Raw genomic sequence first — 51,702 nt, forward strand, 5'->3', positions numbered from 1 at the left:
CACAGCCGTTGCCCGCTGCACGATCTTGTCCTCGAGGGCCGCGATCGCCAGCGGGCGCTGCCGTCCGTCCGGCTTTGGGATGTAGACCCGCCGCGACGGCTGCGGCCGGTACGCTCCCCGGTGGACACGGGCATGCAGATCCTCAAGGTTGGCCTTGAGATCTTGCTCATAGTCCCGCCACGTCACCCCGTCCGTGCCCGGCGCGGCATGCTTCTTCAACGCGAAGAACTCCGCCTCGAGCAGGTCGGGATCGATGTGGTGAAGCAGCGCGGTGAACCTCTCCTTCTTCCTTTCCCTTGCAGTTCGTCGTATGCGCTCCAGCGCCTGTGTCACGCTTGTCCGGCTCGGCGTCCGGGACGTGCTTTGCTGGTCCGCATTCCCCTTGGTCGCGGCCCTTCGCTCCACCAGCTCCTTTCGCAGATCGCTCTGCCTCGTTCGCCGGCTTCGCCGCTACTATGGCCGCGTCCGACTTCCCGCGTTCGTTCGTCATCGGCTTCGGCTCCTCGCCTTCCCGATGCGGACCGAAGGCGCATGCCGCCTGCGGTCGAATGCGGGACCTCCCAGGTTCCGGCGCGGTCCCTTACTGCGTGATGGGGTCTTCGACCACGGCAGAGCGTCAGCCCCTCGCATAACGGGACCGCACATGTTGCCTTCGACGTTGCTTACCGCCTCGGCCTCTGCGAGTTTCTGTCTTTCGCGGCTCAATAGCCACCCCACAGCATCGTTGTGTACGCTTCGCTGCCGCCGTCGCCGACGACACCGCAACACTCACTACCGGGCGCCCGCTACGGCTTACCCGGACCGGACTTCCACCGGTTGGACCGCGCCAGCTTGCCTGGCGCACAAGCAATCCAGTCTGTCCCGGCGAAGGCAGTCTGGATTGTTTCGCTGCGCTCGCAATGACGAGTGGATAGAGCTCTCGGTACGTCGAGCAGCTCAACTCGCGGGGGCTCCCCTCACCCGGAATTCGCGCTGCGCGCCGATTCCGACCTCTTCCCGCTGAAGAGCGGGAGAGGTTGAGACATCACGCGCGCTTGCCGCCGTTCTTCTCGGCTGCGCGACGCAGGGCTTCGGCGAGTGCGCCGCCGCCCGAGGGCTCCTGCTTGCGCGGCGCCGACGATGTCATGCGGGCGGTGTTGCGCGAATTGTCGCGCTGCATGCCGGGCGCATCCTTCTTCTCGCCGACCTCGTCGTCGAGCCGCAGCGTCAGCGAGATGCGCTTGCGTGCGACCTCGAAGTCCAGCACCTTCACCTTGACGATGTCGCCGGGCTTCACCACCTCGCGCGGGTCCTTGATGAAGGTCTTCGACATCGCCGAGATGTGGACGAGCCCGTCCTGGTGCACGCCGATGTCGACAAAGGCGCCGAAGGCGGCGACGTTGGTCACCGTACCCTCCAGGATCATGCCCTTCTTGAGATGCTTGATCTCCTCAACGCCTTCCTTGAACACTGCGGCCTTGAATGCGGGGCGCGGGTCGCGGCCGGGCTTTTCCAATTCGCGCAGGATGTCGGTGACGGTCGGCAGACCGAAGGTTTCGTCGACATAGTCTTTCGGCTTCAGCGTGCGCACGATCTCGCTGTTGCCGATCAGTGCCTTGATATCGCTCTTGGTGGCGCTGAGAATCCGCCGCACCACCGGATAGGTTTCCGGATGCACGCCGGAGGCATCGAGCGGATCCTCGCCCCCGAGAATGCGCAAGAAGCCCGCGCACTGCTCGAACGCCTTCGGCCCGAGCCGCGGCACGTCTTTCAGTGCCTTTCGTGACTTGAACGGGCCGTTGGCGTCGCGATGCTGCACGATGCTCTGCGCGAGCCCGGAGCCTACACCTGAGACCCGTGCGAGCAGCGGCGCGGAGGCGGTGTTGACGTCGACGCCAACCGCGTTCACGCAGTCTTCGACCACGGCATCGAGCGAGCGCGCGAGCTTGGCCTCACCGAGATCGTGCTGATACTGGCCGACGCCGATCGCCTTGGGCTCGATCTTGACGAGCTCGGCGAGCGGATCCTGGAGACGCCGGGCAATCGAGACCGCACCACGCAGGGTGACGTCCAGCTCGGGCAATTCCTGCGACGCAAAGGCGGAGGCCGAATAGACCGACGCGCCGGCTTCCGACACCACGATCTTGGTCATCTTCAGGTCGGGCAGGCCCTTGACGAGGTCGGCCGCGAGCTTGTCGGTTTCGCGCGAGGCGGTGCCGTTGCCGATCGCGATCAGCTCGACGCCATGCTTCAGCGCCAGCTTGCCAAGGACCGCAAGCGCCTCGTTCCACTGCCGCTGCGGCTCGTGCGGATAGATCACGGCAGTGTCGACCACCTTGCCGGTTGCATCGATCACCGCGACCTTGACGCCGGTGCGGAAGCCGGGATCGAGGCCCATCGTGACGCGGGTGCCGGCGGGCGCGGCAAGCAAGAGGTCGCGCAGGTTCGAAGCGAACACGCGCACGGCCTCGGTCTCAGCCGCAGTCCACAGCCGCATGCGCAGATCGATGTTGAGATGCACCTGAATCTTCGTGCGCCAGGCCCAGCGCACGGTGTCAATCATCCAGCGGTCGCCGGGCCGCTTGAGATCGGCGATGCCGAACCGTTTCATGATCTTCAGCTCATAGGCGCCCGGCACGCCGGCGGGCGGCGCTTCGGCCTCGGCCTGGATCTGGAGGTCGAGGATCTCTTCTTTTTCTCCGCGGAACATCGCGAGGATGCGATGCGAGGGCAGCTTGGTCAGCGGCTCGGAGAAATCAAAATAGTCGGCGAATTTTTCGCCCTCGGTCTTCTTGCCCTGGCGCACGGTGGATGCCATGCGCGCATTTGTCCACATCTCCTCGCGCAAAGCGCCAATCAGGTCGGCATCCTCATCGAAACGCTCGACCAGGATGGCGCGGGCACCGTCGAGTGCGGCGGCGGCATCCGCGACGCCCTTCTCGGCGTTGACGAAGGCTTCGGCCACGAGTTTCGGATCGTTGCCCGGCTCCGCCATCAGCTGGTTGGCAAGCGGCTCGAGGCCGGCTTCCCTCGCGATCTCCGCCTTGGTGCGGCGCTTCGGCTTGAACGGCAGATAGATGTCTTCCAAGCGCGCCTTGCTGTCGGCGGCGAGAATGGTGGCTTCCAGCGCCGCATCGAGCTTGCCCTGTTCGCGGACCGATTCGAGGATGGTCTTGCGGCGGTCTTCGAGCTCGCGCAGGTAAACCAGACGCTCCTCCAGGTTGCGCAATTGCGTGTCGTCGAGCGCACCGGTCGCTTCCTTGCGGTAGCGGGCGATGAAGGGAACCGTGGCGCCGCCGTCGAGCAGCGTCACCGCCGCCTCGACTTGCTCCGGGCGAACCCCAAGCTCCTGCGCAATTTTCAGGTTGATATTCGCCACGCGAGAACCCCTCTATCCAAGCACGCAACGCGGAAACCGAAACCGGGCCGCGGGACGCCGCTTATGGACCAACCAAGGTTGATTCATCAAGGTGCGGCGCGCAACCGTCGACAGAGGTTTTTTTGCGGGCGCGATGCGATCTCGCCACAATCGTGCGGGTGCGGCGAAGACGGCGCACATACTCCGTTGTCGTCCTGACGAAGGCCAGGACCCATACCGCGGGATCCATCGATTGCTGTCGATATCAGTACCGGACGAGTCTTCGCCAAACCACTCCCTGGGGCAATGGGTCCTAGCCTTCGCCAGGACGACGTCGGGAATAGCCGCTTGTGGCTTGACAGTCGCCCCCATTCAACGGCTGGTTTGTCCGCCGGGCCCCTGAACCCCACACGAGGACTATAATGCGGACGACATCGGTCGGCGTCATCAGGATCGCCACCAAGGGCCCCGGCGACGTGTCCGGCCTCGTGAGCGTGATCGACTCCGGCGCGATCGATCCGGCATCGATCCTGGCGATCCTCGGCAAAACCGAGGGCAATGGCGGCGTCAATGATTTCACCCGGGAATACGCCGTTGCCGCGCTGTGCACGGCGCTGGCGCCTCATCTCGGCCTGACGCCGCACGAAGTCGAACAGCGCATCGCCTTCGTGATGTCCGGCGGCACCGAGGGTGTGCTCAGCCCGCACATCACCGTATTCACGCGCCGGGAAGTCGGCGAACAGCCGGCAGGCATCTCCGGCAAACGCCTGAGCATCGGCATGGCGCACACGAGGAATTTCCTCCCCGAGGAGCTCGGCCGTTCCGCTCAGATCGCGGAGACGGCCAAGGCGGTGAAGACCGCGATGGAGGATGCCGGGATCGCCGATCCCGCCGACGTCCATTTCGTGCAGATCAAGTGCCCGCTGCTGACCAGCGACCGTGTCGAAGCCGCAAGCGCGCGTGGCAACAAGACGGCGACGACCAGCGCCTACGGCTCGATGGCGTATTCGCGCGGCGCCTCCGCGCTCGGGGTTGCGGTCGCGCTTGGCGAGATCGCATCCGATATCGGCGACGGGGACGTGCTGCGGCGCTACGATTTGTTCTCGAAGGTCGCTTCCACCTCGGCCGGCATCGAGCTGATGCACAATGTCGTCATCGTGCTCGGCAATTCGGCGTCATCGGTGAGCGAATTCGAGATCGGGCACGCCGTGATGAGCGACGCCATCGACTCCGCCGCGGTGATCGCAGCGCTGAACAGCGTCGGACTCGGGATCGCGCCGCAGGCAACCGCGGGGCGCGAGTTCGTCAATATCTTCGCCAAGGCGGAGGCCTCGCCGAACGGCAGCGTGCGCGGCTTGCGCCACACCATGCTGGAAGACACCGACATCAGCTCGACACGCCACGCCCGCGCCGCGGTCGGCGGCCTGATCGCCGGCCTCGCAGGCACCAGTGCGGTCTACGTCTCCGGTGGCGCCGAGCATCAGGGGCCGGCCGGCGGCGGGCCAGTCGCGGCGATTGCAAAGCTCTCGAATTGATGCGTGCGCGTGCAATGCGGGCTTGCCAACGACCCCTCCATCCGGTGCAACCCTGCCCTTCGCGCCGGCTCAGTTGATTAAAATGTTCCTGTGCGAAACTAAGATGGCGGCGCACGAAGAGGTTTGGACCGCATGACTTTGCCGATGAGCTGGAACGAATGGGCGCAGCACGATGGCGTGGGGCTGGCGGCGCGCGTCCGCAAGGGCGAGCTCACGGCGAAGGACTTGGCGCGCCAGGCCGCTGCCGGCGTCGCCAAAGTCAATCCGGCGCTGTCCGGCGTGGTCGAGCTGTTCGAGGACGTGATCGCCGACCCGGCCAAGGACGGCGCCAATCTTGCCGGTGTGTTCGCCGGCCTGCCCTTCCTGATGAAGGATTTGGGGCCGACCATGAAAGGCCGGCTTCAGGAGATGGGCTCGCTGCTGATGCGCGGCAATCGCGCTGCCGCCGACACGTTCCTGACCGGAAAGTTTCGTCAGGCCGGGCTGAACTTGATCGGGCGAACCACGACCCCAGAGTTCGGCGTGTGCAGCTCGGCCGACAATCCCGCCATCTATGTCACGCGCAATCCCTGGGACACCGACTATACCACCTGCGGCTCGTCGGCGGGGAGCGCCGCAATGGTCGCGGCCGGCGTGGTGCCGATCGCGCATGCAACCGACGGCGGCGGCTCGATCCGCATTCCCGCCGGCGTCAACGGCAATATCGGGCTGAAGGTCTCGCGCGGCGTGTTCTCGCTCGCCCCGCACATGTCGGACCTCACCGGCCTCGTCTCGATCCAGGGCTGCCAATCGCGCTCCGTGCGCGACACCGCGGCCTTTGTCGACCACGCCCGCGGCCCCGCTCCCGGCGAGTTCATGCCGTTCTGGACCACGGCGCAGCCCTACGGCGAGATGATCAAGCGCGATCCCGGCAAGCTCCGGATTGCGCTGTCGCACACCTGGGGCGACTACACCGCGACGCCGCACATCGCCGCCGAGCTGGCGAAGGCCGGCCGTTTCCTCGAAGGCCTTGGTCATCACGTCGACTATGCCCTGCCCGAGCTCGACTTCCGCGCCGCATTCGAGGCGCAGACCACCTGCTACATCAGCAACTTTGCCGTGGTGATCTCCAACATGCTGGCCGCGCGCGGGCTGGAGCGGCCGCCGGAAGATCTGGTCGAGCCCGTCAACATCCGGATCTGGGAAGCAGGCCGGCACACAAGCTTTGCCGAGCGCGCGAAGATGCAAGGCGTGTTCAACACGACGTCGCGCAGCTTCGGCGCGTTCTTCGAGCAGTGGGACGTGATCCTGACGCCGATCACCGCGTTGCCGACGCCGAAGGTCGGCACGAAAGAGTATCTCACCATCTCCGACAATCCCGACGTGCTCGACTGGTTCGGCAATCTCTGGCGCAATTTTGCCTTCACGCCGCTCGCCAATCTCTGCGGCATGCCCGCGATCTCGATGCCGATGGCGACCCACGAGCACGGCCTGCCGCTCGGCATCCAGGCCATCGCCAAGCAGGCCAGTGATGGCCTGCTGCTGCAACTCGCCGCGCAAATCGAGCGCGCCCTTGACGGCAAGTGGAACGACGGCAAGAAGCCGAAGGTGCATGTGAGCTGACACAGGGCTGTTCACCCTTCAGGACCGGCATCCTGCAGCCCATCCTTCGAGACGCCCGCTGTTGCCGGGCTCCTCAGGATGAGGTCTTGTTTCGCGGCGAAATCTCAGACCCTCATGGTGAGGAGCGCCGCCTTACGGCGCGTCTCGAACCACAAAGCCAAGCCGGTTCGCAACCTCTACAGCGCCAGCCTCAATTCTTCACCGTCGGAATTTCCTCCGTCGGCTGCTGCCGTCCCTGCTGATACATCGCGAGCGCCTTGTCGAGCGCTTCGCGCAGCGCCAGCGCCGCGGCCACGCTACAGCGCAGATGCGCGGTCTGGACCACGTCGACCCTGACGGCGGCGCCGACCGGCATCAGCAGGTTCGCGGCGAGCTCGATCTGGATCGCACCGTTGTGATGGCCGAAGCAGGAAGCGCCGTCGAAATAGACGATGGGCGCCCGCTCCGCGCTGGAGCTCGAAATGGTGACGGGACCCTGGCTGGTGGCGGGCGTCTCGGGATCGGCCATGGGCACTCCTTACGGGTAGTGGACAAACAGAGAGCCCACCATCGTTGCTTCGCCCGGCTCTGTCGAGGCCAAACCGCCCTGGCGGACCAGGCTTAGACGGCGCATGCGAGGTTTTGCGTGGCGCTCGGCACTGGTCTAGAACGTCACCATGTCCACCTCTCCGATCACGCTCCCGTTCGAGGAACTCGCCGAGGCCATCCAGGGCCGCCGCTCTGATTACGGCCATATCAGCGGTCTCCAGCTTGACCGGTTCGCGCCGGGCGAGGCCTGGTCGAGCCTTCCCTACCGGCCCGTGTTCGTCGGCGACACCGAGACCGGCGTGCTGCATGGCGGCGTCGTCACGGCGATGCTGGACGAGAGCTGCGGCATGGCGGTGCAGCTCGCGCTCGACGGCACAAGCGCGATCGCGACGCTGGATCTGCGCATCGACTACCAGAAGCCGGCGACCCCGGGCCTCGACATCAAGGCGCATTCAGTCTGCTACCGCACCACCCGCTCGATAGCGTTCGTGCGCTCCACCGCCTATCAGGAATCCGAGGGCGATCCGGTCGCGACCGCGACCGCTTGCTTCATGATCGGCGCCAATCGCACCAACATGCTGGCGGACCGCAGGATGGATTCGCGCAGCGTCCCGACGCTGGAGGCGCCTGAAGATCCGAACGGCGCGTTCGCGAGCAGCCCGTTCGCGCGCTGGCTCGGCATTCGCATCAACGACGACGGCACGCTGACGATGCCGTTCTCGCCAAAGATCATCGGCAATCCAATCCTGCCCGCCATCCATGGCGGCATGACCGGAGCCTTCCTCGAGACCACCGCGATCGTCGGCGTGACGCGCGAGCTCGGGATCGCCGCACTACCCAAACCGATCGGACTCACTGTCAACTATTTGCGTTCCGGCCGCGCGCTGGACAGCTTTGCCAATGTCTCGATCGTCAAGCAGGGCCGGCGCATCGTCGCCTTCGAGGCGCGGGCCTGGCAGGACGATGCGAATAGGCCGATCGCCTCCGCCTTCGGTCATTTCATGCTGCGCCCGACGCCCGGAAGCGACGAGGAATAGGCGTATTTTACTTGACGGACGGGGTTTGCGGCCACAACGATAGTGCGTTTCCTGCGAGAGGAATTGGGTTGCGGCATCCGCTCGACATCGTCGCCATGTTCGCCGCCATCTGGCTGTTGGCAGCGATGATGCTCGACGCGCTGACGCCGAAGGAGCTGACGACGGTCATGATCGGCATCGCGATCGGGCCAGCCATCGTCATCACCGCCGTGTTCTATTATTTGCGCTGCCCGCGCTTGGATTTCGCGGTGATGTTCGCCGCGCTTTGGCTGATCTCCGACATCGCGATTGCCTTCATCTCGCCGAAGCAACTGCCGCATTTCCTGATCGCGCTGGGCTTCGTCCCGGCGCTGCTGATCGGCATCGTGCTGCACTGGCAACGCTTCCAGCGCCGCGACGAGCAGCTGCCTCAACCCTCGGCCAAGCGCAGCTAGCGCATGATCGCGCTTTAGCGCGGCAGCAGATTCGTCTTGGCGAGGTCAACGACCTCGTCGCCGCGGCCGTTCATCACGGCGCGCAGGACCCAAAGACTGAAACCCTTGATCTGCTCGGGCGTGATCGTCGGCGGCATCGACAGCTCCTGCTTGGCGGTGACGACGTCGAGCAGTGCCGGCCCGTTGTGGGCCAGCATCTCCTGCATCGCGCCGGGGAGCTCACCGGGATCCTCGACGCGCCTGGCGAAGATGCCCATCGCGCGCGCCATCGCCGCGAAATCCGGATTCTGAAGATCGACGTTGGTGTCGACGAAGCCGGACGCCTTCATTTCCAGCGCAACGAAGCCGAGCACGCCATTGTTGAAGACGACGACCTTCACCGGCAGCTTCATCTGCGTCAGCGTGATCAGATCGCCCATCAGCATGGTGAAGCCGCCGTCGCCCGATAGGGAGATCACCTGGCGGCCGGGCTGCGAGGCCTGCGCGCCGATCGCCTGCGGCATGGCGTTGGCCATCGAGCCGTGCACGAACGAGCCGATCAGCCGGCGGCGGCCGTTCATGTCGAGATAGCGCGCGGCCCACACCGTCGGCGTGCCGACATCGGCGGTGAACACAGCATCGTCGGAGGCCTGGTCGCTGATGACCCTCGCGAGATATTGCGGATGGATCGGCTTGGCTCCCGGTGTGCCCTTGGCCAGCGAGTCGAGGCCCTCGCGCGCCTTTTTGTAATGCGCGATCGCATCGTCGAGATGCTTGCGCTGCGTCTTGCTCTTGAGGAGCGGCAGCAGGGCCTCGATGGTCAGCTTGACATCGCCGACGACGCCGAGATCGATCTTGCCGCGCCGGCCAAGATTTTCCGGACGGATGTCGATCTGCGCGACCTGGCAGTCGGTCGGAAAGAACTGCTTATAGGGAAAATCGGTGCCGAGCATCACCAGGACGTCGCAGGCGTGCATGGCGGCATAGCCGGAGGAGAAGCCGATGAAACCGGTCATGCCGACATCATAGGGATTCTCGTATTCGACATGCTCCTTGCCGCCGAGCGCATGCACGATCGGGCTCTTCAAGGCTTCCGCAAGCTGCATCAGCGGTGCATGCGCCCCGGCACAGCCGCGGCCGCAGAACAGGGTGACGCGCCCGGCGCCGTTCAACAGGTCTGCGAGCGCCTTCAGCTCGTCCTCCGCCGGCACGACTTTCGGCGCCGACAATGTGAGCCCTCGCGTCGTGGACAGCGCACGCTTCGGCGGCGCGCGGAAGGCGACATCGCCGGGCATGGCGACGACGGCGACGCCACGCATGCCCACTGCAGCGCGGATGGCGTTTTCGAGCACGTAAGGAAGCTGGCTCGGGTCCGAGATCAGCTCGCAGTAATGGCTGCATTCCCGGAACAGGTTTTGCGGATGGGTTTCCTGGAAATAGCCGCTGCCGATCTCGGCGGTGGGAATCTGGGCGGCGATCGCCAGCACGGGAACCCGGCTGCGATGCGCGTCGAACAGGCCGTTGATCAGATGCAGATTGCCCGGGCCGCAAGAGCCAGCGCAGACCGCAAGGCTACCCGTCATCTCCGCTTCACCGGCTGCGGCAAAGGCTGCAACCTCCTCGTGGCGAACATGCACCCATTCAATCGTGCCACGGCGCCGCAACGCTTCGGTCAAAGCATTCAGGCTGTCGCCGACAATGCCGTAGATCCGCTTGACGCCGGCCTGTTCGAGCGTTGCCACGAACAGATCGGCCACGTTGTTGATCGCCATGTCGGTCTCCTGCTGTCCCCACCCACATTTTACGATGCTGAAACATCAACATCGCGACAATATGAGGGACAACAGACCAGGCATGATCACGGCTTGTTTATTGCCGGCTCAGTCTTTCGCAATCGCCCGATCGTAAGCGGCGATCGTCGCCCTGGCGCGGGCCGCGACATCGGCGGCCGTCATGCCAGGCTTGTAGAGGCTGCTGCCGAGCCCGAACGCCGTCACGCCGCCGTTGATGTATTCCGAAAAATTCTGATCGGAGACGCCACCGACGGCGGCGATCATCACGCCGGCCGGAAGCACGGCGCGAATCGCGGCGATGCCGGATGCGCCGAGCACGCTGGCGGGAAAGAATTTCAGGCTCGACGCCCCCGACCGCGCCGCGAGCAGCGCCTCGGTCGGCGAGAACACGCCGGGCATTGTCACCATGGCGTGTTGATGCGCCCGCGCCAGCACCTCGGTGTCGACATTCGGCGAGACCATGAGCTTACCGCCGACATCGTGAAGCCGATCGACATCCTGCGCCGTCAGCACCGTTCCGGCACCGATCAGGACGTCGGCCGGCGCTTGCTTCGCGGCGGTCGCGATGGAACGAAATGGATCCGGCGAGTTCAGGGGAATCTCGATCGCGGTCATGCCGGCCTCGATGAGCACGCCGACGATGGCCTCGGTTTCCTCGGGCTTCACGCCGCGCAGGATCGCGACCAGCGGCCGCTTCATCGGCGGAAAGGGAACGCTCATGTCAAAATTCCTTCTATCTTGTCCAGATCGCGGCAGCCGCCATCGACAGGCCGCGGCGGACGGCCTCGTCGGCCTCGAGTGGTGCGACCGGCACCGACAGCGCGTCAAAGGCCAGCCGATACAGCATCGCCAGCCGCCCCGACGCGATGAGTGTGATGCCCGCTTTCGGCACAGTGCGGGAGAGGCCTGCCGCCAGCTCGATGCCGATCAGCGTGCCCGAAACCGTCTCGCGCGCCGCGGCCGGGGTGCCGCCGAACAGGAGCTGCCGCGACCGCGCGCGAAACAGCAGGTTGGCCGCGTAAGCCGGCGCTTCGAACGCGGCGATCACGGCCACCTTGAAGCTCGCAACGTCCTCGGCCTCGTCGGCACCGGCCACCGCAAGCGACAAGATCGTCTCGCGCGAAACCACGCTAAAGAGCTCGCCGGTCATGAAGGTCGAAAATTGTTCGACGGTGCCGTTGTTCACACGCACCCATTTCGAATGCGTGCCGGGCATGCAGACCAGCGCCTCGCCTCGGGCATCGAGGCCGAGCGCGCCGAGCAATTGGGTCTCCTCGCCGCGCATCACATCCGGCGTATTGGGATCCCGCTGCGCGATGCCCGGCAGGATGCGGATGTCGCATGCCTCGTCCGGCACGCGCGCGGCCTGCTGCAGGATGGCAGAGAGCGGCGCCGGCGTGTCGACATAGCCGGCCTCGACCCAGCCGGTGCGGGCACCGGCCATGCCGCAAACGAGAACGGGCAGATGATCCGGCGCCTCGACCGCAGCGAGATGCGATTGCAGCACGGCGGCGAAGCCCGCCTTGGCCGCAGCCAGCATACCCTCGCCGCTGCGGCGTTCGGCCAGGACGTCGCCGGCGCCATCGATCAGCCACAGCCGAAAACTGCTGGTGCCCCAGTCCACCGCGACATAGGCGGGTTCAGTCATATCGCTTCTCGTCTCACCAACGGGACGCCGTCTCGCGACAATGAGACGACCGCCCGCAAATCTGCCCCGAGATATCGGCTATTGCCGGCTCAAACCAGCCTTTTCTCGCATCTTCGCGGCATCCGCGCGCTGGCACACCGCTTGCTCAAGTCTCCTCGCTCACGTCCGTGAACCGCGCAGCAAGACGCGACAACATCAGATGAGGAAACCGATGGAGATTGGCTATTTCACGATGCCTTCGCACCCGCCGGAGTGCGGCCTGAAGGAAGGGAACGACTGGGACCTGCAAGTCATGCGCTGGCTCGACGAGCTCGGCTATCAGGAGGCCTGGGTCGGCGAGCACCACACGGCGCCCTGGGAACCCAATCCCGCGCCGGACCTGCTGATCGCCCAGGCGCTGATGCAGACCAAGAAGCTGAGGATCGGGCCCGGCGGCTTCCTGCTGCCCTATCACCATCCGGCCGAGCTCGCCAACCGTGTCGCCATGCTCGACCATCTGTCCGAGGGGCGGCTCAATTTCGGCGTCGCGGCGTCGGGCCTGCCGAGCGACTGGGCGATGTTCAACGTCGACGGCATGAGCGGGCAGAACCGCGACATGACTCGCGAGGCGCTGGAGATCATCCTGAAGCTTTGGTCCGATCCTGCGCCCTTCACCTATAAGGGCAAGTACTGGACGGTGACCAAGCCGGACACGATGTTCGACTTCCTCAAGCCCCACATCAAGCCGTTGCAGGCGCCGCATCCGCCGATCGGGGTTGCCGGGCTGTCGAAGAACTCGGACACGCTGAAGCTTGCCGGCGAGCGCGGCTTCATCCCGATGAGCCTCAACCTCAACCCGGCCTATGTCGGCAGCCATTGGGACTCGGTCGAGATCGGCGCCGCGAAGACCGGACGCAAGCCGAACCGCCAGGACTGGCGGCTGGTGCGCGAGGTGTTCGTCGCCGACACCGACGAGGAGGCCTGGAAGCTCTCCACCGGCGATATGATGGGCCGGATGATGCACGAATACTTCCTGCCGCTGCTCGGCCATTTCGGCTTCAAGGACTATCTGAAGCACGCGCCCGACGTGCCCGACAGCGACGTCACCGTCGAATATTGCGCCAAGCGGAACTGGATCGTCGGCTCGCCCGCCACCGTCGCCGAGAAGATCGAGAAGATCTACGACGAGGTCGGCGGCTTCGGCGTGCTCCTGGTGTTCGGCTTCGACTACAAGCACAAGGCGGAAGCCTGGCACCACTCGCTCTCGCTGCTCAAGAACGAGGTGATGCCGCGGCTGTTGCATCTCGGCTCCGCGAAGAAGGCGGCTTGACCGCAAGCGGGTGCGGCGCGACCGTGCCGCACTCGCTTCATTTTCGGAGGCTCAGGCGTGAGCATCGATGCAAAGGATTTCAAGCAGGCGATGCGCCAATGCGCCGGCGCCGTCGCGCTGGTGACGGTAGGGGCCGAGCACGGCACCCGCACCGGGCTGACGGTGACCTCGGCCTGCTCACTGTCGGACAATCCGCCCTCGCTGATCGTTTGCGTCAACCGCAACGCCAGTGCGCACGTGCGCATCCGCGAGGAAGGCGCCTTTGCAATCAACTTCCTGCACGAGGATCACGCGCTGCTGGCATTGACCTTCAGCGGCCAAAAGGGCGTCAACGGCGACGACCGTTTTGCCTTCGGCCAGTGGACGCGCGGCGCAACCGGCGCGCCGGTTCTGACGGATGCGGTCGCGGCGTTCGACTGCCTACTGGCACAGGAATTCGAGACCAGGACGCATTCGATCTTCGTCGGCGAGGTGAGCGGCGTGTCGCACGCGACGGAAGCCACCCCGCTCGTCTATCTCCGCAGCAGTTTCCACACCCCGCGCGAGATGCGCGGCACCGTAACCGTCGGCGATCTCGACTCGCGGCATCTGAGCTGGAGCGATTTTTCGTGAGGAGGCAGATGACTCTTTCCTTCTCCCCTTGTGGGAGAAGGTGGCGCGCGTAGCGCGCCGGATGAGGGGTGTCTCCACGCACACAACGGGTGAGAGGAATCGCGGAGAGAGGCCCCTCACCCGTCTCGCTGCTGCGGCGATCCACCCTCTCCCACAAGGGGAGAGGGAAAGAAAGAGCGCCGCTGACAAGAGCAGTTGAATGCTACTGTGCAGTCGCGATCTTCAGCGTCTTGATCTTCCGATACAGCGTCGCGCGGCTGAGCTTCAGCGCTCGCGCCGCCTCAGTCACCCGGCCGCCATGCTTGCGCAGTGCTTCCGTGATCGTCGCGCGTTCCGCTGCCGCGAGGTCCGGCTCCGCCCTTCCACCGAACGGCGGCAGATCGAGATCGGCATCGGTGATGATGCCATTCTCCGCCGTGCAGCCGGCGAGCCGCAGCAAGTGGCGGAGCTGGCGCATGTTGCCGGGATACGGATAGGTCGAGAGCAGCGACCAGGCTTCCTGCGAGAGCCGGCAAAACGGCGCCTCCTCGCTCGCGATCTGGCGGATGACGTCGTCCCGATCGGCGCGTTCGCGCAGTGCCGGCAGTCGCACTTCCAAGCCGCGCAGGCGAAAATAAAGGTCCGCGCGGAAGGCGCCCTCCTCCGCCATGTGACCGAGATCGCGATGGGTGGCGCTGATCAGGCGGATGTCAACCGGCATCGGCTTGAGCGCGCCGAGCGGCCAGACCTCGCGGTTCTCCAGCACGCGAAGCAGACGGGTCTGGAGCGCGATCGGCATGTCGCCGATCTCGTCCAGGAACAGCGTGCCGCCATCGGCCTGCACGATCAGGCCTTTCGAGCCGTCGCGCCGCGCGCCGGTGAAGGCGCCGGCCTCGTAGCCGAACAGTTCGGCGTCGATCAGGCTTTCCGGCATCGCCGCGCAGTTCAGCGCGACGTAGTTGTTGCGCGCGCGGTTGCTGGCCGCGTGAATGGCACGCGCGAAGACGTCCTTGCCGACCCCGGTCTCGCCATGCAGCAGCACCGGCAGATTGTGATCGCCGATGCTTCTGAGCCGCTTCACGCTTCTGATCAGGCCGGGATCGCGGCCGGCGAGCCGGTGCAGGGCGTCGAAGCGGTCGATCGGGGCCTCGCGGCGGGACGCAACCGGACGCGCGGACGACCTGGCGCGCAACGGGGGCGCGATATGGCCCTGGCCCAACGAGCTGCCATCAGCGCGGCGCAGCTCGACCGGATCGTCGGTGCCATGTGCTGCCTGATCGAATTTGATGTAACGCGACAGATCGATGCCTGATGCGATCAGTCCGTCGGTGAGGCCCAGCAGCGCACGCGCCGACCGGCAAGCGCCAACGATGCGGCGGTCATCATCATAGGCGAGCAGGCCGCTGTCCCCCGGCACGGTCGCGATCCAGGCATTACGGAAATGGCCGCGGAAGATCGCGCCCTCGATCCGCCGCGTCGCTTCGATGGCCACGGCCAGCGCGAGCTGGTGCGCGGTGCGGCTGAGGTCATCGCGGCAGGACGTGATGTTGACGGCACCGGCGAGGCGACCAGCTTCATCGAACAGCGGCGTCACCGCGCAGGAGAACATGCTCCATTGCGCGCGGAAATGTTCGTCGCGATGCACCAGGATCGGCTTCTGCTCAGCCAGCGCCGTGCCGAGCCCATTGGTGCCTTCGAAGGCCTCGGAGAAGTTCGAGCCGGTGTAGACCTTCCAGCGCATGAAGATTTCGGTATCGGCGGCGCCGGGCAGCCGGCTCCAAAGCATTGTGGCGCTGGGGTCGGCGAGATTGACGCAATAGCCGGCATCGCGCAGCACGCGGGCGAGATCCTCCAGTTCCGGCGTTGCCTGCCGGATCAGTTGCTCCATCGGCTCAGCGACGTGCCGGACCTCCGCTTCGGTCAGCGTCTGCGGCGGACCCTGACGGGCGGGATCCAGCTTGTGGCTGATCAGGCAGCGCCGCCAGGAACTGGCGATCCGCGAGGAGGAATCGACGTCGGCCACATGACTGGCGACGGACAAGACCCGGGCGACATGGTTCGAGGCCGAAAGGCTGACCATCGCGGACGTCTCCACCCTGTATTGTACAAAGTCTGGCACCACAGGCAGGGATGTCAATTGGGAACCGGGAACGGGCACAGCGCAATCAAATTGCTGCACCGCCCTCACCACGTATCGATGCAGGGCCGCTTCTTCGTCGTCCTCGCAGGCGGTTTGGGCACCGAACGCAGGCCCGCCATGATCCAGCGCCGCGTCTCCGCAGGGTCGATGACGTTGTCGATCTCGAACACGGACGCGATCGAGACCGCCTTACCGTTGGCATAGAGCTCGGCGACCTTGTTGCGGTAGTAGGTCTCGCGCTCGGCTGGATCGGCGATCGCCTCCATTTCCTTACGGAAGCCGAGGCGGACGTATCCTTCGAGACCCATGCCGCCGAACTCGCCGGTCGGCCAGGCCGCGGTGAAGAAGGAGGCATGGAAGCCGCCGCCGATCATCGACTGCGCGCCGAGCCCATAGCCCTTGCGCAGCACGATGCCGAACAGCGGCACGGTGAGGCTCGCACCGGTGACGAACATGCGGGAGACGTGGCGCACGATCGCGGTCTTCTCGGCTTCGGGCCCGACCATGAACCCGGGCGTGTCGCAGAGCGAGATGATGGGGAGATCGAAGGCGTCGCAGAGCTGGAGGAAGCGCGCGGCCTTGTCGCCGGCATCGGCGTCGATCGCGCCGCCAAGATGGCGCGGATTGTTGGCGATCAGGCCGAACGGCTTGCCTTCGATGCGGATCAGCGCGGTGACCATCCCGACGCCGTAGTCGCGGCGCAGCTCCAGCACGGAATCGTTGTCCGCAACGAGATCGATCACGCTGCGGATGTCGTAGACCCGCAGGCGGTTCTCCGGAATCGCGCGGCGCAGCAGGCGCTGGTCGGCAGCCTGCCACTGTGTCACCGCGCCCTGGAAATAGGACAGGTACTTCTGCGCGACCCGCGTCGCCTCCCCCTCGTCCTCGACAAGGATGTCGATGACGCCATTCGGGGACTGGAACGAGACCGGGCCGACCTCGGCCGGGTGATAGACGCCGAGGCCGCCGCCCTCGATCATGGCAGGGCCGCCCATGCCGATCGAGGCGTTCCTGGTGGCAATGATGACGTCGCAGCAGCCGAGCATCGCGGCGTTGCCGGCAAAGCAATAGCCGGAGACGATTCCGATCACAGGCACAAGGCCGGAGAGCCTTGCGAACTGCACGAAAGATGGGCCATCGAGACCGGTCATGCCGAGCCGGTCGGTGTCGCCGGGCCGGCCGCCGCCGCCCTCCGCGTAAAACACCAGCGGCACGCGCCAGTCTTCCGCAAGGGTCAGCATGCGGTCGATCTTCTTGTGGTTCATGTGGCCCTGCGTGCCCGCGAGCACCGTGTAGTCATAGGCCACGACGATGCAGCGGCCGGCTTCCGCACCGAACTGTTCGGCGTTGACGGTGGCGACGCCCATGATGAGGCCGTCCGCGGGCGTGTTTTTGACGAGATCGTCGAGCTTGCGGCGGCGGCGCTGCGCCGCGATCGCGAGGCTGCCATATTCCATGAACGAGTTTTCGTCTACGAGCTGGGCGACGTTCTCGCGCGCGGTGCGCTGGTTGGTGTTGCGGCGACGCTCGACCGAGGCGGGCCGGTTCGCATCGAGCGTGTTGGCCTGGCGCGCGATCAGCTCGGCGAGATCGGGGCGGATGTGATCGAGGTCCACATCGGCTTCCGCCGTCGACGCATCGGCCGCAACGTCGAGCGGCTCGATATACATGACCGCCTCACCATGCATCAACGTGACACCGTCGCCGGCAAGAAGCTTCATGACGCGGCCGCCCTGCTCGGCCATGACCAGATGTTCCATCTTCATGGACTCGATCACGGCAAGCTGCTGGCCCGGGCGCACGATCTCGCCTTCCTTCACCTGAATGACGACGATGGTTCCTTGCAGAGGTGCAGCGACCATCACTGCGCCTTCAGGCACTCGTCGGTCGAGGTGCGCTTCGGTCCCCGGACCGCCGCTTCGCTCTGTCGCAGCAAAGTAGAGCGGCTTGGCCGCGCCATCGGCCGCCTCCACGAGCCTCGCGATATTGCGATCGATGAAGTCGGTCGCGATGCGGTTGGCCACGAAATCCGGATGCGCCAGCACCGCCTGGAGAAAGGCGATGTTGGCGACGACGCCGTCGATCCGGAATTCACGCAAGGCACGCGAAGCCTTGGCGACCACATCGTGCCAGGCATCGCCCGGCGTATGCACGATGACCTTGGCGAGCAGCGAGTCGAAGGCAGCGCTGGTCTTGTAGCCGGCATAGCCGAAACTATCGACCCGGACGCCGGGCCCCGACGGCGGCTCGAACACGGCGAGCACGCCGCCGGTCGGATGGGTCGCGCCAGTCTCGTCCAGCGTCTCCATGTTGACGCGGAGCTGCATCGCATAGCCGCGCGGCTTTGGAATTGCGCTTTGCGCCAGACAGAGCGAGGCCAGCGAAGCGCCTGCAGCGACCGCGAGCTGGGCGCGGACGAGGTCGAGGCCAAGCACTTCCTCGGTGACTGTGTGCTCGACCTGGAGCCGCGGATTGGCCTCGATGAAGGCAAAGCTGTCATCCGCGCTGCCATCGACCAGGAATTCGAACGTGCCGAGATTGTCGTAGGACGCCGCCGCCGCAAGCTGCTTCGCCGCCTCGATGATGCGGCCGCGCAGGGGCTCACTCAGCGAGGGGCTCGGCGCGACCTCGATCAGTTTCTGGTGCCGGCGCTGGATGGTGCACTCACGCTCCCAGAGATGGCTGATCGCGCCATGGCGGTCGCCGATGATCTGCACCTCGATGTGGCGCGCCTGCCGGATCAGGCGCTCGGCGTAGACACCGTCGAAGCCGAATGCCGCCCTGGCCTCGGACTGGCAGCGCGCATAGGCTTCCGCAAGATCGGGGGCGTTCTCGACCACGCGCATGCCGCGGCCGCCGCCGCCGGCCATTGCCTTGATCACGATTGCTGCGTTGCCGCCGAGTGAAGCGAAGAAGGCTGTGATCTCGTCCAGCGTCGATGGGCCGCTCGTGCCGGCGACAATCGGCACACCGCAGCGCTTGGCAAGCTGGCGCGCCGCGACCTTGTCGCCGAACAGCTCCAGCGCGGCCGCCTTCGGCCCGACGAAGGCAAGACCTTCGGCTGTGCAGGCCTTTGCGAAGGTGGCGTTCTCGCTGAGGAAGCCGTATCCGGGATGCACGGCATCGCAGCCGGCGCCCTTCGCCGCGGTCACCACGGCCTCGATATCGAGATACGCGCGGGCACCGCGGCCGGGGATTTCGACCGCCTCGTCGGCAATGCGCACGTGCAGCGACAGCGCATCGTCGGCGGGATGGATCGAAACCGTCGCGATGCCGGCATCGGCCGCCGCGCGCGCGATGCGGATGGCGATCTCGCCCCGATTGGCGATCAGGAGTTTCTTGAACGACATGCAGTGGTCTCCATGCCTGCAAGCAAGCGCGACGGCAGGTTCTGTCATCCTGCTTCTTCACTTTGGCCGCAGCCGTCAAGAGAGAGGAAGCCGGTCGCCACGGCCGGTCCCGCGGGCCGGAATATCAGCTGGCCGTAGGGGCTGCGATGAGGCGAATAATCCGCCCCACGGCAGACGGGATCGGGGCGATGACCGGCATGGCGAACATCGGCTGAAGCTCGCGCGCGGCCTCGCCGAGCGGCCCGCCGCCGATGATCACCGCCTCGGCCCCGTCCTGCGCGATGCAGGCCTCAACCGCACCGGCGAGAGCTGCACGCAAGCGCGCCGGGTCGCGCATCAGGTCTTGCGGATCGCCTTCGGCAAGGCGGGTGCCGGTATAGCCTGACCGCAATCCCAGCGCGTCTGGCAAGGCGTCGATCTTCGATTTGAGCAGCGGCGTCGTGGTCGCCACGCCGAAACGGCGGCCATTCGCTCCGGCTTCCAGCATCGACGACTCACCGATGCCGACCGCTAGCAGGCCCGTGGCTGCCCTGATCGCATTCAGGCCGGGATCGCCGAGTGCCGCAACGATGATGCCGTCGCAGGCACGCTCGTGCGCCTGTGCAATCTCGGCAACTTCAGGCGCTGCCGCCTCAAGCGCGTCCGGCGTCACGATCATCTGCGGCGCGCGGGTTGCGGTGGCGCCAACGATGTCGAAGCCGTTCGTCATTGCAGATTTGGCGATGGCGACCATCATTGCGGTGGTCGCCTCGAGGCTGTTGGGATTGATCAGAAGGATGCGCGTGCGCCGACCGGAATTGGGAGCCATCCTCCTGCTATACTAGGCCGCCCGCACGCCGGCAACGAAGGTGCTGACTTCGTCCTGGAGCGATTGCAGCTTCTGCGTCAGCCGGCCGCTCGATTGCAATACGAGGCCGGCGGCCTGGCCGGTCTCGGCCGTCGCATCGGTGACGCCGGAAATGTTCCGCGAGACCTGGTCGGTTCCGGAGGCCGCCTCCTGCACGCTGTGAGCGATCGCCTGCGTCGCGGCGCCCTGCTCCTCGACTGCGGCTGCAATCGAGGACGAGATCTCGTTGACCTCCATGATGGTGCTGCGGATGCTTTCGATGTTGCCGACGACCTGGTTGGTCTCGGCCTGGATCGCCGAGATCTGCGCGCCGATCTCGTCGGTGGCCTTTGCGGTCTGGCTCGCCAGCGACTTCACCTCGCTTGCGACCACGGCAAAGCCCTTGCCGGCTTCGCCGGCGCGCGCTGCCTCGATGGTGGCGTTGAGCGCGAGCAGGTTGGTCTGGGAGGCGATCTGGTTGATGAGATCGATGACCTCGCCGATCTTATGCGCGGCGGCGGCAAGCCCCTGCACGGTATCGTTGGTGCGTTGGCCGTCGGCAGCGGCCTTGTCGGCTACGCTTGCTGCCTGCGTGACGCGCTGGCTGATCTCGGAGATCGAGGACGACAATTCGCCGGCGGCGGAGGCCACGGTCTGCACGTTGCTCGAGGCCTGCTGACAAGCGGTGGCGACGAAGGAGGCACGCTCAGTTGCCTTGTTCGCGGTCTCGGACATGCCTCGTGCGGCCTGCTGCATCTCGCGCGCCTCGTTGAAGACGTCGCGGACGACGGACTGAACGCTGGCCTCGAACCTGCCGGCGAGATCGGCCATCGTCTTGCGCTTCTCGTCGTCGGCCTTGCGCTTCAGCTCGTCCTGCTCTGCGTGCATCTGGCGCACCGCCGACGCATTGTCCTTGAACACGGCGAGCGCCTTGGCGAGCCCGCCAACCTCGTCGCGGCGGTGGGTGTCGGGCACATCGAACGCGCTGTCGCCGGCGGCGAGGCGCTCGGTGAGCGCAGTGATCTTGGCCAGCGGCCGGGTGACGCTGCGGCCGATCACGAAGGAGCAGCCGAGCACGAGGACAAATACCGCCAGGCACACCAGCGCAAGCGTCATGGCATTCTGACGGAAGGCGGCGTCGACGTCGTCGAGATAGATGCCGGTACCGATGATCCAGCCCCAGGGCGCAAAGCCCTTAACATAGGAGATCTTGGCCACCGGCTGCTCGAAGCCGGGCTTGGGCCAGAGATAGCTGTAGAAGCCCGCGCCCTGCTTTTTCACGACGTCGACGAAGCCCATGAATAGCGTATTGCCGGAGGGATCCTTCATCCCGGAGAGGTCCTTGCCGTCGAGCTCGGGCTTGATCGGATGCATGACCATCTTGGGTGTCAGGTCGTTGATCCAGAAATACTCGACCTTGTCGTAACGCAGGCTCTTGATCTCCGCGATCGCCGCGGCCTGCGCCTGCTCGCGCATCAGCTTTCCCTCGCTTTCGAGCTTCTGGTGATGCGCCAGAATGCCGTAGCCGATATCGACCATATGCTGCGTCTTGGCCTGGCGATCGGCGACCATCTGGCTCCGCAGGGTCGAGAGCGCAATTGGCGCCAGCGCGATCATGCCGACAAGGCTGATGGCAACGATCAGAACCAGCTTGAAACTGATGCGGGAAAAAATCATCGGTGCTCGCATGAATTGGCAATGCAGATATGCCAGTTTATCCTGAACGCCTTAGCAAAGCTTTAAGCAATCGGGTCCCCGAAATCCCGCAGAATTACGTGGACGGGTCAATGGCGCGCCATCGACAGCCTCGCCGGCGCGAGGCTTGCGCGCGGGTTGAATGATTCCAAACAGGGGACGTTCAAGCGCTGCAAGTCTAGAAGACCTCGATATCGGCCTTCCGCGCGTTGACTTGGGCAAGGCTCTGGCAGAACGATCGACGAAGATTTCCAGCGCCAACCGCGGTGCGCGCAGCCAAAGACCGGAGGCTCCATGCATCCATCGACACACGCAAGATCCCTCGAACTCCCCACCTTGAGCGCAGCGGAGCGGCTGTTCATCTGGGGTTTCCGGGCCAAGGTCCGCAGCGGAAGCGCCGTTCCGACCGCAGCCGATATCCAGCAAGTGTATGACCATTTTCGTGTCGGCGATGCCGTGCCCTCGCTCGAAGCGCTGATTGAGATCTTCGCATGCACGGCCCACACCGCCATCGAGGTTCACTGCCCCATTTGTCCGCGCGTGTCGGACAGCGAGCACGGCATCCTGCGGGCGATCGTCGCCGCGCAGCAGGACCGCGTTGATGTCGCGCGCGAACAGTTCGCGTGCTGGTTCTCGACCGCAGGCGCGGATTGGGCACTGCACCCCGTCCGGGGACTCGCAACGATCTTCCGCACGGCCGGTCTCATCCTCCCGGACCGGCAGGTTCAATCGCGCGCCCTCGATTGGACGATGGTGATGAAGAGCTGGCCTGTGGGAAGTCCCACGTTGCATTGACGAGATCATCGATGATCCACAATTCTTGCGGACGAGACGCAATCGGATGACACTGCTCGCGGTGGCGCGCCGCAGGGATGCCGGTGAGCTGGAGGCGGTCGTCTGCCGGTTCGTCGGCACCGGGAACGGGGATGCGGTAACGCGCTTGCTTTCTGCTGACGGTTTCAGTCGCCTTGTCGAGCACGAGATCGGTCGTATGGGCGACAGTCTTGCCACGGCCTGGCGCAATTTGCATGAGGCCGGGGGCGCGAACGGCCCTTGAGAATCCTCCGCCGAAAGGTTTTGATGGGCTGCGGAGCGAGACCTCCGCCGATCCGAAGCCCCGGGGACCTGAAACGGCATGACCATGTCGGTCGAGCTATTGTGGAGCCTGCCGGAAACCGCGCTGACCGCCGCCTATGCGGAGGCGCGGCGGCGCTACGTGGAGAAGAAGTTCGAGCGCGACACCCAGCGGGCGCGGCTGGAATGGATGGGCGCGAAGCTATTCGTCAACACGCACGGCAAGAGCGCAGGATGGCGGTCGACGTATCCGAAGAGCTGGCGCGCAAGGGCCAGGAGGTGCGCGAGATGACGCGCGATCTCGACATGCTGATGATCGATGTCGACGTGATCGACACGATGATCCGGCTGCGCGGCCCGCACGGCGCTCCGCCGCTCCGTGCCGAAGAGATGACTGAGAAGCCGACCGAGCCGGAGGGGGAGTGATAGTGCTGCGTTCCGAAAAAGCTGCATCGGAGCTACGAGCCTTCCCCACCTGCAACACACGCCTCCATGATCCCGTCGAGCTCCGCCTTCGAGAGAACGCCGAGCTCGGCGATGAAGACGATGCGGGTCCGCGGCACGCCTGCTGCAGGCGCGTCACCGGGCGCGAGCGCCGCGCGGCCGCCGGCGAATTGAAACACCGTCAGACGCCCGGGCCGCTCGACCGTCTCGAACAGGCCCTTGGCGCGGGCGAGCTTCGGCGCCAGCTGGCCGATGGCCTGCTGTAGGCGCGGCAACGAGATTGGCCGGTCCGAGGTCCAGCTCAGCGTCTCGAAGCGCTCCTCTGCCGGCCGTCGCGGCCCGACCTCGCGCGTTGCGGGCACACGATCGACGTCCGCGGGAAACAGCAGCGCGGACGGAATCTCGCCGTGTTTCGCATCGACCACCACGGCAGGCACGCGCTGCGCGCGGATGGCTTCGCGCATCCGGACGTCCGTCCCTTCGTCGGCCAGATCCAGCTTGCTCAACGCCACGATATCGGCCGCGCGCAACTGTGCGCGCAGCAGCGCGTCATCCAAGGCAGCCAGCGGCGTGCCTACGTCCATCACGCAGAGCACCGTCTCCAGCGGCGCCTCGCGCAGGATCATCGGGTCCATCAGATTGCGCACGATGTCGGCGGGATCGGCCACCCCGCTGGTTTCGATGACGATGTACTCCGGCCGCGGATCTCGCCGCAGCAGGGTGGCAAGCGTGCGCAGCAGATCGCCTTCAAGCGAACAGCAGATGCAGCCATTGGCAAGGCTCACCACGCCGTCGCTTGCGCCCGCGATCAGCTCCGCATCGACATTGATCGCGCCGAAATCGTTGACCACGGCGGCGATCCGTCGTCCCCCGGCATGCGCCAGCAGGTGGTTCACGACCGTGGTCTTGCCCGCCCCCAGGAAACCCGTCACCAGGAGAATCGGGACCGGCATGTGTCAGCCCTCGACGACGGGCCGGCGCACGGGCCGGCCGGGCCGCGCCGCGACGTCCAGCACACCGTCGCTGATCAGCACCTCGCCGCTGACCACGAGATGCCGCACACCCTCCGACGGACGGTTCATCGCCGTGAAGGTCGCGCGGTCGCTGAGCTTCTCGTAGTCGAACACCACGATGTCGGCGTCCGCGCCCACCTGAAGCCGGCCCTTGGCGCGCATCGCGGGCGTGCTCTGCGACAGGATCTCGGCTGGAATCAGTGCGCATTTGCGCACGCCTTCCAGCAGCGACACGGTTTTGCGCTCGCGCACCCATTCGCGGATGAATTTTGTGAAGCAGCCGGCCGAGCGCGGATGCGAGGTGGTGTCGTCCGGAAGCGGCCAGGCGTCGCCAGTGTAGGTGCTGCCGTCGGGCAGCGTCCATGGCATCGCGTCTGACGCGATCGCACCGCCGGGATACAGCACCGACATGTCGAGGAGATCGCGATGATGCGAATTGTTCTCGGTATCGAGGATATGCCACAACACCAGCGAGGACGGCTCTTCCGCCTGCGCCTTCAGCAGCTCCTCGCGGGCCTGGAAACGATGACCGTCGGTCACGCGCTGCACCGAGTCGTAGCCGGTGCCGTTGCGCTCGACGAACTCAGGATCGCTGAAGAAGGCTGCCGCCAGCACGGTCGAGCCGGTGCCATAGGGATAGGCTTCCACCGTAATGGGCAGGCCCTGCGCCTGCGCCTTTGCGATCAGCACGCGGCAACGCTCGACGTCCGTCTTGCTCGACGAATTGAAGTGGCAGATATGCATGTGCGCGCCGGTGGCGCCGGCATAGCCGATCAGGCGGATATAGGCTTCGGCTGCGCTTTCGGGATCGATGCGCGACATGTAGGCGACGTGGGTGAAGGTCGGCACATCCTGTGCCGCCGCGAGCTGGCAGACCGCAGTCAATTCCTGCACACCGGCGCCCGGCGCATAGGCGTTCAAAATTCCGATGCCGATGCCACCCTCGTTCAGGCCGCGCGCAAGGCGTTCGAGGATACCGGCCACTTCCGCATCGCTTGCGACGTTGTCGATCCAGCGGCGATCGCGCATGGCGTTGCCGAATGCCTCCAGCGAGCTTTCAGCATTCGAGCCCGTCATCGCGCCGATGCGCGCAAACGCCCAGTTGGCGGCGGCGCCGTAGTTCAGCACGCGGCCCTTCCTGGCCTGGCGCTGATACCAGGATGCGACCGGCAGCACGCCGGCCTCGAGATCAAGCGTCGTCGTCACCCCGTCGAAGGCCTGCATGCGGTCGGCCGGGATCGACTGGCCATGCGCGTGCAGGTCAATGAAGCCGGGCGCCACCACGAGCCCGGTCGCGTCGATCACCCGCTCGGCGCCGCCGAGCGAGGAGCCGACCGCGGCGATCCGGCCATCCACCACCGCTACATCGCCGATCGCGTCCATCCCGCTGGCGGGATCCACCACCCGGCCGCCAGAGATCACCAAGCCGCTCATCTTGTTACTCCCGAAAGCAGAAAGCCAGAACCTCCAAAGGCCGGCGGCAACTCCGGAGGCACATCCGGGCCGCATCAAGGCAGATTCCGGGACCAACGACCACCTCCACTGGAGCCGATGCATCATGCTTGCGCGGAAGGTCCGATGCTCGCAGGACGTATATTGGGTGATCAAGCAGCGATGCCGCGGCAACAATTCGGGAGACAGATCGCAGATGCGCGCCCGCGGTCTCGCGGCAAACCCGAATTTCGGTAAAGTGGAATGCTTTTGCGGGGAGGGATTGACCCCGATTTTGGCTGTTTTGCCCGACGGCCCAAGGCCCGCACGTCCGGCCGACCTGCGCGAAGCACTCGCAAATAGTATCTCGTTGAGATACGAAGGTCTTGCCATATATCATGGTGGACGCCGCCGAGTTTCTCGACGCGTTGAAGTCGCCTCCAGGTAACCGCCTTGAAGCTCTTAGAGGTGATTTGGCGGGCAAGCACTCGATCCGCATCAATGATCAATGGCGGATCGTGTTTAGGTGGACCGCTGCGTGTCCAGAAGATGTCGAGATCACGGACTATCACTAATCAAACCGGCCGCCCCCGGCCGACCAAGAGGAGTTCGCAGATGGCAAAAAAGCTTCCGCCAATTCATCCCGGCGAAATCCTGCGTGAAGAATTTCTCGTTCCGCTCAAGCTGACGCCCTACGCGGTCGCAGCCGCTCTGCACGTCCCGCGCACCCGGATCGAGCGCATTGCGCGCCAAGAAAAGCCGGTCACGGCCGACGCCGCGCTGCGGCTGGGCAAATTCCTCAAGACTGGCGCCGCGTTCTGGATGAACATGCAGGCGCGATTCGATCTCGAAACGGCCGAAGACGTGCTCGCACCGGAGATCAAGAAGATCGTTTCCTACAAGGCAGCATAAGACTTTGGTGCACTGTCACCGTAATTCCCCGCCTAATCGAAATGGACCGCGCACCCTACTGTTTGACGAAGTACGGTCGGGCACTCGCATACGAACTTAGGATTTTTTCCGCACGCCAAGCTGTCGCCTTCCGTCACGAGGCGTGAAATGGCCATGCGACCTGCACCAGGCGTCAAATCAAGGGGCGCGGCTGAGGTCGAGGCATTCCGCAACACGAAGACAAGAAGCCAACTTACCCGAAATGCGGCCCTGCGAAGAATGAGTCGCTTCCGTGAGGCATCGTCTTCATCGCTCCCCGCTGATGCGCCTCTCGAGATTTCCGGAACTGCCCTGGGAGAAACGGCGTCTATCGCGCACATGTAGCGCTCCTGGTTCGTTGGATATGCGCACGATGGGGTCCGGTTGTCGCAGAACTTTGCCGATCACTACCCGGAATTGTCGCGATCTGTCTCACGGATGCTGCATCTGCATGGTTCGTGGCAGGTAGGAGCCGTGTTCGCTGACGATTGCTCCTGTCAGCCGCTCTTCACTGACCTTGCTTTCAATGCGGCTCCCCAAATTGCATCAGGTCTTGGCAGGACATTGAGCTGGCGACAATTTGCGACAAAGACGGCTCACCCGGACGAGGTTCTGCGACAATTTGTGTCCAGGATGTTTCAACCCGGATCCGGATCTGCACAACGGGACAGTTCCTCTCGGAATAGGCCGGCATCTTGCGGTCCTGACCTGACGCCATGATGCTGTCAGCAAAGCTGTGCCGCAGGATTTGGCTTCGGTCGATCGCACGCGGCCGATACATTCTGTTACACTTTTCCGATGGGCTGGGTGCTGGACATCAGTATCATGCGGAACGGAGCAACGAGATGGACTCGGCACCGCACATCGCCGTCGTGGACGATCATCGCGACATCCGCGATCTGGTCGGCAAATATTTGATGCAGCATGGCTACCGCATCAGCCTTGCGGAGAGCGCCGTGGCGCTGCGCCGTTTGCTCGAACGAAGTGCTCTGGACCTGGTGGTTCTCGACATCATGATGCTAGGCGAGGACGGATTGTCGCTCTGCCGCCATCTGCGCAGCACCACAGACCTCCCCGTTATCCTGTTGACTGCCATGGCGGAGGAGACCGATCGAATCGTCGGCCTGGAAGTAGGCGCCGATGACTACGTGACTAAGCCATTCAATCCCCGCGAGCTCCTCGCCCGTATCAAGGCTGTTCTTCGACGAGTCCAAAGCCTCCCGCCGCAAAAGGGCCGGCTCGCGACCAAGGTTGTACGTTTCGACCGGTGGACCTTTGACGTCAACCGGCGCGAGTTGGTTGGACATGACGGCGTTGCCGTGCCGCTCAGCACGGCGGAGTTCCGCCTCCTGTGCGCATTTCTCGACCACCCTGGCTTGGTACTCAGCCGCAATCAGCTCCTTGACCTGACGGTCGGCCGAGATGCCGATCCGTTCGACCGGAGCATCGACAATCAGGTCAGCCGCTTGCGCAAGAAGATCGAGGCCGACCCGAAGGTACCAGCCTTGATCAAGACTCACTGGGGTGGTGGATACAGCCTCGTCGCGGAGGTCGAGCAACCATGATGAGCTTGTGGACGCGCAGCCTGGCGGCCCGCTTCATCTGTTTCACGCTGCTATCGCTCGTGCTGTCGCAAGCAATCGTGTTCCTCATTTCCTGGGATGAGCATGGGCAGGCGATTCGGAAGGCTGCCAAGGGCGAGATATTCAGCCGGTGCGCCTCGCTCGCCCGGGTCTTGGAAGCGACGCCTTCGGCGCTGCAGACCGATATCCTGAATGCCAGTAACACCAGCTCGGCGAGATACTGGATATCGACCAACGGTCTGAAGGATGCCTTCGCGTGGCGAGAGGAAGCATGGGAGCGCTTGGCGCAGCCATTGCCGCGCGTATCCTTTCCCGGCCACAGCGTGCCCGCCGAGGTGAGACCGGATTTCGCCCGAAACACTGCCAGCAGTAGCAGCGCCACCTCCTCACATTGGATCGACCTAAAGCCGGAAGCCTGGCCGCTGTCCCGACCAGCGAAGTTTCTTTATCTCGATGACGCCACCGGCATGGGCTTGGCCGTTCAGCTGGCGAACGGCGCGTGGCTGAACACAGCATTTGCCAAACCCGCGCAAGACGGCTTCTGGACCTCCAAATCCACCCTAGCGCTCGGCCTTTCGGCGTTGTCGTTGTCCATCATTGCCGTGTTTGCCGCACGCGGCATTGCGCAACCATTGCGCCGCCTCGCCGTAGCGGCCGAGGCCCTCGGTCGTGGTCAGGAGATCGTACCGCTGCCGGAAACCGGCCCCGACGATATCCGACGCACCGCCGAGGCATTCAATCGCATGCAAGCGCGCCTGCATCGTTTCGTCGACGACCGCACCAAAATGCTGGCCGCCATCGGCCATGATCTGCGCACACCTCTGACCTCGCTCCGCTTGCGTGCAGAATTCGTACCCGACGAGGACGCCCGCCAGAAAATGCTCGCCACAATTGCGGAGATCCAGACAATGACAGAGGCGACCCTCGCATTCGCTCGCGAAGATGCGGCCACAGAAAATACCCGGACCGTGGACCTCCCGGCTCTCGTGGAAAGTCTCTGCGACGATCTCGCAGAACTCGGTTATGACGTTTCCTTCTCCGAGGGGCAGAGGATCAGCTACAGCTGCCGACCAGACGCACTCCGCCGCGCGTGCCGTAACCTCGTCGAGAATGCTATCCGCTATGGCGAGCGGGCGCGGGTCAGCGTGGAAAAGCGAGCAGACGGTATCGAAATCATCGTTTCGGACGATGGACCCGGTATTCCTGAGGATGCCAGAGAGCAGGTTTTTACGCCGTTTTTCAGGACGGAGAATTCGCGGAACCGCGAAACCGGAGGCGTGGGTCTCGGTCTGTCCATAGCCCGAACCATTGTCCGCCATCACGGCGGCGATATCAGCTTGATGAACACGCAGAAGGGCCTGCGCGCCGCCATCAGCCTGCCACCGCTGGATGGCGGGCCTCATCCCATCAACCGCCCGGTCGCGATCGCAGGAGCGAAGGACGTTATCGACGCTCTCGAACCGGAACCGCGCAGCATCTCCGCTTGAACATGCGGTCGAGATGATGATGGCGCCCAGAACGCCCTGTTGATGTCATTTCGAAAAATCTAGTTCCGGATCGAACAGATGGCGCGGACCTGCTAATCTGCGGCACGGTCGCGCTTACGCGGCGACTGGGAATTCCGTGACGCGAGCAGGAACATGGCCGGCAAGCACATGCTCGATGGGCTGATGAGGTGGTCCACGCGCGAACGATGGGCCGATCGGTTCGAGTGGGTCCTTGAATGTCACCTTGCCTCCACCTGCGAGGAACTCGGCATCGAGATTGCGGATATCGCTTCGGCCATCGGCGAAGACCTGTTCATGAGCACGGTGTGGGCCTGCGCTTTCGAGGACTTCCTGACCCGTGAATTCGACGGCGAGAACGCGACCGATGACTATCTCAAGCGCCGCGGTTGGAAGGAATCCGCATCGATTCGCAATTACATGGCCGCGCTGCGAAAATCGACGATGAGCCTCTATGAGGTCAGCGACGTTGTCCCTGGCACTTCGTTTCTGGCGCGCGACCTGATCCGCGACGACGAACCGATCCTGGTCAGCGAGCGGAGCGCGACCCAAAGCCTCAAGCCATGGGACCGCATTGCCGCGCGCGTTGTTCATGTGGGATCGCGGACGCAGATCGGTGGCGGTGTGCTGGTATTCGACCACAAGACGTCGGAACTCTTGCTCGAGGCCGTTCGGAAGCTGGAGTCGCTCAGCAGCGAGGAAGAGCGAGAATTGGCCGAGGCGAGTGGATACGAGTTCGACGACGACGCGTTCTCGGACCTTTCTCCTACCGAGAGGCTGCGCGCAATCACGCCCATATTCACGACATTCTGGCTTGTCGATGCGATTGACCGAATTCAGTCGCCGCGTATTCCCGATTTGCGGAACGCCGAGGGGGATAAGGTGATGCTGTGCGAAGCGCGCTTCCCGCTCGCCGCCCGCACCACGGGGCGCGATATCAGAGCGGCTTTGGAAGCACGTCCGGAATTTCGTACCACGAGCTCGAAGTCATGGAGCTGGGTTAGCGAAGAAAGAGGTGTAGCCAAGCCAACCGCCGCCCCATCAGAGTACGATGGGCCATCGCGGGAAACGCTCACCCTCGAAACGTGGTCCGACGAGGGCAGGCTCGTGCTTGGCGATATACGGCTGGAGGGCAAGACGTTGGTGCTCAGTGCCAACTCCGAACAGCGCTGCGGCCGCGGATGCGCGCTGCTGTCCGACGCGCTCGGCGGACGCCTGCGCCAACCCTCGGTCAAGACGGAATCGATCGAACAGATCATGGCGTCGCGAGAACCTGCGATGCCAAACCAGCCCGATATCCCTGCGGAGGAGCAGCGCGCCATTGTCCATGATTACATGGACCGACACTACCGCGACGTGCTCGATCAACCGGTTCCCGCGCTTGGAGGGCAAACACCGCGTGCCGCGGTCAAGACGGAGGGCGGACGGATCAAGGTGGTTGAGTGGCTCAAGATCATGGAGAACCGGACGGCGAAGTCCGCCGATCCAGATGATCCGATGGCCAGCTACAATTTCGCGTGGCTGTGGACAGAGTTGGGTCTCAGCGAACGGAGAGAGTGAACGCGTCTGGCCATGACCACTGCGCTGGTCGCCGACCCTGGGCTTGCCCGGCTCGCCACGCTATTCCATATTATCCCTTGATTGTCCCTTGGCTGTCCCTTGGCTCGGAACAGAATTTGTCGCTTGGTTAGATCGCTGGCGTTTCCATGGTGAATTCATACAAGGGAGTGGGACGGAACGACCCCTGCCCCTGCGGCAGCGGCAAGAAATTCAAGAAGTGCTGTCTCAACTCACAGGGCCTGAACGAGGCCTCATCCCGATTACACCCGGATGATCCGCAGGCGCGGGAACTCGCCCGATCGGCGCTCGAGCAAGCGAAAGGAGCGATCCGAGGCTACGATCCATTCATGGAGCCAGACCCGGAGCAGTGGCTCGCGCTGGGCGAACAGGAACGGATCGAGCTTGTGATGGAGTATCATCGACGTGCGCGGATCCGTCTCCCACGCGAGAAACTGCATGCGGTTATTCACGCCGTCGTCGAGAACCAGATTGCTGATCACGAACTGCCGGTGCGCGGCACAGCGCAACGACTTATGTCCGAAGAGCTCGATCGTCACGAAGCCGTTCATGCGATCGGTTCAGTGCTTCTCGGATACTTGAACGACCTGGTGCAGAGAAGCACATCGGGCGGCGGCGAGCTCGACACGAGGTGCGACCAGAATCCGCATGAGGCTTATTTCGCCGAGCTGGAAACCTTGACTGCTGAAGGATGGCTTCGGTCCGCGTGACCAGTTGGCGATCGACGCGATACGGTGCCACTATACGCAGCACTCATTGCCGCAAGGGAGTTTGTGGTGTCAGCAGAGAGCCCGAACGTTCGGCAGGTGCAAGGGTACTGCAGTCTGTGCATCGCCCGCTGCGGCACCGTCGCAACGGTGACGGATGGTAGATTTGCACGTCTGGACCCCGATCCGACCCACCCTACCGGCGCGGCAATTTGCGCCAAGGGCCGAGCGGCTCCCGAACTGGTCTATCACAAGGACAGGTTGAAGCGACCGCTGCGTCGAACACGGCCGAAAGGCGACTCCGATCCGGGATGGGAGGAAATATCGTGGGATGCGGCGTTCGATCAGATCGCCAGCGCCATGCGGCGCATCGCCGAGCAGCATGGACCTGAAGCGGTGGCGTTCAGTCAATCATCGCCTTCGACGACCGCCATTGCGGATTCTGCTGCCTTCGTTGTCAGGCTGATGAATGCATTCGGCACGCCGAACATGGTCTCGGCGCTTGAGCTGTGCGGCTGGGGACGCGGCTTTGCGACGCGCTACGTCTTCGGCGTCGGCAGTGTTGCGACCGGAAGTGGCGGCGGCGCGATGGCAGACATTGCCGAATCCGGCTGCCTGATCCTGTGGGGGTATAATCCATCGTTTACGCGCATTACGCATGCGACCGCGACGGTCGCGGGCCTGAAGCGCGGGATGAAGCTGATCGTGATCGATCCGCGCAACGTCGGGCTTGCCAACAAGGCCGATGTCTGGCTGCGGGTGCGCCCCGGAACCGACGGCGCGCTCGCGCTGGGTCTGGCCAATATCATGATCGAACGCGGATGGTACGATGAAGCGTTCGTCCGCACATGGAGCAACGGACCTCTTTTGGTGCGTTCCGATACAGATAGGTTGCTCAGGGCGGATGACCTCCTTTCTGGCGGCGGCGCCGGACAATTTGTCGCCTGGGATTCAGGATCCAGCCGCGTGGTCAGCTATGATCCGGCGGTTGGCCGCTACGAGGAAGGCGCCGCGACCCTTGCCTTGCGAGGCGAATACACGGTCGCAACCAGGGACGGTCCGACCGCTTGCCGACCGGTCTTCGATCGCTACGCAGCGCTGTGCCGCAAATATTCGCCTGAAATAATTGAATCGACATGCTGGATCGCGCGCGACCAATTGCAGGAAGCTGCCCGCACCATCTGGCACGCCAGGCCTGTCTCCTATTATGCCTGGAGCGGGCACGAGCATCACGCCAACAGCACGGAGACGGCGCGGGCGATGGCCATGCTCTATGCTCTGACCGGAAGTTTCGATGTGGCCGGAGGCAATATGCTGTTCCCTGCGGTGCCGGCTGGCTCGATCACCGGGGAGAACCTGCCCGCGGCAAGTCAGCTTGCTCCCGCGGTCGGATTTGCCGAGCGCCCGCTCGGACCGGCGCGCTGGAGCCATGTGGCCCCTCGCGACTTTTACCGAGCTGTTCTCGAAAGCAAGCCCTATCCCGTCCGCGGACTCATCGGGTTCGGCGCCAACTTGCTGCTCGCTCACGGCGATCCGGTTCGCGGACGCGCGGCGCTGGCCGCGCTCGAATTCTACGCCCACGCCGACCTGTTCATGACGCCGACGGCGGCGCTTGCGGATATCGTGCTGCCTGTGGCCTCCTGCTTCGAACGCGAATCCCTCAAGATCGGATTCGAAATCAGCGCAGAAGCGCAATCGCACGTTCAGCTCAGGCAGGCCATCGTCGCCCCACCCGGCGAGGCACGGTCCGATACCGACATTGTCTTGGGCCTTGCCGCGCGTCTCGGCCTTGGCGAGCATTTCTGGAACGGCGATGTCGATGCCGCTTACCGGCAGCAACTTGCTCCCAGCGGCATCACCCTCGACGAGCTTCGAGCGCACCCTGCCGGACTACGGAAACCGCTAATCACGCGACATGCCAAGCATGCCGCAAGCGACGACAGCGGAAACGCGCTGGGCTTCGAGACGCCGTCGCGGAAAGTCGAATTCTGGTCGGAAACTTTCCTTGATCACGGCTATTCGGCGATGCCGGATTTTGTCGAACCAACCATGGGCCCGATTGCCCGCCCCGACCTGGCTGCGTCCTTTCCCCTGATCCTCACGTGCGCGAAGCCAAGTCTTTTTTGTCAGACCCAGCAGCGTTCACTGCCGAGCCTGCGCAAGCGCGCACTGGACCCGGAGATCGAGCTGAATCCGGCTACAGCCTCAGCACGCGGAATCAGCAACGGAGATTGGGTTGACGTGCGCACCCCGGCCGGCGGAATGCGAGCCCGGGCGCGCTTCAGTGAAAAGCTCGATCCGCGCGTGGTCGTGGGCGAGCATGGCTGGTGGCAAGGTTGCGATGAACTGGGACTTGGCGATTGCGATCCGTTCGATCCGAACGGCACGAACTTCAACCTGACAATCGACGCCAGCGTCCGCGATCCCGTCAGCGGCACGCCGTCGCATCGATCCAATCTTTGCGAAGTTCGGCCGGTACGGGGGTCTCGCGCAGATGAGCTTTAGGAAAGAGTGGATTCAATTTGTTCGGACGTATGTGTTTCACCAGCGCTGCACCGGACAATATCGCAGAACAGCGCGGAACATCCGTAGCGTGGTGCGCCCTTCAGAATAAAACCGCGAACTCATATATCATTGAAATAGCGATATAATTTCAATGGGGGGCCGATCAATTAGCGTCGTCGCCTAAGCGAGCCAGCGTTTGCGCCGCTTGTAGTGCTTCCCATCGCGGAATGATCTGCGCTTGTCCCCGGCGACGCCAAGATAGAACTCCTTGACGTCCTCGTTTGCAGCGAGCGCCCGCGCCTCGCCGTCCATCACCACGCGGCCATTTTCGAGGATATATCCGTTGCTGGCATATTTGAGCGCCATGTTGGTGTTCTGCTCGGCGAGAAGAAACGAGACACCTTCCTTGACGTTGAGATCCTTCACGATCTCGAAGATCTCTTCGACGATCTGCGGCGCGAGGCCCATCGAAGGCTCGTCGAGGAGAATCATCTTCGGGCGCGACATCAGCGCGCGGCCGATCGTGCACATCTGCTGTTCGCCGCCCGACGTATAGCCGGCGGTCGAACCACGCCGCTCCTTGAGACGGGGGAAATAGGCATAGACTCGCTCCAGATCCTGCGCGATCGCGGATTTGCCGTCTCTGCGCGTGAAGGCGCCGGTGAGGAGATTCTCTTCGACAGTGAGGTGAGCGAAGCAACGCCGCCCCTCCATCACCTGAATGCAGCCGCGCCGCACCAGTTCGCTTGGCGACAGGGACTGCACCTCGACGCCGTCGAACAGGATCGAGCCCTTGGTGACCTCGCCGCGCTCCGCATGCAGCAGATTGGAGATCGCCTTCAGCGTCGTTGTTTTGCCCGCGCCGTTGGCGCCGAGAAGCGCGACGATTCCGCCTCGCGGCACATCCAGCGATACACCTTTCAACACCAGGATGACGTGACTGTAGACAACCTCGATATTGTTGACCGACAGAAACGGCGCTGCCGCTTCTGTCGCCGTAGAGGCCTTGGGGATTGACACGTGGTCCTCTCCAAACGGTTGCAGCTTTCGAGAGATCCGGCAGGAGGCGAACGCCCCTCCCGGATCGCTGAGAAGCGTTCAGCTTTCTTTCGAGCAGTCGCGCGGCGGGATCTTCTTCTCCGCGGCATACTTCGCGGAAACTTCGTCGACGAGCGGTTCGGTGTCGGACTGGTTGGCCGTATACCAGTCGGAGATGACTTTCCAGCCCTTGCCGTCCCACTGCTGTACGCGTCCCTCGCGCGCGCCCTCGTGGTCGGAGCAGGAAATCTTGATCGGCTTCAACATGCCCTCAAAGCCGAGTTCCTTGAGACGTGCATCCGAGAGGTTGAGGTTCTCCAGACCCCAACGGACTTGCTCGCCCGTCAGCGGCTTCTTGCCGAACTTTTCCTGCGCCTTGCGGATCGCCTCCACGCCGAGCATGGCGTTCACCATGCCGCGGTTATAGAGAATTTCGCCCACCTTGCCAGGCTCCGACAATCCCTTGCCCTTGGCATAGACGTGCTTCTCGATGTCGGCATGCACTGAGAACTTGCCCGCGCCATGCTGAAGCATCAGCGCCTTATAACCAGTGGCTTGATCGCCTGCGGGCGTCACATCCGGCTCGGCGCCTGACCACCAAACACCGAGCATCTTATCGCGCGGATAGGCGACAGCCGCCGCTTCCTTGACTGCCGTGCCGTTCATGACGCCCCAGCCCCAGAGCAAAACATAGTCCGGCCGATTCTGGCGGATCGCCAGCCATTGCGACTTCTGTTCGACACCGGGGTGCGTAACCGGGATCGGCGTAAACTCAAAGCCGTGCTTCTTTGCCAGCACCTGCAGCATCGGGATCGGCTCCTTGCCGTAAGGGCTGTCGTGAAAGACCAGCGAAATCTTCTTGCCTTTCAGCTTGTCGAAGCCGCCGACCTCTTTGGCGATGTGCTGGATCGCGATATCGGCCGCCGACCAGTACGTGCCGAGCAACGGGAAGTTGTACGAGAACACGGCTCCGTTCTTGGAGTCGGCGCGGCCATAGCCCATTGTGATAATCGGGATCTTGTCCGTCGTGGTCTTTTCAGTGAGGGCGAATGTAATACCGGTCGACAGCGGATTGACGAAGGCCGCGCCGGTCGGGCCCTTGCCTTTGAGACGCTCATAACACTCAACGCCCTTGTCGGTGGCGTAGCCGGTCTCGCATTCCTCGACCAGAAGCTTGACGCCATTTATGCCGCCGTCGCGCTCATTGACCAGGTTGTAGTAGTCGGCCATACCGTTTGCGAACGGTACGCCATTCACGGCGTACGCGCCGGTCCGGTAGGACAGTATCGGGATGAACTGCTCGTTCTGCGCTGCAGCCGGAGTGGCAAGCGCCACGCCCGATAGTACGGCTGCCGCCAGTATCAGTTTGTTGCGTACCATATTAGTTGTCCTCCTCGTTCAGCCCGGTTTTTGCCGTACCGGATCTTGTTATCGCGGGGCTTCCTTGCTCCTTCTGCCAGCGACCGCCGCTCCGCGTTGCGATCTCCGGCTTCGTTCACCCTGACCGCCCCTTCAGTAGGGAAACGGCCAAAGTCTGAGCTTCTCCTTGCCAAGCGATATAAGCCGGGCAAATCCATGTGGCTCCTTGATAAGAAGATAGCAGATCAACGATCCAAAGATGATGAATTCCAGGTGCGTGATCGTTTCTGTCGACAGCGGCACGCCGAGTTCGGATGGAATCAGGTTCAGCAGGATCGGCAGAATGAGGATAAAGGCCGCACCTACGAACGCACCCATGATCGATCCCAGCCCGCCAATGATCACCATGAACAGAAGCTGCAGCGAACGGTCGATGGAGAACGCGAGCGGCTCCCACGAGCCCAGATAGACGAACGCCCAGAGTGCGCCCGCCACGCCGATGATAAATGAAGAAACCGCGAAAGCCGTGAGCTTTGCATAGAGCGGCCGGACACCGATCAGCTCGGCGGCGATGTCCATGTCGCGTATTGCCATCCATTGTCTGCCGAGATTGCCGCGAACGAGGTTCTTCGCCAGAACCGCGAACACCGTTACGAAGATCAGGCACAGCATATAGCGCTCGATCGGCGTGCCTACTTTCAGACCGAAGAAATCTAGTGTGGGTGCATTGACCGACCCTGACGGCGCATAATTGGTGAACCACGACACCCGCAGGAACACCCAGTCGAAGAAGAACTGCGCTGCGAGTGTTGCAACCGCCAGATAGAGGCCCTTGATCCGCAGACTGGGAACACCGAAGAGGATGCCGACAACCGCCGCCGTGAGCCCGCCGAGCAAAATAGATAACAGTACGGGCAACGGCGGGATCGAAATCGCGAAACCAAGCCAGGCAAGCGGAATATGAACGCCGGTCCCCAACTTGTAGGCAGAGTAGGCGCCGATGGCCATGAATGCGCCGCTGCCGAGCGTGATCTGGCCGCAATAACCGACGAGAATGTTTACGCCGATTGCGGCGAGTGCGAGGATCAGGAAGGGCAGCAGAATGGCGCGAAGCAGATAGTCGCTGCCGAACGGCCAAATGTCGAAGTCGGCCAGCAGCGGAACGCCAATGAAGGCGATACCGAGCAAGATGGCGAGCGCCATACGATCCTGGCGGATCGGGAAGATCGCCATATCCTCCGCGTAGGTCGTCTTGAATTGGCCAGCCTCACGATAAAGCACAACGAACTCCTCGTCTCAGATACGTTCGATGATCCGCTCGCCGAACAGCCCCTGCGGCCGCACGAGCAGCACCGCCAACGCCAGCACATAGGCGAACCAGTATTCGATACCGCCACCAATGTACGACCCCAGGAATACCTCCGCGATCTTCTCGCCCGCACCCACAATGAGCCCGCCGACGATGGCTCCCGGAATTGAGGTAAGACCCCCAATGATCAGAACCGGTAAGGCCTTCAGCGCGAGAAACGTGATAGAGAACTGTACTCCCAGCTTGGTGCCCCACACGGTCGCCGCAACCAGCGCAACAAGACCGGCGGCAAGCCAGACCACGAACCAGATCCAGCTGATTGGAATCCCGACCGACTGCGCGGCCAGGTGGTCGTCGGCAACCGCCCTGAGTGCGCGACCGGTCTTGGTACGCTCGAAGAAGATCGCGAGGCCCGCGACCAGAATGCCGGCGATAAAGCCGCCCCAGACATCCAGCTTGTTGACCAGAATTCCACCGGGAAAGAGATTCTCAAACAGGAACCAGGCGTCCGTCGGAAACAGCCGCAAGGGGTAAGCATCGGAACCGAAGATCATCTGCGCCGCACCCTCGAGGATGAATGTCACGCCGATGGTGGACATGAACAGCGTGAGCCCGTCCTGGTTGATAAGCGGTCCGATCACGAACCGCTGGATCAGCCAGGCGGCTATCGCCATGATCACCGCAGCGAAGCCAATGCCGAAGATGATCGCAGCCCAAAGCGGGAAGCCCCATGCCACCAGCAGGTCGAGCGAGCGAACCAGCGCAAGCCCGGCGAGCAACACCATTGCGCCTTGCGCAAAATTAAAGACACCGGATGCTTTGAAGATCAACACGAAGCCGAGGGCAACCAGCGAGTACAGCACGCCGGACATCAATCCGCCGATCAGGACTTCGAGAAACTGACCCAATGCAATCACACAATGCTCCCTAGTGCGCGACGCCGAGATAGGCGTCGATGACAGCCTGGTTCTTCTTGACTTCATCCGGCGTGCCGTCGGCGATCTTTACGCCATGATCGAGCACCGCGACGCGATGGGAGAGATCCATCACCACAGCCATGTCGTGCTCTATCAGCGCAATGGTCGTGCCGTAATGATTGTTGACGTCGATGATGAACCGCGACATGTCCTCCTTCTCTTCGAGGTTCATGCCTGCCATCGGCTCGTCGAGGAGAAGAAGATCGGGCTCCATCGCAAGGGCGCGGCCAAGTTCGACACGTTTCTGCAGGCCGTAGGGCAAACGCGCAACCGGCACCTTGCGAATCGCCTCAATCTCCAGAAAATCGATAATCTCCTCGACCCGGTGCCGATGCTCGATCTCCTCTGCCAGCGCGGGGCCGTAACGCAGCATCTGCCACAGAAGACCCCGTCGCATCTTCAATGTGCGGCCAGCCATAATGTTATCGAGCGCGCTCATTCCCTTGAACAGTGCGACGTTTTGAAAGGTGCGCGCGATGCCGCCACGGGATGCCTCGAAGGGCTCCATCCGGGCGCGGGTCCGACCCTTGAAGGTGATGGCGCCACGGTTCGGATGATAGAAGCCGTTGATGACATTGAGCATCGAGGTTTTTCCGGCGCCGTTCGGTCCGATGATGGCGCGAATTTCGCCTTTCCTGATGTCAAACGAAACGTCCCTCAGCGCCTTCACGCCGCCAAACGCCAGCGATACGCCCTCAACCTGAAGCAAGATTTCGCTGGTGTCCGGTGCCCTCATGCGGCCTTCCCCAGAGATTCCGTCGAACCAACTGTTTGCAAGTCGCGGATCTTGACCCGCGCCGCGATCACGCCCTTGCAGCCATCCTCAAAAGTGACTTCGGTGGAAATGTCGGCTTCATGCGAACCGTCGTAGAGCGCCGTGATCAGTGGAGCATAGCGCTCGGCGACGAACCCGCGGCGAACTTTCTGCGTGCGGGTCAATTCACCATCGTCTGCGTCGAGTTGCTTGTGCAAAATGAGAAAGCGGCGAATCTGCGCGCTCGCCATTACCTTTTCCTCCGCGAGGGAGCGGTTCACCGCGGCAACATCTTTCGCCACCATGTCATAGACCAGCGGATGCCCCGCCAGCTCCTGGTAGGAACCGTAGGCGATGTTGTTACGTTCGGCCCAGTTCGCCACAGCGGCCGGGTCGATATTGAGAATGATGCAAACGAACTCCTTGGAGTCGCCGTAAGCGACCGCTTCCTTGATGTTGGGAAAGAACTTCAATTTGTTCTCAAGATACTTCGGCGCAAATATCGTACCGTCGGCCAGCCGGCCGACATCCTTTGCGCGATCGATGATCTTCAGATGTCGTGTCTTCTCGTCGAAGAAACCCGCATCGCCGGTCTTGACGTAGCCGTCCGCCGTCAGGGTCTCCGCGGTCTTCGCCTGATCCTTGAAGTATCCGACAAACATGCCGGGTGAGCGGAACTGCACTTCGCCTGATTCCGCAATCCGGATGTCGACGTTCGGCGCCGCTGGGCCAACCGTATCGGAATAGATCTCGCCGTCAGGCTGACAAGTAACATAGAGGAATGCTTCAGTCTGACCGTAGAGTTGCTTCAGGTTCAATCCGATCGAGCGGTAAAACGCGAAAAGATCCGGACCGATGGCCTCACCTGCAGTATAGGCAACACGCACGCGGGACAGGCCAAGTACGTTTTTAAGGGGCTCGTAGACCATCAAGCGCCCGAGCGCATAGAGCAGCCGGCCAGACAGCGGCACCGGCTTTCCGGTCAAAATCGACTCGCCATGCCGCCGCGCAATGCCAAGGAAGTAGTTGAACATGCGCCGCTTGATGGCAGCAGCGTCCTCCATGCGGATCATTACCCGCGTCAGCATGGCCTCGAAACCGCGCGGCGGGGCGAAATAGAAGGTTGGTCCGATCTCGCGCCGATCCTGCTCGATCGTCTCACCACTCTCGGGACACGCCATGCAGAATCCAGCCACAAGTCCCTGCGCATAGTTGAGGTAGTGATCGCCGACCCAAGCCAGCGGCAGGTAGGCAAACACCACGTCATCTTCAGTCAATCTGTCAAACCTTGTGGTATCGGTCGCAGCGTCGATACAGCGCCGCGCCGACAGCATGACACCCTTCGACGTGCCGGTTGTCCCCGAGGTGTACAGGATGATCGAGATGTCAGAACCGTCACCCTGCCGGATGAATTCATCGATCTGCCCGCCAGGCGCAGCGCCGGCCGCAAGCGCAGCGCGACCGTCTTCGATGACATCGTGGATTGCAGTCAGTCGGCTGTGATCGTAGTCAACGAGGCCACGCGGCTCGTCATAAACAATCTTGTGGAGATGCGGCACCCGGTCGGATACAGACAAAATCTTATCGACCTGCTCCTGATCTTGCGCTGCAACAAACTTCACGTCGGCATGGGCGAGCACATAAGCAAGTTCGTCAGCCACGGCATCCGAATAAACCGGAACCGGAATCGCGCGCAGCGTTTGTGCTGCCATCATGGTCCAGTAGAGCTTCGGCCGGTTTGAACCGACGATGGCGATCGTGTCCCCTGGCTGCAATCCAAGCCGATGCAAGCCCGCGGCATAGGCACGCACGATCTCGGCAACCTGGGCCCAGGTCCAGGTCTGCCAGATGCCAAGATCCTTATGCCGAAACGCCGAACGGCTACCAAACTGCGCGGCGTTTCGCAGAAGCAACTTGGGGAACGTGTCAAACGGTTCGCCAACGGCCATTTCGGTCTCCATCCCAAACCGGCGCGTTGGTTCGCGCCTGCTTATGGTGACCTGCGCGCTTCAGGCAGCAGTCATGCGAGTTCCGTATGGTTCACCTCACAATACAAGGGATCGTAGGCGCTACAAGCTCCAGCTTGGTAGCCCCCGACGCGGCTGATTAGGTATTAAGTATTAATGAGAAACTAGGCTCGCGACGTATTCGTTACGAATTGGCCGTTAGCTAGTGGGGGGATGGATGGAGTCGCAATCACCTATGTCCGAGATGACCAGCATTCTCGGCATCCGTGCGCTGGTCGGGTTCGCAGTTTTGTTCGGAGTGGTGGCAGAATGGCGCTCCCTAGGGGAATCGAACCCCTGTTTCAGCCTTGAGAGGGCCGCGTCCTAACCGCTAGACGAAGGGAGCGTGAGGGCTACCGAATAGCCTCGAAATTTGTCCGCCGCAAGGACCCGAACCGACGTTTTACGGCTCATTGGCAAATTTCAGCTTTCCGGCGGGCTTCAAGGTCTGGGGGTTGAAAGTGCGGATCTCGGTCACCCCGCCGATCTCGATCGTGATCACCAGGCGGTCCCCGGCCACCCCACTCGAGACGATTTTGGCACCCTTCGGCAGGGTCGCGATGGCATCGAAGACGGCCTCCGGCGCCCTTCCCTCCGACTTGAAAAGGCGGTAGCCCACCGCGATCAGCACGGCGCAGATTGCCAGCGCCGTGGTCAACCCCGCGATCAGCATCATCCGCCGCACCCGCGCAAACAGCGCGGCCTGCTCGGGGCTCGGTTCGGGAACAGCGGTTTCGGTCGTCGTCATGGAAAGCTCGGGTTCAGCGCAGAGGTTGGAGGTCGTGGTCGGCGACGACGAGGGCTCGGTCCGGCTCGACCGCGTGCTGGCGGCGCACCTCGCTGATCTGTCGCGATCAAGGCTGAAGGCCCTGATTCTGGCGGGCGCGGTGAGCCTTAAGGCCTCCGCGGTCCGCGACCCCGCTTATCATGTCGCTTCGGGCGATACGATCACAATCGACGTGCCCGAGGCGGTGCCTGCAGAGCCCAAGGGCGAGGATATCGCGCTCGATATCGTGTTCGAGGACGACGACATCATCGTCCTCAACAAGCCCAAGGGGCTGGTGGTGCATCCCGCGGCCGGGCACGAGAGCGGCACGATGGTGAACGCGCTGATCGCCCATTGCGGGTCGTCGCTCTCCGGCATCGGCGGGGTGCGCCGGCCCGGCATCGTGCACCGGCTCGACAAGGACACCACCGGGCTGATGGTGGTCGCCAAGAACGACCTCGCGCATGCGTCGCTGACCGCGCAATTTGCCGATCACGGCCGCACCGGGCCGATGCGGCGCGGCTATATGGCCTTCGCCTGGGGCACCCCTGGCCGCCATCGCGGCACCGTGGACGCGCCGATCGACCGTCACCCGCACGCGCGGGAGAAAATGGCGGTGCGCCAGAGCGGCCGCGAGGCGGTGACGCATTGGGAAATCCTGGAGAGTTACGCCGGGCGCGACGGCAAGCCGATCGCCACCCTGCTCGCCTGCGAGCTCGAGACCGGCCGCACCCACCAGATCCGCGTCCATCTCGCCCATATCGGGCATCCCCTGCTGGGCGACGCCGTCTACGGCCCGCATTTCAAGACCAAGGCGAACCAGCTGGCGCCTGCGTCGCAGGCGGCCCTGACCGCGCTTGGGCGGCAGGCCCTCCACGCTTATCTGCTGGTATTAGAGCACCCGAGGACCGGAGAACTTCTGCACTGGGAGGCGCCCTTACCGGAGGATTTGCTTCTCCTCCAGGGCACTCTGAAAGCGGCGCTATGACGCAGGCCGATTCAGAAAAGCTTTACATTACAAAAAGTTATGGCAGCCACACGGGGACGTGACGTCAGTAATCCTTCCCTAAATGACCCCCCATGGGGTATATTGCGGCTGCGTTGAAATGACCAACGCGGAACATCGCAGCTACGACTGGCTTTAACAAAGTGGTCGTCTGCCTGGCCCGCCGCTATCGGGGGCCTGAACCTGTTTGGAGGGCGCACTATGGCCCGTACCGCTGCACTGCCGGTCCTCAATGGAGAATCCGGCCTTTCCCGTTACCTCGGCGAAATCCGCAAATTCCCGATGCTGGAACCCCAGCAGGAATACATGCTCGCCAAGCGTTGGCGCGAGCATGACGATCGCGACGCCGCGCACCAACTCGTCACCAGCCATCTCCGGCTGGTGGCCAAGATCGCCATGGGCTATCGCGGCTACGGCTTGCCGATCTCCGAGGTCGTCTCGGAAGGCAATGTCGGCCTGATGCAGGCGGTGAAGCGTTTCGAGCCCGAAAAGGGCTTCCGCCTCGCCACCTACGCCATGTGGTGGATCAAGGCGTCGATTCAAGAGTACATCCTGCGTTCGTGGTCGCTCGTGAAGATGGGCACCACCGCGAACCAGAAGAAGCTGTTCTTCAACCTGCGCAAGGCGAAGAGCAAGATTTCCGCGCTGGACGAAGGCGATCTCCGCCCCGACCAGGTGAAGATCATTGCCAAACGTCTCGGCGTCACCGATCAGGACGTGATCGACATGAACCGCCGCCTCGGCGGTGACGCGTCGCTCAACGCACCGATCCGGGACGACGGCGAAGCCGGCGAATGGCAGGACTGGCTGGTCGACAATTCGCCCAACCAGGAAGCCATGCTGGCCGAGCACGAGGAGTATGATCACCGCCGTGACGCCCTCAATGGCGCCATGGGCGTGCTCAACCCGCGTGAACGCCGCATCTTCGAGGCGCGCCGCCTCGCCGATGAGCCGATGACGCTGGAAGACCTTGCCGCCGAGTTCGGCGTGTCGCGCGAACGCGTCCGCCAGATCGAGGTCCGCGCCTTCGAGAAGGTGCAGTCCGCGGTCAAGGGCACGATCGCAAGAGCGGAACAAGCCGCGCTGGAAGCCGCGCACTAAGCGCGATTTCGTAAGCGCCAGAAGTTGGCGGATCGAAGAGACAAGAAGCCGGCGGCAACGCCGGCTTTTTTGTTGGGGTAGAGGGTCGCGCGAGCTGCTGTCCCTTCTCCGCTTGTGGGAGAAGGTGGCGCGAATTGTGGGAGAAGGTGGCGCGAAGCGCCGGATGAGGGGTCTCTCTCCGCGCATTCACCGTAAGAGATCCCCGCGCGGAGAGAACCCCTCACCCGTCTCGCCGCTGCGCGGCGAGCCACCCTCTCCCACACAGGGGCGAGGGTGCAGCGAGTTCGGCGCGGCAGACCTCGCCTTGAACCACGGCGACCGGTCAACCGACCAAAACACATCGGACCGACATCACGAAAGCGGACAGGCACGCGCCGTGTCGATCATCCTGCAATCCACCGTCGGCGGGTTCTCCGCACAGTTCATGCGCAAGCTGCCGCTGGTCGAGCAGGCGATGCGCGACCACGGGCTCGAGCCGTCGCAGTTCGTCATCTCCAAGGACAACGCCTCGACCGCGACTGTGCCGTTCGTCGGGCCGTTCTTCTACGATTACAGCGTGTTCTTCGGCGACGATCAGTTCACCGTCACCGAGCCGAACGACATGGTGTTTTTGGATTACTTCTTCAAACGCGTGCTCGCGGCGGATGAGTCGCCGGAATTGCCGCGGCGGCCGGGCCTGATCCGGCGCCTGTTCGGCTGGATGGCGCAGCCGGTGTGATTGCTTTTTCCCCTCTCCCCTTGTGGCCCTTGTGGGAGAGGGTGGATCGCCGCGTAGCGGCGAGACTGGTGAGGGGTCGTATCCGCGAAGACGTCTCTCACATTGTCATCTGCGGAGCGAACCCCTCATCCGGCGCTTCGCGCCACCTTCTCCCACAAGGGGAGAAGGAAGAGAGAGCCGCCTCACTCCCCCCACATCCTTGCTAGCGTGGCGAGCCAGCAGCCTTCGCAGTAGCGCGCGTCCTTGTGGTCGATCCAGTTGTGCGCATAGACGCGGTCGAGCGGAATGCCGTAGCGCGCGCGCAGGACCTGGACGAGGATTTTCCACGCCGCGACCTGCGCCGCGGTCGGGCCGGTCGCGACATCAGGATAGTTGCCGGCGAACTCGACGCCGATCGAGTTGTCGCGGACGACCTGGCGATAGGTCGATCTGTTGTCGATGTACTTGTTGTCGTTGCGGTTGGCGCCGTCGCCATGGGTCGGCACCAGGTTTTCGGCGACCGCCCAATAGACGGTGCCGTCAGTCTCGACCCACACCGTGACGCCGCGCCGCGCCGGGCTCTTCGATTGCTCCAGCGCGCCGCCGCGCGCCGAGCCCACCGGCCCCTCCGTCTGATGCACGATGATGTTGCGCCAGGGATGGGCGCTGCGGACCTCGCCCCACGGCGAAAGCCAGACCATTTTCAGGCCGGGAATGTCGGGCGTGCCGGAGGCCTGCGCGATCTTCGCGAGCTTGGCATCTATTGCAGCGGCAGGAGCGATCAAAACGAGGGCGGCGAGAACCGCCGCGAACAGGCGAGACATCATTGTGTGGACCCAATGCGGATCCGAGCCTACAGCATGGCCCGGACAAGTGAGCAGCGGTTTTCCGCGCCAAGCTCAGGCGAATTTGCGCGCGACCACGGCCGGCTCGGGCGAGAGCGGCGGTGCCGGATCGTAGACGGCAAGGTCGTTCTTGCCGCTCTTCTTGGCGGCATAGAGCGCGTGATCGGCGTGAGCGATCAGGCGGTCGGGCACCTGGCCGATGCTGCGGTCCCATTCGGCCAGCCCGATCGAGATCGCGATCGGGATGTCGTTGCCGGTGCAGCCGGCGGCATCCTGGCGGCAGACCTCGAGCACACGGCGGGCGATCGACGCGGCCTCACGCAGGCTAGACGACGGCAGCACGACGCAGAATTCGTCGCCGCCGGTGCGGGCGAGCATGTCGCCGGGCCGCAGCCGCGTCTGCGCCATCAGGGTGAAGTGCCGCAGGCAGGCATCGCCTGCGGCGTGTCCATGGGTGTCGTTGATGGTCTTGAAGCCGTCGAGATCGATCACCAGCAGCGAGAACGCTTCGCCGCTGCGCTCCGAGCGGGCGCATTCCTCGGTGAGGCGCTGCAGCAGATGGCGCCGGTTGGCGACGCCCGTGAGGTCGTCGAGCAGCGCGAGATCGGCGACCTCGTTGCGCAGCCGGTCCATCGCCATCAGCAGGAAGCCGAAATTGAGCGTCATCGATAGGAACATGAGCCCCAGCACCATGACGGCGTGGGACTGGCTGCCGGCGATGGATGAGAAGTCGCCGCCAAGCAGATTGCCGACCGTGCGCGCCACGAAGATCGCGATCATGGTGATGATGACGATCCCGGACAGCCGGGCGCCCGGACTGACACGGCCTTCCGGCGGCGACAGCAGCAGAGGCAGCGCCAGCAACAGCGGCAGGGCCTGACCGATCGTGTAGCAGAGCATGCGCAGCGGCATGTGATCGAACACGAACTTGAAGAACACGATGCCGCCGATGCTCAAGGCCGCCGTCGCAATCATGACGCGCCAGTGCACCGGCCGATCGTAGAAGCGCTGGATGCCCACCGCGGCGAAGGAGGTTGCTGCGACGACGCCCGCGCCTCCGATCAGAAGCGGCAGAGGAGACATGACGAACAGGCGGATCAGGGCCGTCAGCGCCCCCGCCGCGCCAACGAAGGCCGATGCCATCCAGAACCGCGCGGCTTCGAATTTCGGATAGGAGCGGATCACGTAGGCCCAGATCAGGCCGAGCGCCAGGAAGTTGACGACGAAAACTGTCCAGAGTGTCGGCACGTTCAACATCGCGGCCACAGCGCGCGCAGCGTCCCGCCCCCTTCGTTTGGCAGCCGTTCGTCCATCACCCATCCCCGTTTTCTTGCGGGGAAGAATGCGCGGGTTGCGCTTAACGGAGTCTCACTGCGACCCGTGAAAGCTCGGCTTTGGTTTTGATTTCGTGAACGGAGCGTGGCGATTGTCGGATCGTTAGCCATGCCGTCGGCATCGAGTGCGATAGCGTCGCGCACGACGCGAGGCGGATTCGCCGGTGAAAATCGCCCGAAAACACATCTGAGCTGTGGATAACGTAATGACGGGGATGTGACAGCGCGGGGCAGGCGGGCGCGAATCTGCTGAGTTTGTCGTCGAGGATGTTGCGAGGCTGGCCCTCCGCCGAGCATCCCTCGTGTCGCGTTCCCACCATTAACCTTGAGAGGATACTATGGCTAAGAAAGCGAAGAAGGCGAAGAAGGCGAAGGCGAAAAAGGCCAAGAAGGCGAAGAAGAAGTAACGCAGCTTCTTTTTCTTTGCCCGGGTGGAGCCTCGCTCCGCCCGGGCGTCGGGTAAGCTTGAGATTAAAGGTGGCGGGCGCGAGGCCCGCTTTTTTGTTGCCTGGACTCCGCTCTCTCACTCCCTCGCCCCGCTCTTCGCGGGGAGAGGGTGGGGTGAGGGGAGCTTCCACGATGACGGTGGCAGTCGGACTCGCGGAGACTCCCCCTCACCCGCATCCCATCTCCGATGGGATGCGACCTCTCCCCGCAAGCGGGGCGAGGTGAAGAAGACCGCCTACCTTTCCGCGAACGCCAGCTTGGCGCCGAGCGCCGCGAAGCCCGCAGCGAAACTTCGGCGCAGCCACGACATGATACGGGGACGGGAGATGACGCGCTCGCGCACCGACGCGGCACAGAGGCCGTAGACGACGAACACCGCAAACGTCATCGCCATGAAGACGCCGCTCAATTCCAGCATCCTCGTCAGCGCGTACGCCTCGTCCACCGCGATGAACTGCGGCAGGAAGGCCAGGAAGAAGATCGAGAGTTTTGGATTGAGGATGTTGATCAGGAAACCGGTCACGATGACGCGGCCGTTCGAGCGTTCCCTGAGCTCGCCGTCAACCGCCAGCGCTCCGGTCTCGCGCAGCGCCTGCCAGGACATGTAGAGCAGGTAGGCGACGCCGCACCATTTCAGCGCGGCAAACGCGAGCGCGCTGGTATGGAGCACGGCAGCAAGCCCGAGCATTGCCGCCATCATGTGCGGCACGATCCCGAGCGTGCAGCCGACGGCGGCAGCGACGCTGGCCCGCGAGCCGCGCGTCAGTGCCGCGGCCAGCGTATAGAGCACGCCGGTGCCGGGCGAGGCGACCACGATGAGCGACGTGAGCAGGAATGGCCAGGACATGTCTGTCCCTATCATCTCCTGCGGCGTTACGCCAACTGCGCGATCTCGGCCTCGCGCAGGACGTCGAGCGGCGCCCAGGGTTTGGGCCAGAACTTGGCACCGTTCGGCAAGGGCTGCATCAGCGGGCGGCCGGAGGTGACGACGACGTCGAGCCCCGGATTGCGGCCCTTGGCGACGTGCGCGAGCTCGACCCCGTTCATGCGGCCGGCGAGCTGGACGTCAGTCAGCATCAGGCAGAGCGCGCCGGCACTCTTCTCAAGCACGCGCTCGGCCGCCTCGGCACTGTCGCACTGGATGACCCGGTAGCCGCTCTCTTCAAGCAAGAGACACAGCATCTCGCGCTGCATGACATCGTCTTCAACAATCAACGCGGTGGCCTGATATGGTTGTGCTTGTCCCATTGGCCGTTCCCAAAATGCTCTTTTTGCCACGTAACGCATGTTAAGGGGGGCGACCCTCATATGGTTCGGTTCCAAACTGAAGAAATGTACATGGAAGTTCCGCGTCCGACCTGATGAACATGATCGCAAGCGTGCCGACGTGAGTGAAAGTGCTCGCCAACCCCACCGCTGTCATGCCCCGGCTCGACCGGGGCATCCAGTACGCCGCGGCTCCTCGGTATCGCGTCACTGCCTCTGGAATACTGGATCACCCGCTTGCTGTTGTGATGACGCCGCGCGTGTAGCGCGAGCCCGGCGCCTCACGGACATGCCGTCACTGCCCCATCAGCCGATCGGCAAAATACCCGATCGTCTTGCGGTAGATCAGCGCTCTGTTCCATTCGCGCATAGCCTCGAAATTGGCGGTGCCTTCGCCGTAGGGCTGGCCCATCTTGAAGCCGCTGGTGTGCAGCAGGTTCGCGGTCGAGGCCAGCACGTCCGGCACGCTGTGGCGGAGGTCGACGCGGCCGTCGCCGTCGAAATCGACGCCGTACTTGACGTAGGACGACGGCAGGAACTGGGTCTGGCCGATCTCGCCGGCATAGGCCCCGATGAGGTCGCGCAGCGGCAGGTCGCCGCGCTGCACGATCTTGAGCGCGGCAAGCAGTTCGCCCTGGAACAGCTCGGTGCGGCGGCAGTCATGCGCGAGCGTAGCCAGCGTGCGGATCACAGGCAGCTTGCCGATGTCGCCCTTGCCGAAATCGCTCTCCAGTCCCCAGATCGCGACCAGGATCTGCCGCGGCACGCCGTACTGCTGCTCGATGCGCGAGAGCAGCGCGGCATGGCGTTGCAATAGCGCCCGGCCGCCATTGATGCGGCCCGCACCGACGCGGGTCGAGACATATTGCTCGAAGCTCTTGTTGAAGGTGTAGCGCTGGCGCCGGTCGAAGGCGAGCACGGCGCCATCCTGAGCAATGCCACTGAACGCCGCGCTGGTCACGCTTGCAGAGACGCCGGCAGCCTGCGCCTCCGAGGTCATGCCGGCGACAAAGCTGTTGAAGTCACCGCCGCAACGCGCGGCCTCGGCCGAGCCGCCGGCCAGACAAACGACGAAGGCGGCGGCGAGGGCAAATCTCAACATGCGGGAAAATCCTCTGGGACTATGCGCGGAAGGCAGCGCGCAACCATGCCCGGGAACAGGATTCCCGTCAAAGCGGCAAGACCTCGCCACACGACTGATGCAGGCCGGCGAGCTCAACCGGCGCGTGGAGCTGGTGGCGCCGTGAAGGCAAGGATGGCGCGAGCTTGATGCCGTCGATATCGCGGCGCGTGCAACACGAGATAAGCAGCCGCGCACTCCTCTCTGGTCATTCCGGGGCGCAACGCGAGCCCGGAATCCATCGGGCTGCAGTGTTGGTGGCGCAATGGATTCTCAGATGCGCAATTGCGCATCATAACTCGCGACGTTGTCGCGCTCCGGAATGACAATCCGTATGGAACCCACGACGCATATCCGATGCGCTCGCCGCGACACCAGGACCGCGAAGATTTGCCTTGCCGCCGCAGAGCGCAAGCGATATCATTCTATTTTAGGTTGTCGCCCTGCCAGCCCCGGGCGGTGCTGAAGACCAAAATAAACGGCGGGCTTTCTCGGCCCGCCGTTTATTGCGGAAGGGACGGATTGGGCCATACGAGCCGTCTGATGCGAGCCGTCGGTCGCTTCCATCCGGCAAACGGCTTTCGGCGGTGGATTGTGCGGGGTTCGTGGCCTCAGGCCCGGCGTTGACGCCTGCCACCGCCGAAGCCATTTGACTGTGGCACTCATATCGACGACAAGCCCGCCATGGCCAAGAAACCTGGAACCAATCCCAAGGGCGAATTCGCCTTTTTCAACGTCGTCTATGAAGACGGCTCCCAACGCTCGAACCGGCGCGTGCCTGCCGATATCCTGGGCGGGCTCGACGGCGACGAGCCCGCACGCGGCCATATCATGGAGCAAGACCGCGAAATCGCGGAGAAATCCGGCAACACGCCGCTCGCCATCAAAAGTATCGAGCGGGTCGGCGTGAAGAAGAAATAGGCTCGCCCGCGAGGCACGCGAAGCGTCATCAGCAATCGGGATAGGGGGAGTCTCGCGACTCTCCCCTCCCACACCACCGTACATACGGGTCCGTATACGGCGGTTCACCGGATTGAGCGCGAACGGCTTGTTTTGCGTCCGCGCCAGAGGTTCAGATGGTGGGCTCCGTCACGTCGGCTTCG

42 protein-coding genes, 1 tRNA gene and 3 pseudogenes are annotated in these 51,702 nt (G+C 63.6%); 21 read left to right on the forward strand and 25 right to left on the reverse strand.

The features are described from left to right. Positions 1-333, reverse strand: a pseudogene (locus IVA82_RS40555) (group II intron reverse transcriptase/maturase); the annotation flags it as partial. A 691-nt stretch (positions 334-1,024) separates the two neighbouring features. Beyond that, a complete protein-coding gene (locus IVA82_RS40560; protein ID WP_247387129.1) occupies positions 1,025-3,358 on the reverse strand; it encodes a Tex family protein in 2,334 nt (777 codons plus the stop codon). A 401-nt stretch (positions 3,359-3,759) separates the two neighbouring features. Between IVA82_RS40560 and IVA82_RS40565 the strand changes: the two genes are divergently transcribed. Next, positions 3,760-4,872 carry a ring-opening amidohydrolase gene (locus IVA82_RS40565; RefSeq protein ID WP_247387130.1) on the forward strand — a complete coding sequence of 371 codons (1,113 nt, stop codon included), beginning with the start codon at positions 3,760-3,762 and terminating at the stop codon, positions 4,870-4,872. 132 nt (positions 4,873-5,004) lie between these two features. Next, on the forward strand, positions 5,005-6,474 hold the full coding sequence (locus tag IVA82_RS40570; RefSeq protein ID WP_247387131.1) for an amidase: 1,470 nt from the start codon (positions 5,005-5,007) through the stop codon (positions 6,472-6,474). A gap of 190 nt (positions 6,475-6,664) precedes the next feature. On the opposite strand, the gene IVA82_RS40575 is transcribed toward IVA82_RS40570, so the two are convergent. Continuing rightward, entirely contained in the window at positions 6,665-6,982 is a 318-nt protein-coding gene (locus IVA82_RS40575) for a hypothetical protein (RefSeq protein WP_247387132.1), read from the reverse strand. Positions 6,983-7,130: 148 nt separating this feature from the next. Between IVA82_RS40575 and IVA82_RS40580 the strand changes: the two genes are divergently transcribed. Both IVA82_RS40580 and IVA82_RS40585 read left to right on the forward strand, forming a co-directional pair. Then, on the forward strand, positions 7,131-8,039 hold the full coding sequence (locus IVA82_RS40580; RefSeq protein ID WP_247387133.1) for a hotdog domain-containing protein: 909 nt from the start codon (positions 7,131-7,133) through the stop codon (positions 8,037-8,039). A gap of 68 nt (positions 8,040-8,107) precedes the next feature. Continuing rightward, positions 8,108-8,473: a hypothetical protein gene (locus IVA82_RS40585; RefSeq protein WP_187436127.1), complete on the forward strand. Its 366-nt coding sequence runs from the start codon at positions 8,108-8,110 to the stop codon at positions 8,471-8,473. Positions 8,474-8,487: 14 nt separating this feature from the next. Here IVA82_RS40585 and poxB read toward each other — a convergent pair whose 3' ends face one another. The 3 genes from poxB to IVA82_RS40600 form a co-directional block, all read right to left on the reverse strand. Further along, entirely contained in the window at positions 8,488-10,224 is a 1,737-nt protein-coding gene (gene poxB / locus IVA82_RS40590) for a ubiquinone-dependent pyruvate dehydrogenase (protein WP_247387134.1), read from the reverse strand. Between the two features lie 108 nt (positions 10,225-10,332). After that, on the reverse strand, positions 10,333-10,965 hold the full coding sequence (locus IVA82_RS40595; protein WP_247387135.1) for a 2-dehydro-3-deoxy-6-phosphogalactonate aldolase: 633 nt from the start codon (positions 10,963-10,965) through the stop codon (positions 10,333-10,335). 13 nt (positions 10,966-10,978) lie between these two features. Continuing rightward, positions 10,979-11,893, reverse strand: coding sequence for a 2-dehydro-3-deoxygalactonokinase (locus tag IVA82_RS40600; protein ID WP_247387136.1), 915 nt, complete (start codon positions 11,891-11,893; stop codon positions 10,979-10,981). A gap of 211 nt (positions 11,894-12,104) precedes the next feature. Here IVA82_RS40600 and IVA82_RS40605 point away from each other — a divergent pair, with 211 nt between their 5' ends. Together IVA82_RS40605 and IVA82_RS40610 are read left to right on the forward strand one after the other, a co-directional pair. Then, positions 12,105-13,202, forward strand: coding sequence for an LLM class flavin-dependent oxidoreductase (locus IVA82_RS40605; RefSeq protein ID WP_247387137.1), 1,098 nt, complete (start codon positions 12,105-12,107; stop codon positions 13,200-13,202). Positions 13,203-13,259: 57 nt separating this feature from the next. Then, positions 13,260-13,814, forward strand: coding sequence for a flavin reductase family protein (locus IVA82_RS40610; protein WP_247387138.1), 555 nt, complete (start codon positions 13,260-13,262; stop codon positions 13,812-13,814). A 202-nt stretch (positions 13,815-14,016) separates the two neighbouring features. Here the strand turns inward: IVA82_RS40610 and IVA82_RS40615 are convergent, their stop codons facing one another. From IVA82_RS40615 to IVA82_RS40630, 4 genes are all read right to left on the reverse strand, one after another. Continuing rightward, positions 14,017-15,873: a sigma-54-dependent Fis family transcriptional regulator gene (locus IVA82_RS40615; RefSeq protein WP_247493869.1), complete on the reverse strand. Its 1,857-nt coding sequence runs from the start codon at positions 15,871-15,873 to the stop codon at positions 14,017-14,019. 104 nt (positions 15,874-15,977) lie between these two features. Next, entirely contained in the window at positions 15,978-19,283 is a 3,306-nt protein-coding gene (locus IVA82_RS40620) for a carboxyl transferase domain-containing protein (RefSeq protein WP_247493870.1), read from the reverse strand. Between the two features lie 124 nt (positions 19,284-19,407). After that, positions 19,408-20,091: an aspartate/glutamate racemase family protein gene (locus IVA82_RS40625; RefSeq protein ID WP_247387140.1), complete on the reverse strand. Its 684-nt coding sequence runs from the start codon at positions 20,089-20,091 to the stop codon at positions 19,408-19,410. Between the two features lie 12 nt (positions 20,092-20,103). After that, complete coding sequence (locus tag IVA82_RS40630) at positions 20,104-21,786, reverse strand: cache domain-containing protein (protein ID WP_247387141.1); 1,683 nt, start codon at positions 21,784-21,786, stop codon at positions 20,104-20,106. A gap of 312 nt (positions 21,787-22,098) precedes the next feature. On the opposite strand from IVA82_RS40630, the gene IVA82_RS40635 reads away from it, so the two are divergent. From IVA82_RS40635 to IVA82_RS40650, 4 genes are all read left to right on the forward strand, one after another. Then, positions 22,099-22,599 (forward strand): hypothetical protein, encoded by a 501-nt coding sequence (locus IVA82_RS40635; protein ID WP_247387142.1) that lies wholly within the window; start codon positions 22,099-22,101, stop codon positions 22,597-22,599. 46 nt (positions 22,600-22,645) lie between these two features. Next, a complete protein-coding gene (locus IVA82_RS40640; RefSeq protein ID WP_247387143.1) occupies positions 22,646-22,861 on the forward strand; it encodes a hypothetical protein in 216 nt (71 codons plus the stop codon). Positions 22,862-22,939: 78 nt separating this feature from the next. Then, positions 22,940-23,170, forward strand: a complete 231-nt coding sequence (locus IVA82_RS40645; RefSeq protein ID WP_247387144.1) for a hypothetical protein — start codon at positions 22,940-22,942, stop codon at positions 23,168-23,170. After that, on the forward strand, positions 23,167-23,304 hold the full coding sequence (locus IVA82_RS40650) for a hypothetical protein (RefSeq protein WP_247387145.1): 138 nt from the start codon (positions 23,167-23,169) through the stop codon (positions 23,302-23,304). The genes IVA82_RS40645 and IVA82_RS40650 overlap by 4 nt, the downstream gene beginning before the upstream one ends. 32 nt (positions 23,305-23,336) lie before the next feature. Here the strand turns inward: IVA82_RS40650 and IVA82_RS40655 are convergent, their stop codons facing one another. Together IVA82_RS40655 and IVA82_RS40660 are read right to left on the reverse strand one after the other, a co-directional pair. Continuing rightward, a complete protein-coding gene (locus IVA82_RS40655) occupies positions 23,337-24,275 on the reverse strand; it encodes a GTP-binding protein (RefSeq protein WP_247387146.1) in 939 nt (312 codons plus the stop codon). A gap of 3 nt (positions 24,276-24,278) precedes the next feature. Continuing rightward, the gene (locus IVA82_RS40660) at positions 24,279-25,769 is read right to left on the reverse strand and encodes an amidohydrolase family protein (RefSeq protein ID WP_247387147.1); all 1,491 of its coding nucleotides are present in this window, start codon (positions 25,767-25,769) and stop codon (positions 24,279-24,281) included. Between the two features lie 395 nt (positions 25,770-26,164). Between IVA82_RS40660 and IVA82_RS40665 the strand changes: the two are divergent. The 7 genes and pseudogenes from IVA82_RS40665 to IVA82_RS40695 form a co-directional block, all read left to right on the forward strand. After that, a pseudogene (locus tag IVA82_RS40665) lies at positions 26,165-26,341 on the forward strand (type II toxin-antitoxin system RelE/ParE family toxin); the annotation flags it as partial. Between the two features lie 40 nt (positions 26,342-26,381). Further along, complete coding sequence (locus IVA82_RS40670; RefSeq protein ID WP_247387148.1) at positions 26,382-26,678, forward strand: HigA family addiction module antitoxin; 297 nt, start codon at positions 26,382-26,384, stop codon at positions 26,676-26,678. 863 nt (positions 26,679-27,541) lie between these two features. Further along, positions 27,542-28,261, forward strand: coding sequence for a response regulator (locus IVA82_RS40675; protein WP_247387149.1), 720 nt, complete (start codon positions 27,542-27,544; stop codon positions 28,259-28,261). After that, a complete protein-coding gene (locus IVA82_RS40680; RefSeq protein ID WP_247387150.1) occupies positions 28,258-29,766 on the forward strand; it encodes a HAMP domain-containing sensor histidine kinase in 1,509 nt (502 codons plus the stop codon). Before IVA82_RS40675 ends, IVA82_RS40680 begins: the two co-directional genes overlap by 4 nt. A 153-nt stretch (positions 29,767-29,919) precedes the next feature. Further along, positions 29,920-31,344: a hypothetical protein gene (locus IVA82_RS40685; RefSeq protein WP_247387151.1), complete on the forward strand. Its 1,425-nt coding sequence runs from the start codon at positions 29,920-29,922 to the stop codon at positions 31,342-31,344. 146 nt (positions 31,345-31,490) lie between these two features. Next, positions 31,491-31,577, forward strand: a pseudogene (locus tag IVA82_RS40690) (SEC-C metal-binding domain-containing protein); the annotation flags it as partial. A gap of 561 nt (positions 31,578-32,138) precedes the next feature. Continuing rightward, positions 32,139-34,574, forward strand: coding sequence for a molybdopterin-dependent oxidoreductase (locus IVA82_RS40695; RefSeq protein ID WP_247387152.1), 2,436 nt, complete (start codon positions 32,139-32,141; stop codon positions 34,572-34,574). A gap of 180 nt (positions 34,575-34,754) precedes the next feature. Here IVA82_RS40695 and IVA82_RS40700 read toward each other — a convergent pair whose 3' ends face one another. The 8 genes from IVA82_RS40700 to IVA82_RS40735 all read right to left on the reverse strand — a co-directional run bounded on the left by IVA82_RS40700 (position 34,755) and on the right by IVA82_RS40735 (position 42,765). Beyond that, a complete protein-coding gene (locus IVA82_RS40700; protein ID WP_247387166.1) occupies positions 34,755-35,588 on the reverse strand; it encodes an ABC transporter ATP-binding protein in 834 nt (277 codons plus the stop codon). 84 nt (positions 35,589-35,672) lie between these two features. Then, positions 35,673-36,992 carry an ABC transporter substrate-binding protein gene (locus IVA82_RS40705; RefSeq protein WP_247387153.1) on the reverse strand — a complete coding sequence of 440 codons (1,320 nt, stop codon included), beginning with the start codon at positions 36,990-36,992 and terminating at the stop codon, positions 35,673-35,675. A 132-nt stretch (positions 36,993-37,124) separates the two neighbouring features. Beyond that, on the reverse strand, positions 37,125-38,252 hold the full coding sequence (locus IVA82_RS40710; protein ID WP_247387154.1) for a branched-chain amino acid ABC transporter permease: 1,128 nt from the start codon (positions 38,250-38,252) through the stop codon (positions 37,125-37,127). A gap of 15 nt (positions 38,253-38,267) precedes the next feature. Then, entirely contained in the window at positions 38,268-39,197 is a 930-nt protein-coding gene (locus tag IVA82_RS40715; protein WP_346658767.1) for a branched-chain amino acid ABC transporter permease, read from the reverse strand. A gap of 10 nt (positions 39,198-39,207) precedes the next feature. Beyond that, positions 39,208-39,993, reverse strand: coding sequence for an ABC transporter ATP-binding protein (locus IVA82_RS40720; protein WP_247387156.1), 786 nt, complete (start codon positions 39,991-39,993; stop codon positions 39,208-39,210). Then, the gene (locus tag IVA82_RS40725; protein ID WP_247387157.1) at positions 39,990-41,960 is read right to left on the reverse strand and encodes an AMP-binding protein; all 1,971 of its coding nucleotides are present in this window, start codon (positions 41,958-41,960) and stop codon (positions 39,990-39,992) included. The genes IVA82_RS40720 and IVA82_RS40725 overlap by 4 nt, the downstream gene beginning before the upstream one ends. Positions 41,961-42,288: 328 nt before the next feature. Then, positions 42,289-42,363 (reverse strand) — tRNA-Glu (locus tag IVA82_RS40730). Positions 42,364-42,420: 57 nt separating this feature from the next. After that, complete coding sequence (locus IVA82_RS40735) at positions 42,421-42,765, reverse strand: hypothetical protein (RefSeq protein ID WP_247387158.1); 345 nt, start codon at positions 42,763-42,765, stop codon at positions 42,421-42,423. Between IVA82_RS40735 and IVA82_RS40740 the strand changes: the two genes are divergently transcribed. The 3 genes from IVA82_RS40740 (at position 42,764) to IVA82_RS40750 (ending at position 45,608) form a co-directional block, all read left to right on the forward strand. Beyond that, positions 42,764-43,771 carry an RluA family pseudouridine synthase gene (locus IVA82_RS40740; RefSeq protein WP_247387159.1) on the forward strand — a complete coding sequence of 336 codons (1,008 nt, stop codon included), beginning with the start codon at positions 42,764-42,766 and terminating at the stop codon, positions 43,769-43,771. The two genes, IVA82_RS40735 and IVA82_RS40740, sit on opposite strands and share 2 nt — an antisense overlap. A gap of 219 nt (positions 43,772-43,990) precedes the next feature. Continuing rightward, positions 43,991-44,890: an RNA polymerase sigma factor RpoH gene (gene rpoH, locus IVA82_RS40745; RefSeq protein ID WP_148741962.1), complete on the forward strand. Its 900-nt coding sequence runs from the start codon at positions 43,991-43,993 to the stop codon at positions 44,888-44,890. Between the two features lie 376 nt (positions 44,891-45,266). Further along, the gene (locus IVA82_RS40750) at positions 45,267-45,608 is read left to right on the forward strand and encodes a hypothetical protein (RefSeq protein WP_247387160.1); all 342 of its coding nucleotides are present in this window, start codon (positions 45,267-45,269) and stop codon (positions 45,606-45,608) included. A 182-nt stretch (positions 45,609-45,790) separates the two neighbouring features. Here IVA82_RS40750 and IVA82_RS40755 read toward each other — a convergent pair whose 3' ends face one another. From IVA82_RS40755 to IVA82_RS40775, 5 genes are all read right to left on the reverse strand, one after another. After that, a complete protein-coding gene (locus IVA82_RS40755) occupies positions 45,791-46,414 on the reverse strand; it encodes a peptidoglycan recognition family protein (protein ID WP_247387161.1) in 624 nt (207 codons plus the stop codon). A gap of 72 nt (positions 46,415-46,486) precedes the next feature. Then, entirely contained in the window at positions 46,487-47,689 is a 1,203-nt protein-coding gene (locus IVA82_RS40760; protein WP_247387167.1) for a GGDEF domain-containing protein, read from the reverse strand. A 759-nt stretch (positions 47,690-48,448) separates the two neighbouring features. Further along, on the reverse strand, positions 48,449-49,060 hold the full coding sequence (locus IVA82_RS40765) for a LysE family translocator (protein ID WP_247387162.1): 612 nt from the start codon (positions 49,058-49,060) through the stop codon (positions 48,449-48,451). A gap of 26 nt (positions 49,061-49,086) precedes the next feature. After that, a complete protein-coding gene (locus tag IVA82_RS40770; protein WP_247387163.1) occupies positions 49,087-49,461 on the reverse strand; it encodes a response regulator in 375 nt (124 codons plus the stop codon). A gap of 313 nt (positions 49,462-49,774) precedes the next feature. Further along, positions 49,775-50,581: a lytic murein transglycosylase gene (locus IVA82_RS40775; protein ID WP_247387164.1), complete on the reverse strand. Its 807-nt coding sequence runs from the start codon at positions 50,579-50,581 to the stop codon at positions 49,775-49,777. 702 nt (positions 50,582-51,283) lie between these two features. On the opposite strand from IVA82_RS40775, the gene IVA82_RS40780 reads away from it, so the two are divergent. Further along, positions 51,284-51,520, forward strand: coding sequence for a hypothetical protein (locus tag IVA82_RS40780; RefSeq protein ID WP_247387165.1), 237 nt, complete (start codon positions 51,284-51,286; stop codon positions 51,518-51,520). The last annotated feature ends 182 nt before the right edge of the window (positions 51,521-51,702 follow it).

The organism is Bradyrhizobium sp. 142 (assembly GCF_023074015.1).
In the GTDB taxonomy this organism is placed as follows: domain Bacteria; phylum Pseudomonadota; class Alphaproteobacteria; order Rhizobiales; family Xanthobacteraceae; genus Bradyrhizobium.

Coding starts and splice junctions, on each gene's coding strand:
- IVA82_RS40565 (WP_247387130.1), top strand. CDS start 3,760: ATGCGGACGACATCGGTCGGCGTCATCAGGATCGCCACCAAGGGCCCC.
- IVA82_RS40570 (WP_247387131.1), top strand. CDS start 5,005: ATGACTTTGCCGATGAGCTGGAACGAATGGGCGCAGCACGATGGCGTG.
- IVA82_RS40575 (WP_247387132.1), bottom strand. CDS start 6,982: ATGGCCGATCCCGAGACGCCCGCCACCAGCCAGGGTCCCGTCACCATT.
- IVA82_RS40580 (WP_247387133.1), top strand. CDS start 7,131: ATGTCCACCTCTCCGATCACGCTCCCGTTCGAGGAACTCGCCGAGGCC.
- poxB (WP_247387134.1), bottom strand. CDS start 10,224: ATGGCGATCAACAACGTGGCCGATCTGTTCGTGGCAACGCTCGAACAG.
- IVA82_RS40595 (WP_247387135.1), bottom strand. CDS start 10,965: ATGAGCGTTCCCTTTCCGCCGATGAAGCGGCCGCTGGTCGCGATCCTG.
- IVA82_RS40600 (WP_247387136.1), bottom strand. CDS start 11,893: ATGACTGAACCCGCCTATGTCGCGGTGGACTGGGGCACCAGCAGTTTT.
- IVA82_RS40605 (WP_247387137.1), top strand. CDS start 12,105: ATGGAGATTGGCTATTTCACGATGCCTTCGCACCCGCCGGAGTGCGGC.
- IVA82_RS40615 (WP_247493869.1), bottom strand. CDS start 15,873: ATGGTCAGCCTTTCGGCCTCGAACCATGTCGCCCGGGTCTTGTCCGTC.
- IVA82_RS40620 (WP_247493870.1), bottom strand. CDS start 19,283: ATGTCGTTCAAGAAACTCCTGATCGCCAATCGGGGCGAGATCGCCATC.
- IVA82_RS40625 (WP_247387140.1), bottom strand. CDS start 20,091: ATGGCTCCCAATTCCGGTCGGCGCACGCGCATCCTTCTGATCAATCCC.
- IVA82_RS40630 (WP_247387141.1), bottom strand. CDS start 21,786: ATGATTTTTTCCCGCATCAGTTTCAAGCTGGTTCTGATCGTTGCCATC.
- IVA82_RS40635 (WP_247387142.1), top strand. CDS start 22,099: ATGCATCCATCGACACACGCAAGATCCCTCGAACTCCCCACCTTGAGC.
- IVA82_RS40640 (WP_247387143.1), top strand. CDS start 22,646: ATGACACTGCTCGCGGTGGCGCGCCGCAGGGATGCCGGTGAGCTGGAG.
- IVA82_RS40645 (WP_247387144.1), top strand. CDS start 22,940: ATGACCATGTCGGTCGAGCTATTGTGGAGCCTGCCGGAAACCGCGCTG.
- IVA82_RS40650 (WP_247387145.1), top strand. CDS start 23,167: ATGACGCGCGATCTCGACATGCTGATGATCGATGTCGACGTGATCGAC.
- IVA82_RS40655 (WP_247387146.1), bottom strand. CDS start 24,275: ATGCCGGTCCCGATTCTCCTGGTGACGGGTTTCCTGGGGGCGGGCAAG.
- IVA82_RS40660 (WP_247387147.1), bottom strand. CDS start 25,769: ATGAGCGGCTTGGTGATCTCTGGCGGCCGGGTGGTGGATCCCGCCAGC.
- IVA82_RS40670 (WP_247387148.1), top strand. CDS start 26,382: ATGGCAAAAAAGCTTCCGCCAATTCATCCCGGCGAAATCCTGCGTGAA.
- IVA82_RS40675 (WP_247387149.1), top strand. CDS start 27,542: ATGGACTCGGCACCGCACATCGCCGTCGTGGACGATCATCGCGACATC.
- IVA82_RS40680 (WP_247387150.1), top strand. CDS start 28,258: ATGATGAGCTTGTGGACGCGCAGCCTGGCGGCCCGCTTCATCTGTTTC.
- IVA82_RS40685 (WP_247387151.1), top strand. CDS start 29,920: ATGGCCGGCAAGCACATGCTCGATGGGCTGATGAGGTGGTCCACGCGC.
- IVA82_RS40705 (WP_247387153.1), bottom strand. CDS start 36,992: ATGGTACGCAACAAACTGATACTGGCGGCAGCCGTACTATCGGGCGTG.
- IVA82_RS40720 (WP_247387156.1), bottom strand. CDS start 39,993: ATGAGGGCACCGGACACCAGCGAAATCTTGCTTCAGGTTGAGGGCGTA.
- IVA82_RS40725 (WP_247387157.1), bottom strand. CDS start 41,960: ATGGCCGTTGGCGAACCGTTTGACACGTTCCCCAAGTTGCTTCTGCGA.
- IVA82_RS40740 (WP_247387159.1), top strand. CDS start 42,764: ATGGAAAGCTCGGGTTCAGCGCAGAGGTTGGAGGTCGTGGTCGGCGAC.
- IVA82_RS40735 (WP_247387158.1), bottom strand. CDS start 42,765: ATGACGACGACCGAAACCGCTGTTCCCGAACCGAGCCCCGAGCAGGCC.
- rpoH (WP_148741962.1), top strand. CDS start 43,991: ATGGCCCGTACCGCTGCACTGCCGGTCCTCAATGGAGAATCCGGCCTT.
- IVA82_RS40755 (WP_247387161.1), bottom strand. CDS start 46,414: ATGATGTCTCGCCTGTTCGCGGCGGTTCTCGCCGCCCTCGTTTTGATC.
- IVA82_RS40760 (WP_247387167.1), bottom strand. CDS start 47,689: ATGTTGAACGTGCCGACACTCTGGACAGTTTTCGTCGTCAACTTCCTG.
- IVA82_RS40765 (WP_247387162.1), bottom strand. CDS start 49,060: ATGTCCTGGCCATTCCTGCTCACGTCGCTCATCGTGGTCGCCTCGCCC.
- IVA82_RS40770 (WP_247387163.1), bottom strand. CDS start 49,461: ATGGGACAAGCACAACCATATCAGGCCACCGCGTTGATTGTTGAAGAC.
- IVA82_RS40775 (WP_247387164.1), bottom strand. CDS start 50,581: ATGTTGAGATTTGCCCTCGCCGCCGCCTTCGTCGTTTGTCTGGCCGGC.
- IVA82_RS40780 (WP_247387165.1), top strand. CDS start 51,284: ATGGCCAAGAAACCTGGAACCAATCCCAAGGGCGAATTCGCCTTTTTC.